Annotated in this window: 51 protein-coding genes (1 of these 51 running past the window's edge); 39 read left to right on the top strand and 12 right to left on the bottom strand. The window is 43.5% G+C overall.

Going from position 1 to position 57,671, the window contains the following annotated elements; all coding sequences use genetic code 11:
- From D1151_RS09700 to D1151_RS09690, 3 genes are all read left to right on the top strand, one after another.
- Positions 1–978, top strand: partial view of an efflux RND transporter permease subunit gene (locus tag D1151_RS09700; RefSeq protein WP_161908776.1) — the 3' end only. The gene continues 2,475 nt to the left of window position 1, outside the view; the window shows 978 of its 3,453 coding nt (coding positions 2,476–3,453); the start codon falls outside the window, past its left edge; the stop codon is at positions 976–978.
- A gap of 14 nt (positions 979–992) precedes the next feature.
- A complete protein-coding gene (locus D1151_RS09695; RefSeq protein ID WP_161908775.1) occupies positions 993–2,432 on the top strand; it encodes a monomeric [FeFe] hydrogenase in 1,440 nt (479 codons plus the stop codon).
- Between the two features lie 307 nt (positions 2,433–2,739).
- Entirely contained in the window at positions 2,740–3,879 is a 1,140-nt protein-coding gene (locus tag D1151_RS09690; RefSeq protein WP_161908774.1) for an XRE family transcriptional regulator, read from the top strand.
- Between the two features lie 269 nt (positions 3,880–4,148).
- On the opposite strand, the gene D1151_RS09685 is transcribed toward D1151_RS09690, so the two are convergent.
- The gene (locus tag D1151_RS09685; protein ID WP_161908773.1) at positions 4,149–4,322 is read right to left on the bottom strand and encodes a hypothetical protein; all 174 of its coding nucleotides are present in this window, start codon (positions 4,320–4,322) and stop codon (positions 4,149–4,151) included.
- Between the two features lie 38 nt (positions 4,323–4,360).
- Between D1151_RS09685 and D1151_RS09680 the strand changes: the two genes are divergently transcribed.
- Together D1151_RS09680 and D1151_RS09675 are read left to right on the top strand one after the other, a co-directional pair.
- A complete protein-coding gene (locus D1151_RS09680) occupies positions 4,361–4,789 on the top strand; it encodes a hypothetical protein (RefSeq protein WP_161908772.1) in 429 nt (142 codons plus the stop codon).
- Positions 4,790–5,161: 372 nt separating this feature from the next.
- Positions 5,162–5,500, top strand: a complete 339-nt coding sequence (locus D1151_RS09675; RefSeq protein ID WP_161908771.1) for a hypothetical protein — start codon at positions 5,162–5,164, stop codon at positions 5,498–5,500.
- Positions 5,501–5,560: 60 nt separating this feature from the next.
- On the opposite strand, the gene D1151_RS09670 is transcribed toward D1151_RS09675, so the two are convergent.
- Together D1151_RS09670 and D1151_RS09665 are read right to left on the bottom strand one after the other, a co-directional pair.
- The gene (locus tag D1151_RS09670) at positions 5,561–6,751 is read right to left on the bottom strand and encodes a coenzyme F420-0:L-glutamate ligase (RefSeq protein ID WP_161908770.1); all 1,191 of its coding nucleotides are present in this window, start codon (positions 6,749–6,751) and stop codon (positions 5,561–5,563) included.
- Position 6,752: 1 nt separating this feature from the next.
- Positions 6,753–7,301 (bottom strand): ribonuclease HI, encoded by a 549-nt coding sequence (locus D1151_RS09665; RefSeq protein ID WP_202620415.1) that lies wholly within the window; start codon positions 7,299–7,301, stop codon positions 6,753–6,755.
- 90 nt (positions 7,302–7,391) lie between these two features.
- Between D1151_RS09665 and D1151_RS09660 the strand changes: the two genes are divergently transcribed.
- From D1151_RS09660 to rlmH, 3 genes are all read left to right on the top strand, one after another.
- Entirely contained in the window at positions 7,392–7,826 is a 435-nt protein-coding gene (locus D1151_RS09660; RefSeq protein ID WP_161908769.1) for a hypothetical protein, read from the top strand.
- Positions 7,827–8,217: 391 nt separating this feature from the next.
- On the top strand, positions 8,218–9,027 hold the full coding sequence (locus tag D1151_RS09655; RefSeq protein WP_161908768.1) for an MBL fold metallo-hydrolase: 810 nt from the start codon (positions 8,218–8,220) through the stop codon (positions 9,025–9,027).
- Positions 9,028–9,030: 3 nt separating this feature from the next.
- Positions 9,031–9,510, top strand: coding sequence for a 23S rRNA (pseudouridine(1915)-N(3))-methyltransferase RlmH (rlmH, locus tag D1151_RS09650; protein ID WP_161908767.1), 480 nt, complete (start codon positions 9,031–9,033; stop codon positions 9,508–9,510).
- 265 nt (positions 9,511–9,775) lie between these two features.
- Here rlmH and D1151_RS09645 read toward each other — a convergent pair whose 3' ends face one another.
- Entirely contained in the window at positions 9,776–10,426 is a 651-nt protein-coding gene (locus D1151_RS09645; RefSeq protein ID WP_160200971.1) for a GntR family transcriptional regulator, read from the bottom strand.
- A gap of 247 nt (positions 10,427–10,673) precedes the next feature.
- Here D1151_RS09645 and D1151_RS09640 point away from each other — a divergent pair, with 247 nt between their 5' ends.
- From D1151_RS09640 to D1151_RS09600, 9 genes are all read left to right on the top strand, one after another.
- Positions 10,674–12,071 carry a YfcC family protein gene (locus D1151_RS09640; RefSeq protein ID WP_160200970.1) on the top strand — a complete coding sequence of 466 codons (1,398 nt, stop codon included), beginning with the start codon at positions 10,674–10,676 and terminating at the stop codon, positions 12,069–12,071.
- Between the two features lie 29 nt (positions 12,072–12,100).
- The gene (locus D1151_RS09635) at positions 12,101–13,276 is read left to right on the top strand and encodes an amidohydrolase (protein WP_161908766.1); all 1,176 of its coding nucleotides are present in this window, start codon (positions 12,101–12,103) and stop codon (positions 13,274–13,276) included.
- A gap of 99 nt (positions 13,277–13,375) precedes the next feature.
- Positions 13,376–14,251 (top strand): dimethylarginine dimethylaminohydrolase family protein, encoded by an 876-nt coding sequence (locus D1151_RS09630; protein ID WP_161908765.1) that lies wholly within the window; start codon positions 13,376–13,378, stop codon positions 14,249–14,251.
- 19 nt (positions 14,252–14,270) lie between these two features.
- Positions 14,271–15,938: a M20/M25/M40 family metallo-hydrolase gene (locus D1151_RS09625; protein ID WP_243151195.1), complete on the top strand. Its 1,668-nt coding sequence runs from the start codon at positions 14,271–14,273 to the stop codon at positions 15,936–15,938.
- 323 nt (positions 15,939–16,261) lie between these two features.
- Positions 16,262–17,056, top strand: coding sequence for a carbon-nitrogen hydrolase family protein (locus D1151_RS09620; protein WP_161908764.1), 795 nt, complete (start codon positions 16,262–16,264; stop codon positions 17,054–17,056).
- Between the two features lie 12 nt (positions 17,057–17,068).
- Positions 17,069–17,797 carry a creatininase family protein gene (locus tag D1151_RS09615; RefSeq protein WP_161908763.1) on the top strand — a complete coding sequence of 243 codons (729 nt, stop codon included), beginning with the start codon at positions 17,069–17,071 and terminating at the stop codon, positions 17,795–17,797.
- A gap of 15 nt (positions 17,798–17,812) precedes the next feature.
- Positions 17,813–18,496 carry an RraA family protein gene (locus D1151_RS09610; protein ID WP_161908762.1) on the top strand — a complete coding sequence of 228 codons (684 nt, stop codon included), beginning with the start codon at positions 17,813–17,815 and terminating at the stop codon, positions 18,494–18,496.
- A 13-nt stretch (positions 18,497–18,509) separates the two neighbouring features.
- Positions 18,510–19,922: a Na+/H+ antiporter NhaC gene (nhaC, locus tag D1151_RS09605; protein ID WP_161908761.1), complete on the top strand. Its 1,413-nt coding sequence runs from the start codon at positions 18,510–18,512 to the stop codon at positions 19,920–19,922.
- Positions 19,923–20,040: 118 nt separating this feature from the next.
- Positions 20,041–22,080, top strand: a complete 2,040-nt coding sequence (locus tag D1151_RS09600) for a sigma-54-dependent Fis family transcriptional regulator (RefSeq protein ID WP_161908760.1) — start codon at positions 20,041–20,043, stop codon at positions 22,078–22,080.
- Here the strand turns inward: D1151_RS09600 and D1151_RS09595 are convergent.
- The 3 genes from D1151_RS09595 to D1151_RS09585 form a co-directional block, all read right to left on the bottom strand.
- Positions 22,061–22,714, bottom strand: coding sequence for a TrkA family potassium uptake protein (locus tag D1151_RS09595; RefSeq protein ID WP_161908759.1), 654 nt, complete (start codon positions 22,712–22,714; stop codon positions 22,061–22,063). The genes D1151_RS09600 and D1151_RS09595 overlap by 20 nt on opposite strands.
- Positions 22,715–22,749: 35 nt before the next feature.
- Positions 22,750–24,081: a TrkH family potassium uptake protein gene (locus D1151_RS09590; RefSeq protein WP_161908758.1), complete on the bottom strand. Its 1,332-nt coding sequence runs from the start codon at positions 24,079–24,081 to the stop codon at positions 22,750–22,752.
- 80 nt (positions 24,082–24,161) lie between these two features.
- Positions 24,162–24,482: a helix-turn-helix transcriptional regulator gene (locus tag D1151_RS09585; protein WP_160200965.1), complete on the bottom strand. Its 321-nt coding sequence runs from the start codon at positions 24,480–24,482 to the stop codon at positions 24,162–24,164.
- Positions 24,483–24,669: 187 nt separating this feature from the next.
- On the opposite strand from D1151_RS09585, the gene D1151_RS09580 reads away from it, so the two are divergent.
- From D1151_RS09580 to orr, 14 genes are all read left to right on the top strand, one after another.
- Positions 24,670–26,358 (top strand): AAA family ATPase, encoded by a 1,689-nt coding sequence (locus D1151_RS09580; RefSeq protein WP_161908757.1) that lies wholly within the window; start codon positions 24,670–24,672, stop codon positions 26,356–26,358.
- Positions 26,359–26,623: 265 nt separating this feature from the next.
- Entirely contained in the window at positions 26,624–27,322 is a 699-nt protein-coding gene (locus D1151_RS09575) for a cysteine hydrolase family protein (RefSeq protein ID WP_161908756.1), read from the top strand.
- 23 nt (positions 27,323–27,345) lie between these two features.
- Positions 27,346–28,719, top strand: a complete 1,374-nt coding sequence (locus D1151_RS09570; protein ID WP_161908755.1) for an APC family permease — start codon at positions 27,346–27,348, stop codon at positions 28,717–28,719.
- A gap of 143 nt (positions 28,720–28,862) precedes the next feature.
- Positions 28,863–31,133 (top strand): ATP-binding protein, encoded by a 2,271-nt coding sequence (locus tag D1151_RS09565; protein ID WP_161908754.1) that lies wholly within the window; start codon positions 28,863–28,865, stop codon positions 31,131–31,133.
- Between the two features lie 4 nt (positions 31,134–31,137).
- Positions 31,138–32,487, top strand: coding sequence for a sigma-54 dependent transcriptional regulator (locus D1151_RS09560; protein WP_160200960.1), 1,350 nt, complete (start codon positions 31,138–31,140; stop codon positions 32,485–32,487).
- 88 nt (positions 32,488–32,575) lie between these two features.
- Entirely contained in the window at positions 32,576–33,967 is a 1,392-nt protein-coding gene (locus D1151_RS09555) for a sigma-54-dependent Fis family transcriptional regulator (RefSeq protein ID WP_161908753.1), read from the top strand.
- Positions 33,968–34,277: 310 nt separating this feature from the next.
- A complete protein-coding gene (ord, locus tag D1151_RS09550) occupies positions 34,278–35,339 on the top strand; it encodes a 2,4-diaminopentanoate dehydrogenase (protein ID WP_161908752.1) in 1,062 nt (353 codons plus the stop codon).
- 199 nt (positions 35,340–35,538) lie between these two features.
- Positions 35,539–35,838 (top strand): 2-amino-4-oxopentanoate thiolase subunit OrtA, encoded by a 300-nt coding sequence (gene ortA / locus D1151_RS09545; protein ID WP_160200957.1) that lies wholly within the window; start codon positions 35,539–35,541, stop codon positions 35,836–35,838.
- Positions 35,838–37,253, top strand: a complete 1,416-nt coding sequence (ortB, locus tag D1151_RS09540; RefSeq protein WP_160200956.1) for a 2-amino-4-oxopentanoate thiolase subunit OrtB — start codon at positions 35,838–35,840, stop codon at positions 37,251–37,253. Before ortA ends, ortB begins: the two co-directional genes overlap by 1 nt.
- Before the next feature lie 27 nt (positions 37,254–37,280).
- Complete coding sequence (locus tag D1151_RS09535) at positions 37,281–37,643, top strand: ornithine aminomutase subunit alpha (RefSeq protein WP_160200955.1); 363 nt, start codon at positions 37,281–37,283, stop codon at positions 37,641–37,643.
- 11 nt (positions 37,644–37,654) lie between these two features.
- The gene (oraE, locus tag D1151_RS09530; protein ID WP_334296739.1) at positions 37,655–39,862 is read left to right on the top strand and encodes a D-ornithine 4,5-aminomutase subunit OraE; all 2,208 of its coding nucleotides are present in this window, start codon (positions 37,655–37,657) and stop codon (positions 39,860–39,862) included.
- 370 nt (positions 39,863–40,232) lie between these two features.
- A complete protein-coding gene (locus D1151_RS09525; RefSeq protein WP_161908751.1) occupies positions 40,233–41,027 on the top strand; it encodes a hypothetical protein in 795 nt (264 codons plus the stop codon).
- A gap of 19 nt (positions 41,028–41,046) precedes the next feature.
- Positions 41,047–42,792: a GlmL-related ornithine degradation protein gene (locus tag D1151_RS09520; protein ID WP_330588323.1), complete on the top strand. Its 1,746-nt coding sequence runs from the start codon at positions 41,047–41,049 to the stop codon at positions 42,790–42,792.
- A 10-nt stretch (positions 42,793–42,802) separates the two neighbouring features.
- Entirely contained in the window at positions 42,803–43,891 is a 1,089-nt protein-coding gene (gene orr, locus D1151_RS09515) for an ornithine racemase Orr (protein ID WP_161908750.1), read from the top strand.
- Between the two features lie 59 nt (positions 43,892–43,950).
- Here the strand turns inward: orr and D1151_RS09510 are convergent, their stop codons facing one another.
- Together D1151_RS09510 and D1151_RS09505 are read right to left on the bottom strand one after the other, a co-directional pair.
- Positions 43,951–44,643 (bottom strand): RraA family protein, encoded by a 693-nt coding sequence (locus D1151_RS09510; RefSeq protein WP_161908749.1) that lies wholly within the window; start codon positions 44,641–44,643, stop codon positions 43,951–43,953.
- 2 nt (positions 44,644–44,645) lie between these two features.
- Positions 44,646–45,833, bottom strand: a complete 1,188-nt coding sequence (locus tag D1151_RS09505; protein ID WP_161908748.1) for a pyridoxal phosphate-dependent aminotransferase — start codon at positions 45,831–45,833, stop codon at positions 44,646–44,648.
- A 178-nt stretch (positions 45,834–46,011) separates the two neighbouring features.
- On the opposite strand from D1151_RS09505, the gene D1151_RS09500 reads away from it, so the two are divergent.
- Positions 46,012–47,412, top strand: a complete 1,401-nt coding sequence (locus D1151_RS09500) for a Na+/H+ antiporter NhaC family protein (protein WP_306770891.1) — start codon at positions 46,012–46,014, stop codon at positions 47,410–47,412.
- Positions 47,413–47,589: 177 nt separating this feature from the next.
- Here the strand turns inward: D1151_RS09500 and D1151_RS09495 are convergent, their stop codons facing one another.
- The 3 genes from D1151_RS09495 to D1151_RS09485 form a co-directional block, all read right to left on the bottom strand.
- The gene (locus D1151_RS09495; RefSeq protein WP_161908746.1) at positions 47,590–48,456 is read right to left on the bottom strand and encodes a LysR family transcriptional regulator; all 867 of its coding nucleotides are present in this window, start codon (positions 48,454–48,456) and stop codon (positions 47,590–47,592) included.
- A gap of 14 nt (positions 48,457–48,470) precedes the next feature.
- Positions 48,471–49,151, bottom strand: coding sequence for a vitamin B12 dependent-methionine synthase activation domain-containing protein (locus D1151_RS09490; protein ID WP_161908745.1), 681 nt, complete (start codon positions 49,149–49,151; stop codon positions 48,471–48,473).
- Between the two features lie 108 nt (positions 49,152–49,259).
- Positions 49,260–49,613: a cyclic-di-AMP receptor gene (locus D1151_RS09485; protein WP_161908744.1), complete on the bottom strand. Its 354-nt coding sequence runs from the start codon at positions 49,611–49,613 to the stop codon at positions 49,260–49,262.
- A gap of 309 nt (positions 49,614–49,922) precedes the next feature.
- Between D1151_RS09485 and D1151_RS09480 the strand changes: the two genes are divergently transcribed.
- From D1151_RS09480 to D1151_RS09450, 7 genes are all read left to right on the top strand, one after another.
- On the top strand, positions 49,923–51,440 hold the full coding sequence (locus D1151_RS09480) for an ABC transporter substrate-binding protein (protein WP_161908743.1): 1,518 nt from the start codon (positions 49,923–49,925) through the stop codon (positions 51,438–51,440).
- 88 nt (positions 51,441–51,528) lie between these two features.
- Positions 51,529–52,518 carry an ABC transporter permease gene (locus tag D1151_RS09475; RefSeq protein WP_161908742.1) on the top strand — a complete coding sequence of 330 codons (990 nt, stop codon included), beginning with the start codon at positions 51,529–51,531 and terminating at the stop codon, positions 52,516–52,518.
- Complete coding sequence (locus D1151_RS09470; protein WP_160200947.1) at positions 52,499–53,398, top strand: ABC transporter permease; 900 nt, start codon at positions 52,499–52,501, stop codon at positions 53,396–53,398. Before D1151_RS09475 ends, D1151_RS09470 begins: the two co-directional genes overlap by 20 nt.
- 12 nt (positions 53,399–53,410) lie before the next feature.
- Positions 53,411–54,421 carry an ABC transporter ATP-binding protein gene (locus D1151_RS09465; protein ID WP_330588322.1) on the top strand — a complete coding sequence of 337 codons (1,011 nt, stop codon included), beginning with the start codon at positions 53,411–53,413 and terminating at the stop codon, positions 54,419–54,421.
- 1 nt (position 54,422) lies between these two features.
- Positions 54,423–55,379, top strand: coding sequence for an ABC transporter ATP-binding protein (locus D1151_RS09460; RefSeq protein WP_161908741.1), 957 nt, complete (start codon positions 54,423–54,425; stop codon positions 55,377–55,379).
- The gene (locus tag D1151_RS09455) at positions 55,380–56,531 is read left to right on the top strand and encodes an amidohydrolase (protein ID WP_161908740.1); all 1,152 of its coding nucleotides are present in this window, start codon (positions 55,380–55,382) and stop codon (positions 56,529–56,531) included.
- Between the two features lie 238 nt (positions 56,532–56,769).
- A partial coding sequence (locus D1151_RS09450; protein WP_161908739.1) for an ATP-binding protein occupies positions 56,770–57,671 on the top strand: 902 nt, incomplete at its 3' end.

Below are 57,671 nucleotides of genomic sequence, written 5' to 3'. Positions count from 1 at the left end.
ACAGTAAAGAAAACTGCTGCAATGAAGGAAGGTCTTACAGTTGCGCAGGTTTACGCGGCTATCGTGGATGCTATGACCTATGAGGATACGGCAACTACTGTGACATGGCAGGACGACAATTATGACGTGATTGTTTCTTCTGAGCAGAAAAGCCAGCTGACAACAAAGGATATCAGAAATCTGACTCTAACGGTGACTGACAGCACAGGCGCTGAGAAGGAAGTGAAGCTTTCCGATATTGCGGATTTGACAGAAAAGGAAACCCTGAAAGCAATCAATCGAGACAATCAGAGCAGATTCTTAACGGTATCGGCAAGCTTGCAGGACGGCTACAATATCACGAAGGTGACGGACGCGGCGAAGCAGGCTGTAGCAGATTACAAGCTGCCGGAAGGAGCAACTATCGAGTTTGACGGTGAAAACGAAGAAATCATGGATGCTATGAGTGATTTAGTGCTTATGTTGCTTCTGGGAATTGTCTTCGTATACCTGATTATGGTGGCGCAGTTCCAGTCACTGAAATCACCGTTTATCATTATGTTCACCATTCCGCTGGCATTTACGGGAGGTCTATTGGCACTGCTGATTTTCGGCAAGGAAATCAGTGTCATCGCCATGATTGGTATGGTTATGCTGACGGGTATTATCGTAAATAACGGCATTGTGCTGGTGGACTACATCAATCAATTGCGTGCAGGTGGTGCTTCCAAGAGAGATGCCATCGTCAAAGCGGGTATGACTCGTATGCGCCCGATTCTCATGACATCGCTGACTACGATTTTGGGCTTGATTGTCATGGCATTTGGAAATTCAACAGGAACTGATATGATGCAGCCGGTAGCCCTTGTTTGTATCGGCGGACTTGTTTATGCAACTTTAACAACGCTGTATATTGTGCCAGCGATTTATGATATAATGAACAGAGAAAATTATAAATACATTTCAGATGAAGATCTGGATATCAGCAATATTAATTAAGTAGGAGGTCATACGTGAAGTTATTTGACAACAAAGTACAGGAAACAAAGTACAAGGTACTTCGTGAGGTAGCAGTACAGACATGGAAAGGAAATGACGTGTTTGCAGAGTTTAACGAAGTTGCCAGCAAAATTATTCCAAAGGATGAGCCGCCGCAGCGTTGCTGCATTTACAAGGATAGGGCAGTCGTTGCGGAGCGTATGCGTCTTGCCATCGGCGGCAGCAGAAAGAATTCTAATGTGGTGCAGGTAATTGATATTGCCTGCGATGAATGTCCGGAAGCAGGATACGTTGTAACTGACCTGTGCAGAGGCTGTCTTGCTCACGGGTGTATTGAAGCTTGTAAGTTAAAGGCAATCACTATCGATGAAAATCATCATGCCAAAATTGATAAGACCAAGTGCGTTGACTGCGGGCGCTGCGCTACAGCTTGTAAATACAGCGCGATTCATAATTTCCAGAGACCGTGTGAGATTGCCTGCAAAGTAGGTGCAATTTCTATGGGTCCGGGAGGAGAAGCTTCTATCGATTACGAAAAATGCATCAGCTGCGGTTCCTGCGTTTACCACTGCCCGTTTGGCGCAACGGTTGATGTGTCCAGCATTGTGGATGTTATCAACTGTCTGAAGGAAAGCACCAGAAAGGATTCCAATAATCCAACGGTTGCAATCGTAGCACCGTCCATCGGCAGCCAGTTTTTATATGCAAAATTGGGACAAGTGATTACCGGAATTCATAAGCTGGGTTTCGCGGAAGTGCTGGAAGTTGCGCTGGGTGCGGACATGGTATCCATTAAAGAGGGACAGGAACTTGTAGAAAAGGGATTTCTGACATCTTCCTGCTGCCCTGCTTTTGTAAAATACATAGAAACTAAGTTCCCGGATATGGTGGACAAGATTTCTCATAACTATTCGCCGATGGCAGAGCTTGCAAAGTTCTTAAAGGAAGGGCATCCGGAATATACCATCGTATTTATCGGTCCTTGTATCGCAAAGAAATCTGAGGTCAGAAAACCGGAAATCAGCAAATATGTAGATTATGCTATTACCTTTGAGGAACTGCAGGCGCTCTTCGACAGTAAGAATATTATCCTGAAGGAGCAGGAAGAGACCGAATGGAATCAGGCGACTTACTACGGCAGAATCTTTGCGAGAAGCGGCGGTCTTGCTGAGGCTGTAACTCAGGCACTGAAAGAACTGGATGTGCAGGACTTTGAATTTAATCCGATTTCCTGCTCTGGCATCGAGGAGTGCAGAAAGGCGTTAATGCGCGCAAGCAAGGGACTTCTGCCGAATAACTTTATCGAAGGTATGGCTTGTGTCGGCGGCTGCGTTGGCGGAAGCGGAAACATGATTCGCTACGAAGACGCACCAGAGGAATTTGAAGATCACACTGAAGAGGCAACCGCTGTAAAGATTAAGCCAAACTTGAGAAAGACCATTAATATTCTGTAGGCTTTGGGTGGCGCGCGAACTGGCGAAGTACAACGTACAACGTGACTTCTTGTGCCAGCTCGCGTGCTGTTTATGCATAAAATTGAAGTTTTTCTCTGAAATATGCACATTTTCTTCGTATGACGTGCATATTTTTGGAAAAAATAATGGATATATGCAAATTCTGATGATAGAAAGTCTTGAAATCAGAGAAAACAGGTCTGAAAATGCATATTTTAGAAATTTTTCTTGATTATATGCACGCTTCTGTGCATATTTTGAGAGGTTTCGCTGAATTTATGCATGTGAGAAGGTTGGAGTGAATTTTATGATTTATGAACTGCGCCATTTTAATACACCGCTGCTTCGCTTTACAGCAACGGAAGACAGCAGTACACCGGATATTAAAATATTATGGCATGATGAAAGCAAAGCGAAGCTTCTTCCTCTTGACTTGCGGCTTTCCGGTGAGGGAATTGCTAAATGGCTGAAACGCAGAACAATTCCCGCTAACAGAGCATATGTGCATAATTTTTTGAGCAAGTGCGGACTTAGTATTAACAGACCTATGCATATTATCAAGGTTTCAAAAGGTTTATCTCTAAATGATTGTTACTGGGTCTGTGAAGCGGACTTTTCGGGTACATTTGAGGACTTTAATCTTTATGACAATCGGTTTAGCCGAGTGTTGGCATTGATTGCATTTACCGGTTATGGGAGCAATGTGCGCAGTTCGCTTGCTTCCTGTCCTGAATTTACAACAAATGGTATGCTGCCAAAATGCTGGAGACGAGTGGATGGTACTATAAAGCTTTACAAAGGCGGAACTGCGGGTGCATATAACACGGGAAATGAACCTTACTCGGAGTTTTATGCGGCGCAGGTTGCAGAGGCTATGGGAATTGAGGCAATTTCCTATGGACTTTCCAAATGGAAAGGGGGGCTATGTTCTACCTGTAAATTATTTACAAGTAAAGAAAAAGCCTTCTTGCCGGTTGGAAGAATGGTTACAGCGGGAGGCATGGAGGCAGTAGAAGTATACTACGAGAAACTTGGCGCAGATTATATGAGAGCACTCCACGATATGATTGTCTTTGACGCAGTTATCTGTAATACAGACCGGCATTTTGGAAACTTTGGAGTTCTGGTGGATAATCGGACCAATGAGATTTTGAAGCCGGCGCCCCTATTCGATCATGGAAATTCGCTGTTTAATTATGCAGGACGAGATGATCTGAAATCAGAGGAAGCGCTGACAGCCTATGCGAAAACAATGCAGCCTTGCGTATACGATGATTTTATAGGCAGTGCAAAAAAAGTACTTACAGCAGAACACCGAGAGAGTCTACGTCATTTGTTAAACTTTAAATTTAAGAAACATTCCAGATATAACTTGCCGGAGGAAAGAATTGCATTGATTGAAAAACAAATACAGAGCAGGGCAAGGTTGCTGCTGGAAAAAGAATAAAAAAACGGCTGACCTGAAGGTTTTCGGGAAAGCCGAAAAATGATGAAGCGACAAATAATAAACATATCATTATAGGTCAAGATTTTTTGTCATTTTGCGCAATGGGGCTTTTAATTGTATATATCCTTTTGGACAAAGTGTGGATATATGTTGTGAGTGTTATTTTACTTGCTCTAGGGGTTCTCTTCGACGTGCATGCAAGAAAAAGTAAAAATCACGGTGTAGAAAAGTGATTTACAGCAGTGAACTATAGCCGGATAGTATTCAGGTTATAATGCAGATTCCGGAACCAAATTAAGAATTTTGCGGATATTGCCTTTTACATCGGCTTTGTCGTCCTTGAATTTATTATATTCTCTCTGGCTTCTGGCTTCATTGCTGCTGCTCAGCTGTTCCCAAGCAAAGGATTGCCATTGGTCAAAGATTGCTAGAAGCTGTGCCAAATCATCCTTTTAACAAAAGAAGAAAGAAGGCAATTTATATGGCAGAAGTTAGAATTGCAATCGCAAAAACACCGAGTCAGGCAGATAAGCTTGGCAGAACAATTACAAAGAGTATTACTTTATCTGAAGAAGAAGCCAGAGTTTTTCGAGATTACTATTACGCTGAGGGACAGAAAGTTGAAATCGCATTCGGAGCAGTTGTTTCAATTATGACAGCTGCATTGCCTGGTCCATCTGGTGCTTTGGGGATTGGAGTAAGAAGTGTAGCGCGAGCACTTGATATCACTACTAGTACTGCTGCTGGAGTTTTCAAATCAGTACTCTTTAAATCATATTACAGTCAGCTAGCTAGTAAATTTGACATGACTACTAGTGATAAACCAACAAAATGCACCATGACTTATCAATATAACCGTGTTTCATCTAATGATGGCTATTACTGGTTGAAAGATATTGATGTTAATTAAAGAAGAGCAAGGGCTGGCACATGATTAAATTGTGCCTCGCCAAGTGTAGAATTGAAAAAACAAAGTTGTTGACCAGCTGGAAGCTTTCTCCGGCTGGTATTTTTATACTACATGCAGTAGCATTTAATATAGAAGTTAATTGGTTTATAAAAAATATTATATTATTAAATCTAAAAAATCTATTTTTTATAATTTCTATGATACAATAATTAAAAATAGACTTCTCAATATTGTAATATTTATGAAAAACTAATTATGAAAAGTTAAGCTATTTCTTGAAAATCTTTTGAATGAATTACAAATATATATTTGAATCTAGAAAACGGCATAACAAACAGGGCGTCGTTTCTGGTACTCAAAAGGAGGCGAAATATGTTAGTACGAGTTTTTCAGATCGCTTGCGTAGTGGGAATTGTTATTTCAATCAAGCTGGATCATAAGATGGTCGCAACGGTTACAACGATTTTGCTTGCTGCTGTCTTGGTGGAAGCATTTTTTTCTGATTGGAAAAAAAGTCGGAAAACTGGCAAAACCGCAAGCAGGTGGATGATCATAGTAGAAAACTTTTGCGGAATTTGTGCAGGGCTTCTTCTAATTGCCTATATATGGGCTGGTCAGATATGGGTATTCATTCCAATTGCAATTATTTTGGGGCTGGGCGTGCTTTGTGACATAAGATTAAGGAAAAAGAAAAGTACTGAGGAAGAATAAAGTACACGATATAACAAAGGCGACTTTGCCGGGATTTTGCCCGTAAAATCGCCCAATTTTTTAGTTGGTATAATTATCAAAATATCCCTGAATGTAGATGAACGGTGTGCCTTTGTCGCCGCTACCGCTGGTCAGGTCACATAAAGAACCAATCAGGTCGGTCAGTCTTCTAGGCGTGGTGCCTTCTGCAACCATGGAATCACCCAGTTCTGCGTCCTTGTTCTTTATGTATTCGCTGATTGCATCTTTCAGTTCATCGCCTTTTAAATCAGCAAATTCATTGTCGGCAAGATATTTCAGTTTTACTTCGTTTGGTGTGCCGTCAAGACCTTTTGTGTATCCTGGAGATACGATAGGGTCAGCCAGCTCCCAGATTTTTCCTACAGGGTCTTTGAATGCGCCATCGCCGTAGACCATGACTTCTACAGTTTTACCGGTCAGGACATTGATTTTTTTCTGAATGCCGTCAACAAATTCCTGACAGTGAATCGGGAAGAGTTTAACGCTGTTTTCGGTTGCTTTGTTAGAACCGAGCAGACCGTATTTATCATTGTAACCGCTTCCGTCTACGCTTGCAGTCAATATATCGTCCATACCTAGCACCACTTCTGCGCCGGCTTCTTTGAGCAGTCTCTTGGATCTTGCTCTGGTGTGGATGTCACAGGTCAGTACTTTTTTGGTATAATCCAGAACGGATTTTGGGTTGTTGGAGAAGATGACCTCGGCTTCTGCACCTTCTTCCTCGATAAGATCTTTATAGTAATTCACATAGTCCATACCGGTGAAGGTATGTCTGGATTTTCCGAACAGCTCCTCAAACTGTACCTGTGTCAGCACATCGGAGTACGGGTTGATTCCTTTTTTATCCAGAAGGTCGATGTCAACCAGATGGTTGCCTACTTCGTCAGAAGGATAGCTGAGCATCAGTACAACTTTCTTTGCACCTTTTGCGATACCGCGTAGACAGATTGCAAATCTGTTTCTTGAGAGAATCGGGAAGATAACGCCGATGGTTTCTCCGCCGAGCTTTGCCTTTACGTCTGCAGCAATCTGATCAGTGGTAGCGTAGTTTGCCTGTGCTCTTGCCAGAATGGATTCTGTTACGGCAAGGATGTCTCTGTCCTGTATAGTAAATTCACCAGCTGCTGCCGCATCCATGACAGTGTCGATGACAATCTGGGCGAGGTCCTCGCCCTCTTTTATGATGGGAGCTCTAAGCCCTCTGGATACTGTTCCTACTTTTCTTTCCATTTTAAGATTCTCCTTTGATGCGACTGATTCCCATGTTTGCCAGCTCATCGGCACGGTTGTTCATCGCAGTGATATATTTGAAATCGTCGAAGGAAAAACGGCTTCCGTTCCAGCCGACGAATTTCGTGTAAAGTTTATCAAAGTCTGTAGCTTTGCTGTTCAGGTTAACATGCCCCTTCACGCGGAAAAATTTCACATCGTGCTTTCGCACCAGCGCCAGAAGCTCTTTCCACAAATCCTGATTTTCTACAGATTTCTTGGCGGCGTTGCGCCATTTATTCTTCTCCCAGCTTTCGTACCATTTTTCGCGAAAACAGTTGGAAACATAAGCGCTGTCGGAGAAAACTTCTACAGTCTGCCCATCTTTGTTGAGCGCTTTAAATGCCTCTATGACTGCGGTCAGTTCCATGCGGTTGTTGGTGGTATTTGCTTCACCGCCGAACATCTCTTTCTTGTGTTCGCCAAATTCTAAAATGGAACCCCAGCCGCCGGCGTTCTCACTGCTCTGATTTCCTGAACAGCCGCCGTCTGTGTAAATTCTCAAAATCATTATTGGTATCCCCTTTGTAATTTTTTACACATACTATTATGCCTTATTTTGTTAAAAAGTACAACGGAAAATTTTTGTGGCGGTGAAAAAGTGTGCTATAATGAGGGAGAAGAAGCAGATTTCGCAGTTTTTGAAAGGGAAATAATCATGAAATCAATAAAAGACTTTAACGAGCAGGAAAAGATTTATTATTATAAATGTAAAAGCCGGGTGCTGGACATTCTTTTATTTGAACTTATTGTCGCGGTAATAGTCTGGAATTTTATATCCATTTCCGACGTGCTGCGGGAGATAGGACTTTTATTGATGATTGCAATACCAGTTGTATTCTATCATGTGAAAATAATAAAGATTTGTCCTGCGGATGGAGGGGAAACTGCTGGTGCCGTTTTTTTAGCTGTATGCTGGAGCATCTATTTCTTCCAGGGGTGGGGGATTTTAACTGCGGGCATGTTGATTGTAATATGGGGAGTGGTCTTGTTTGATGTCTTCGCAATCTATAAGAGGAGACGAAAGGGGAATTGAAAAGCCCGTGCGAAGAAGCGCATTTAACCTAAATTGCGGTTTTCAAAAAAATATGTATAAACGTGCTATGGCAGGGGACTGCAGGACTTGCGTAATATGCAAGATTTGAAATTTGTTTAGGGAAATCTTGCGAAAAATGCAGGATTTGAGGACAAAAATCAAGGAATCATGCGTGCTCAAGCTTACTGCTCCTATCTTTTTATACATATTTTCTATTATTTCGATTTCTGGGTTAAGATTTGCGAATTCGCTTATACATTTTTTTCAAAAAGACCTATTTTAGGTTAAGCCACTGTACTGGCAATGGTGCTAGTGCAGGAATTAGATATGGCGCTATCCGCAAAAACATGATAAAATAAGTTTTGTGATTTTTATATGGACGAGGTAAGAGATGGCGTTTCAGTTTTATTCCTTTGCCAGCGGCAGTTCCGGCAACTGCTATCTGGCAAGAAGTGAAAATACGACAATTTTAATAGATGTGGGGATTACCGGCAAGCGAATTTTCGAGGGGCTTTCTTTGCTCAATTTAAAGGCGGAGGAAGTAGACGCAATTTTGGTAACCCATGAGCATACGGACCATGTCAGGAGTCTGAAAATGCTAAGTAAGAAAGCGGTCAATGCCAGAGTCTGCGGCTCCGCGGGCACGTTGGCAGAGGTTATGGATAAGATTGATGGTGACAGAGCAAGGGCAGTTGGAGCTGCAGAGCGTTTCCAGATTGGAGATATTACCGTAGTTCCTTTTCGGCTTTCCCATGATGCGGCAGAGCCTTTTGGTTATTCGTTGATTCACCAGGGAAGACAGCTGACCATTGTGACTGATACTGGATACATTTCCGAGGAAATTTTCTTACATATTGAGAAAGCAGACCTGCTGGTTTTGGAAGCCAATCATGAGGTGAATATTCTGAAGATGGGGGCATATCCATATTATTTGAAACGAAGAATTTTGGGTGATGAAGGACATCTTTCCAACGAGGCGGCAGGGCAATGCCTTTGCGAAATGCTGCGGGCACGGAAAGAAAAGGGCTGCGCAAAAATACCGCAGGTGGTGCTGGCGCATTTAAGCAAGGAAAATAATACGCCGGGACAGGCATATCTAACCATTCGCAACATTTTATTTGAAGAGGATTTTTACATAGACAAAGATTTGATGTTAGATATTGCCAAAAGAGACGAGATTGGAAAAGAGATGGAAATATAGTATATGAACATTACGGTTATCTGTATTGGTAAATTAAAAGAAAAATACTGGAGTCAGGCTGTAGAGGAGTACAGCAAAAGGCTTCGCAGCTATTGCAGTCTGGAAATCCTGGAGTTAAAGGAGTCCAGACTTCCTGATAAAGCTGGTGCTGCCGAGGAGCTGGCTGTAAAGGACGCCGAAGGGAAGGAAATCCTGAGGCGGATTAAGGAAAACATGTATGTGATTACATTGGAAGTCAAAGGGAAAATGCTTTCCTCTGAAAAATTAGCGGAAAAGATAGAAAAACTGGGCCTTTCCGGCGACAGTAATATCGCCTTTGTTATTGGCGGCAGTTTGGGACTTTCCGATGAAGTAAGCAGGAGAGCTGATTTTAAACTTTCCTTTTCTGAGATGACTTTTCCGCACCAGATGATGCGGGTGATTCTGCTGGAACAGGTGTATAGAAGTTTTAAAATTATGAGGAATGAAACTTATCATAAATAATTTCACTCATAGGTATTTACTTTTGCGGAAAAAGGATTATAATAAAAATAGTTCAAAATGAACAGGGAAAAATTTAATACGGAGAAGTTTTTTCTGTATGGTGGTTTATAGTTTACATTGCGAGGTTTTTTCCCTGTTTATTCTTGGATAAGAGAAGAAATGTCAAGGATTGAATTGACATTTTTTTTTTTGCGGTTTTCTACAAACTAAAAGATGTCAGGCAGGCAATTTTACGCCAACGTGACATCTTTTTTAGTTATAATGCTTATACAATCATATCATAGGTTGCGTAGTCCGGCATCCAGTGAGTGTCGGCAATATAGTGGAACAAAGTTTCCGTGTCTTTTGCTTTGAACAATTCCAGAATTTTACGATGTTCATTATTAGTCTTTGCAAACACTTCTTTCAGGGTCTGATCGTTGTCATCGATATAGGTTTTTTTCAATAGTTTGTTCTTTGTTTTAGCAATTGTATCGATTAGGGTATTGTTGCCGCATTTATTGATATATAGCTGGTGGAAGGTGGTTTGCTGTTTGTAATACATCTCGTAATTGCCAGAGTTGATAGCAAGCTCCATTGCGTCTATATAAAAAGCCATATCGGCATAATCCTGTTCTGTTAAATTGTCACAGGATAATTTTGCTGCGTAGCCATCGAGGACTCCGATGACTGCATAAATTTCCTTGATGTCGGTGTGACTCATCGCTTTGATGACAAAACCTTTGCGGGCGCGGTTTTCCAGCACGCCTTCAGCGGCTAGCTGAATTAAGGCTTCGCGGACAGGTGTACGGCTGATATTCAGTTCTTCACAGATCACATTCTCGTTGACACGTTTATCGGGGAGAAGGGCGCCATCACGTATTTGCTCGGCGATATAGTCATAGACGTGGTCTTTTAATGTTTTAAATCTTTCCATGTATGGTTTCCTCTCAAAATTCTAACGCTTATATATAATATATAACGGCTGGAATCTTTCGTCAATAGAATTCGACAAGAAACGCGAATTTATCTGAAAAATCAGATATGACCTATTGACAGAAGAAAAAGTTTTATATATAATATACTCATCTCGGTAGAAAATATAATATATTTTATAATTTATATCGAATATAATCTGCCGAGCGCAATTATTTTATTTATAGAAAGAAAGAGAGGTTTATGAAATGCCGACATTAAATGACAAGAAGAAGAAATTTCAATTTCCGAGCAGTACATTAATGCTGTTTTCCATCATTGTAGTGGTAACTATCTTAACCTACATTGTACCAGCAGGTCAGTATGAGTATGTGCTGGATGAGGCAACGGGCTATAACGTTGTAGATGGGGGAAGTTTTGCTTATGTTGATCAGAGCCCAGTCAATCCGTTCAAACTGTTCGTAGCAATTCAGGAAGGCTTTATCAACGGTGCACAGATTATCTTCCTGATTTTATTCGGATATTTCTGGGTATATTCTGTCATGCAGACTGGTGCTTTTACAGCGATGATTAACACGCTTCTTAACGGCAGGGCAAAGGACAGCAAATTATTTGTTCCTATCGTTATGTTGGTTTTTGCATTAGCGGGATCTACTTATGGCGAATTTGAGACTGTATATGGGCTGATTCCGATTTTCGTGGCGCTTGCCATTGCGCTGGGTTATGATGCAATCGTGGGAATGTGCATGTCAGGTATGGCAGTGGCAGTCGGCTTTGCCTCTGCAACGACAAATCCGTTTACCATCGGTATTGCACAGACGTTTGGGCAGCTGAAGATGTTCTCCGGCTTAGGATACAGATGGCTCATCTTTGTGGTATTCTATCTGGTTGCTGTGGCGCTGGTGATGAGATATGCTCTAAAAATTAAGAAGGACCCAACGAAGAGTCTGCTTTACGGCATGGATTACTCTGCTTTCCAGGTTGAACGTGATGAAACCATGAAGTTTACAGGCAAACACAAAATTATTATGCTTGGTATGGTTGTTACAGTCGCAACCATTGTATATGGCTCTTTAGAACTGGGCTGGTATATCAATGAAATGAGCGCTGTATTTATCATTTCCGGTATCATTTCTTCTATCATCGGAGGCAAAAGAGCAGAGGGTATCTGCGCAGATTTGATTACATCGTTGTCAGAAATGACAGTTGCAATGGTCGTAGTAGGTATGTCAAGAGCAATTCTGGTTATCATGCAGAACGGAGTGATTATTGATACTGTAATTCACGGTATGAACAGCATGATGGATGGACTTCCAGCGTGGGGAACAGGTATTGCAATGCTGATTGTGCAGAATGTCCTGAATTTCTTTATCCCATCGGGCAGCGGTCAGGCGGCAGCAATTATGCCGATTATGATTCCGCTGGCAGACCTGTCTGATCTAAACAGACAGATTGCAGTGCTTGCTTATCAGTTTGGTGATGGATTCTCCAATCTGTTATGGCCGACAGCGTCCTGTACAATTATGTGTGGTATTGCAAAAATTCCTATGGGCAAATGGTATAGATTCTTCCTGCCGATTTTTGCAGTGTTCTTCGTATTACAGATTATCTTTATTGTAATCGCAGTTCTGATGAACTATAGTTAAAATAACGGGAAAAGAAAGGATTTTCTAAAATGCAGGAAAAAGAGTTTAGAGATTTGCTGCTTGCGCAGGTGCGCATCTTTGAGAAAGAAGTTATTGCAGTCAATGACTATATGGCAGAAAATCCGGAAACTGGGTCGGAAGAGTATAATAGTTCTCGCAAAATGGTAGAATTGCTGAGAAAATACGGAATTCAGGTGGAGTATCCTTTTGCTGGATTAGATACAGCCTTTAAAGGGATTATCAATCCTGAAAAGGAAAGCAGAATGGTGCTTTTAGCAGAATATGACGCTCTGCGGGGTTTAGGTCATGCCTGCGGTCACTGCGCCAGCGGCAGTGCGAGCCTTCTTGCGGCTTTGGCGCTGAATCAGGTAAAGGATCAGCTGGATTTCGGCGTAGATATTATCGGAACACCTGATGAAGAAGTCAACGGTGATAAATGCTATATGGCGGATGAGGGTGTTTTCGATGGATATGATTTTGCAGCCATGGTTCACATGGGCGGCTTTAATACGGCAGAGGTTAAATTTATTGCCTTAGATGGTCTGGGCTTCAAGTGGCACGGCGCGCCAGCTCATGCGGCAGCAGCACCGGAAAAGGGAAGAAATGCCCTCAATGCGGCACGACTGTTTATGGACGCAGTCGATATGATGAGACAACATGTCATAGAGGAAGCTAGATTGCATGGCTTCATTAAGCAAGGCGGTGTTGCTTCTAATATCGTTCCCGATGAGGTGGAAATTGAATTTATAACCAGAGCGCCAAGAAGGGAAGACCTTAATGATATTACAGCGTGGGTCAGAGACTGCGCAAAAGCGGCGGCTCTTGCGACTCGGACGGAAGCTGAGATGTTTCTGGTCGGTGCGCCGTTCCATGAACTGCATATCAGTGAAATTGGTAAGAAGATTATGGAAGACTGCTTTACCGATCTGGATATAGACTTTGTAAAAGGATCCTCTGCCATGACAGGTTCCTCAGATATCGGCAATGTCGATTATCGCTGTCCGGCATTTCATCCGGTTATGGGAATTGGTAAGAATTACGATCCCCATACCAAGGAATTTGCAGATGAAATGACTTGCCCGGGAACCCATCAGGCGATCAAAAATTCAGCGAATTATCTGCTGACTTTAGCGGCAAAGCTTTATACCGATAAGGAGTTGCTCGCGAAGCTCAAAGCAGATCACAAGGCGTACAGAGGATATTAACTCTTAAAAATTTGAAAAGATCATAGTTTTATGTGATAATTAGGGAATGTGTGAAAATACATTCCCTTTTTAAAATAATTTATGTTAATGGAGGAAATTATGAATTACGGATGTCAGAGTATGGTCAAAAAAATTGACACAATTTTAATTAAACGGCCGGAAGCGGCTTTTGTGAGTCAGGAAAACCTCAACGAGAATTGGGAAAAATTCAAGTATTTCGGGTGTCCAGACTATGAGAAGGTGCTTAAGGAGTACGAGGTCTTTGAAAAGATCATCAAAGACAATGTCGAAAATGTTTATTATCTTCCTTATGACGAGAGAACCGGACTTGACTCTATCTACACCCATGACTCCCTCAAAGTCACGAAAAAAGGCGCAATTTACTTTCCGATGGGAAAAGAACTTAGAAATAAGGAGCGCCTTGCGACAGAAGCTTTTTTAACAGAGCATGGGGTGCCGACTTTAGGATACATTAAGGCGCCGGGAAAAATGGAAGGCGGCGATGTCCTTTGGATTGATGAAAAGACTGTAGCGATCGGCAGGGGGTATAGAACTAATGATGAAGGCATTCGCCAGTTCAAAGAACTCACAAAGGATTTTATCGATGAATATATTGTGATTCCAATGCCCCACGGTGACGGCGAAGAGGCGTGTCTCCACCTGATGAGCATTATCAGTTTTGTGGACACAGATAAAGCCGTTGTTTATTCCAAGTACATGCCGGTATTCTTTAGAGAATATCTCATCGAAAAGGGCATACAGCTGATCGAATGCAATGATGAAGAATACGATTATCTGGGAACCAACCTGCTGGCGCTGGAACCTGGAAAATGCGTTTTAATCGCAGGCTGTCCGGAGATTCAGAAAAAAATCGAAGACGCGGGTGTAACGGTTTACACTTACGAAGGAAAAGAAATGTCCTACCGTGGTACCGGCGGACCGACCTGTCTGACCTGCCCGGTGTGCAGAAAATAGGGACTTCGAGGTAATATTCATGAAAAATCACAATTTGGATTTTGCGCTGCTGGGCGAAAAGATCAAAGAAATTCTATATGAATATGTAAAAATTGAAAGTTTTACTAATACCTCTGGCGAGCGGCTGGTAGAGGAATTTTTCACTGCGCATTTTGGAGAAATCCCATATTTCAAAGAACATCCTGACAATTGGGGACTTTATCCTGTAGAAAATGACCCGCTGGGCAGGCATGTATGCTGGGCTATGGTACGGGGAAAAGGGAATAAAACTGTTGCCATGGTACATCATTACGACATTGTGGATATCGAAGATTATAAATTGCTCAAGCCGCTGGCTTTTTCACCTGATGAACTTGCGGCAGCCCTTGCAGATCATAAAGATATGCTGCCGGAAGATGCGTTGGCAGATTTGGAAGCGGGCAGCTTTGTATTCTGCAGAGGCGGCTGTGATATGAAAGCGGGAGGCGCTATCCAGTACGCACTTTTAGAGGAATACAGCAAACTTGCAGATTTTGAGGGAAATGTCATCGTTCTTGGCGTCCCCGATGAGGAAAACCTTTCTGCCGGCATGCGGGCTGCGGTGCGGCTTTTGGCAGAACTAAAGGAAAAGCAGGGACTTGAATATCTGATGATGATCAACAGCGAGCCCCATCAGAGAAAAGATTTTTCCAAAGGTGTTTTTTCTGAGGGAACAGTGGGAAAAATGATGCCATTTGTCTATGTGAGAGGATTTTTATCTCATGCAGGAAAAGTCTTTGAGGGTCTCAATCCGGTATCCGTTTTGTCGGAAATTGTGGCGAAAACGGAAGTTAACATGGACTTTGCTGATGTAGTAGACGGAGAAGCGGCGCCGCCGCCAACCTGGCTATATCAAAAGGATAGTAAAGATCGTTATGATGTCTCTATGCCGCTGTCTGCACAAGGTTGTTTTAGCGTTCTGACTTTAAAGCAAACGCCTGCGGAGCTTTTAGGCAAGGTAAAGAAGGTCTGTGAAGACGGATTTCTGACAGTAATTGAGCGGCTTAACGAGAATTATGAGAAGTTTTTAGATGCTACGGGGCAGCCAGTAAAGAAGCTGCCTTGGAAGGTGAAGACTGTAGGTTTTGGAGAACTTTATGAAGAGGCAAAAGCCCAGCACGGAACAGTCTTTGAAGAGGCTTACAAAATGGAAAGAGAGCGGATCTTACGGGATCTTGCGGAAGGACGCATCAATATGATTGAAGGCAACTTTCAGCTCATTGAGAAAATCTACGACTATATTGAGGATATTTCTCCCAGAGTTGTGTACGGTTTACTTCCGCCGTATTATCCAAACGTGTCCAATGTGTATTTTGATGGGATTGCAGAGGAAGCATCGGGGCTGAGCGAAAAGTTATCCACATATACACAAGAAGAGTATGGACAAATTTACGATAAAGAGTATTTCTACACTGGAATCTGCGATCTGAGCTACATCAATATTGACGATCCGACAGCCCAGAGGGAATCGGTGGCAGGTGCTATGCCGCTCTTTGGTGCGTACTATGATATTCCTTTTGAGCAGATTAAAGCTATTTCCATGGCAGGAATCAACATCGGTCCGTGGGGAAAGGATTTTCATAAACTGACGGAGAGAGTATACAAAGAGGATTTGTATGAGCGCACGCCGCGCATTTTGGATTATGCAGTGAAGATACTGCTGGGATAATATAAAAATACGAGAAGGAACTGCCTGCATTATAGGAAATGGTTGATAATGCGGCAGTTTTTTTGTGGGATGAAGTTAATTGGGAATTTTCATAGAAATCCATAAAAGGATACATATAAAATATTGGAATTTCAACATTTTATATAAAATGGATACAGTTTAAATAAAAATATAAAACGGTATACAGATGCTATAACTTGTAATCGCTGTAATTTCAACGTCTTTTCTAAAGTTAAATCTTGGCATATTTTTTGCTCTTATTTATAGACGTCTGTAAAGTACTTTGCAAAACAGTCTGGAACAAACTAAATATGGAGGATTTTATGAAACATGAAATTGGTGTAATGGGTGTGCAGGTAGGCATGACCGATGACAAACATGATAATTTGATGCGTGCACTGAACTTGATTGAAGAGGGCGTGAGACGGTATAACAAACTTGATGTGATTTGTCTTCCTGAGCTTTATTATTCAAATCCGACAAAGGAGAACAGAGCCTGGATTGGAGAAGTCCTGGATTCAGAATTCTTTCAGGAATTTTCAAAATGTGCAAAGAAGCATCATGTAAATATCATTACAGGGAGCTATCCGCTGATTAAGGGGGATAAACTTCTGAACGCATGTCTTTGCATCAACAGAGAAGGGCAGCTGATTGGAGATTACAGTAAAACTCATTTGTTTGATGCGTTTTCTTCAAAAGAATCCGATACCGTGGATGCAGGGGATGAGATCGGAATCTTTGAATTTGATTTTGGCAAGGTGGGCATAGCAATCTGTTACGAACTCCGTTTTGCAGATTATCTGAGGACACTGGCGTTGAAAGATATTGATGTGCTCTTTGTTCCATCTGCGTTTTACACGCCGCGCCATGATCAGTGGGACATTTTGGTGCAGTCGGCGGCGCTGAATAATTTGATGTATGTTGTTGCATTGAACCAGTACAACAGTCATTTTTTTGGAAGAAGCTGCATTGCAGACCCATGTGGACTGATTGTATCTAAAGCATCGGACCAGGAAGGAATTATGTATGGCATGCTGGATATGGACTATCAGAAGAAAGTAAGGCAGCAAGTGCCGACTTATCACAACCGAAGACCAGAATTATATGATGTGAAATAGGAGGAAGCTGCAATGAGATTGAGAAATCTGAGCTGGAAGCAATTTGAGCAACTGGACAGGGAGAAGCCAGTTATTATTCCGACAGGCGCCATTGAGGTTTATGGACCGCATCTGCCGATGGGAGGAGATGCAATCGTGGCGGATCGGATTGCTGATATGGTAGCTGATAGATTGAATCTTCTGGTAACGCCGACTATAGAGATGGGAGATTCTTTATCCTTACTGACGCCGGCTTTTCCAGGGACAATGGTGATTAAGCCGGAGCATTTTAAAGGATATCTGGAAGATGTGTGCTTGAGTCTGATTCGCTGGGGATTTAAGAAGATTTTCTTCCTCAATACCCACGTGAGCAATGTGTTCATGATAACTCAGCTGGGCTGGGAACTGGAAGATAAATATCAGATTCGCTGTGCATCTATGGACTGGTGGCGTTTTATACAGCCTCATTGTGAAGGTGTTTGTGATTATACAGGCGTGATGGCGCACGGTCACGCCAGCGAAGCGGGGACTTCAGTTTTGAAATACCTGACCCCGGAACTGGTTCACGAAGAGGAATCGGTGTGTACGCTGGAACTGTTTGAGGATAAATTCCCAGAGTTCAAACAGTATATCAAATTTGACCAATACACAGACACCGGAACTTTGGGTGACGCGACAAAGGGAACTGCAGAAAAGGGCAAGGAGATTGTATTGCGAAGTGTAGATAGAATTATAGAGTTTCTGGAAGATTATTATAAATAATAGGAGGCGATAAAAATGAACATTATCAATACAAAAGTAAGACGACTTCCTAATGCACTGATAGAACGTTTCAGGCAGATTAGCCCCAGTGAGTTGGGGCATGCACTGGAATTTGGCTTCATGAATAATGATATCACGCTCTTGGATAAGAGTAAGGATACATACGTTGTGGGAAGCGCTATAACAGCGCGCATTCCGGCAACGGATTCGACCATGGTATATAAGGCGATGACTTATTCGGAACCCGGAGATGTTCTGGTAATTGATATGCAGGGCGAAAAGCGCCATGCATGCTGGGGCGAGATGACTACGCTGACTGCAAAGCGCTTTGGGTTACAAGCAGTCGTAGTAGATGGACCGAATACAGATTCAAAGGAAATCAAGGAAAAAGATTTTCCGGTATTTTCCAAAGGACAATCCAACCTGACAACGAAAATTTTCGGCTTTAAAGGGGATGTAAATGTTCCTGTGTGCTGCGGAGGCTGCGTTGTCTGCCCGGGAGATTTGATTTTAGGTAACAGTGACGGAATTGTAGTAGTTCCTTATGATTTTGCAGAAAAACTGATAGAAATTGCAGAAATGTATGAGGAATACAACAAAATTGACCAGGCAGGATTTGCAAATAATTTACCATTGACAGAAATCATGTCTTTTGAAAGAAAAATTGAAAAGATGCCAGACGTGATTTATCTTGAGTAAAGGAGGTAATTCGATGGAACATGTTAAAGAGAAAAAAGTTTCGATGGGAATAGCTACGGCAGCGATGCTGGCGCTTGCTGCAGTTCTAATAGGCGGATTTGTTGTATTGAAAATTTCGACCCACGTAGTATTTATTTTGGCGATTATTGCTATTGGCATTATCGCGTTGATTAGCGGTTTTAATAAAACAGATCTGCAGGAATTTTTTGTTGAAGGCTGTAAAAGTGCAGTGTTGGTAGCCCTCATCTTGATGACGGTGGGGACTGTAATAGGTTCGTGGATTATTTCGGGAATTGTGCCGACTATCATTTATTATGGATTAGAAATTCTTTCACCAAAAGTATTTCTGGTTGTTGGCTTCTTTATTTGCTGTATAATCTCTTTCTTTGTGGGGAGTTCTTACTCGGCAATTGCGACTTTAGGTGTTGCATTTATGGGAATTGGCTTAGGACTTAATATTAATCCAGGGCTGACAGCGGGTATGGTAGTCTCCGGCGCCATTTTCGGTGATAAAATGTCACCGTTTTCAGACACGACGAACTTATCACCGGCAGTGGCAGGAACGGATATTTTCCGTCATATTAATTCTATGCTTTATACGACTGTTCCGGCGATGATTCTTACTGCTGTGGGTTATACTATAATCGGTTTTAGCATTGATGGAAATGCGATGGATACATCGGTAATTGATGCAATTAACGGAACATTAGAGGCGCATTTTACAATCAGTCCAATTCTTTTGATTGTGCCACTTCTGACGATTGTATTAGCTCTTTTAAAAATGCCGCCGCTGATCGCCTTACTTCTGAGCGCTATTGCTGGAACCATTGCCGCATTTATTTTCCAGGGAGGACATTACGATTATCAGGAGATTCTCAACGCCCTTGGCAATGGTTTTTCTATTGACAGCGGAAATTCAGATGTAGACAGACTGCTGAACAGAGGCGGTGTAATGGGAATGATGAGTACGGTTTCTCTGGCGCTTCTTGCCCTGGGACTTGGAGAGATGCTGCAGAAAATGGGCGTTCTGTCAGTAATGCTGCAGAAAATGGAAATGTTTATACGCAGTCCAAGATCTCTGGTGCTGACAACGTTAGCAACCTGTCTTGTAACAACGGTTCTGACTGCCAGCCAGTATATTGCAATTTTACTGCCGGGTCAAGTGATGAAAAATGCTTATACAAAACAAGGTGTACAAAAGAGAGTGCTGTCGCGTACACTGGAGGATGGAGGTACGATCTTTACCTTCCTGATTCCATGGTCTACCACAGGGATTTTTGTATCAGGAGTACTGGGTGTAGAAGTACTCGAATATGTCCCTTACGCGTTTCTTGCAATTCTCTGTCCTCTAATCGCAGTATTTTATGCCTGCACAGGGATTGCCATCTTTAAGGAGACAGAAGAACTGCAGGAGAAGGACGCATAATATTTACAATAGTTTTTCGATACCGCAAAAGAAATCATCTTCTTTTGCGGTGTTTTATGTTTTATTGTATAATGAATTAAAATGAGGATGGGGCAAAATGCCAGGAGGTGAAATGGAAATGAAACGACTTATGGTAGTGGCGTTATATAAAGGAATCAGTGAATATTATTGCGAGTATCTGAAAGATATCTTTGGTAATAGTATAATAGTTGAAAATTATTATATTGAGAATAACCCTGGGAATTTTGACTTTGATGGTGATTTGATAGTGACGTCTTCAAATATTCTCTATGATCATATTAAACAGCTGAATAAGAATCAGGTGGAAACCATTGTCATGCGGCGGACGTTTACCAGAGAGGGACTTGACAAATTGAGAGGAATCAATAACGAGAAGGAAATCCTCTTTGTCAGTAATTTTCATGAAATTGCAGTGGAATGTGTGTCAAAACTTTACGAGCTGGGGATTAAAAATCTAAAGTTGATTCCCTATAATACATATTCTCGCTACGAGGAAGAATTCAGCAATATAAAAACCGCAGTCATTGCAGGTAAGACAGAGAGGATTCCGTCTTTCATCCAGGAGATTATCGATATCGGGGATCGCGTTATGGATCTGTCTACAATTGCAGATATAGGCGCGATGCTGAAGTTGCCCGGTGTACATTTATACAAAATTCTTGAGCATTACAAGAGAAAATTGGCTTATACTGATTATGGAATCAATCAGATGCTTACAGATTCCGGTGATATTCAGCAGCAGCTGCAGACGATTTTGAAGTTTACCAATGACAGCATTGTCGCTGTAGATCTGGCGGGCTATATTTCTGAATATAATGAGGCCAGCGAGAGAAGTTTTTCCTTGAAAAAAGAGGAAGTTTTAGGCCGAAATATCAGAGAAGTTTTTCCTGAGATACATATTCGGGACATTTTATCAGGGAAAAAGTCTGTGACAAATGAGATGGTTACTATCAATCACGTTAGCTATGTGATCAATAAATATGGTATCTACAGCAGTGAAGGTATCTTGGCTGGCGTTGTAATTTTGGGACAAAAATATATGGAGATGGAGAACGAGAGAAATAAACTCCGCTCCAAGCTGATTCCTAAAGGCCATATTACAAAGTATAATATGAGTGATATTCTGGGGAACAGTTCTGCTATCAAAACGGCTAAGAAAACAGCAGTAAAAATGGCAAGAAGCTCAAGTACGGTTTTGATTACAGGAGAAAGCGGTACAGGAAAAGAAGTTTTTGCACAAGTGATCCATAATGAGTCTGACAGAAAAGACGCGCCTTTTATTGCGGTAAACTGTTCAGCATTAGCGCCGTCTTTGCTCGAGTCGGAGCTATTTGGATATGAGGAGGGCGCTTTTACAGGTGCAAAAAAGGGGGGAAAGCTGGGGCTTTTTGAATTGGCGGATAAGGGAACTATTTTTCTTGATGAAATCGGCGAACTTCCTTATGTACTGCAGGCTAAATTACTTCGTGTACTGATGGAAAGAGAAATCATGCGTATTGGCGGAGTGGAGGTTATTAAAATTGATGTGAGAGTCATAGCCGCGACCAATAAAAATCTTTTGCAACTGGTTGAAGAGGGACAATTTCGGGAGGATTTGTATTACAGAATCAACGTACTACCTTTGATGCTCCCGCCGTTAAGAGAGCGAAAAGAGGATGTTGCGATTCTGGCAACAGCTTTTCTCGCAGAATTTGGCGAAGAAAAGAAGCTGGCGCCAAAGATTTTGAAATATTTGACCGCTTACCACTGGCCGGGGAACGTTAGAGAGCTGCATAATTGTATTGAATATATGTATCAGTTGTCAGATGAGAGAATTTCAGTCCTTGACATACCGCAGGGAATCAGAAATTTTAAAATGAAAGAAGTGCCAGCCTTCCATTTAAGTGAAACCGAAAGACGGGTTTTGGTTGCGGTTGAAAAGATAAACGAAAAAGGACAGCCAGCAGGACGAAAGAATGTAAGAGAATTCCTTCTCACGAATGGGACGCGTATGGCAGAGCAGGAAGTACGTTTTATCATAAAAACACTTGCGGAACAGGGACTGGTACAGGTACATCAGGGCAGACTGGGGACGAAGATTACCGGAGAAGGACTGCGTGTTTTGCGAAAAAACTCTGTCACACATTTTTCCCGATAAACCGCTGAAAACTTTTCTTTTCTCCGGCAATGAGCAGGTGCATGGTTTCCCTAAAAATAAAATCTTGGGAATCTACCGCCTTGATGACATCGTTTTCTTTATAAGCGATGACATTGAGTCGGTATTTTTTTCGTATCTCCAGTTCTTTAAGACTGTGTCCAATCCAGGACTTTGGCGGCGCAATTTCAAAAATACCGTAATCAGAAGAAAGTTCCAGGTAGTCAAAGGCACTGGCGGCGCTGTATTTCATCGCAGTGCGCAGCGCCATGTCACGTTCGGGATAGATGACGGCATCGGCGCCGTTGGAAAGAAGAAATTTAGCATGAAGATCCTGATTGACTTTGGCAATCACCTTTTTTGCGCCCTGTTCTTTCAGCATCATGGTGATAATCAAAGAAGTTTCCAGATTGTTGCTGATGCAGACGAAGGAAAGATCAAATTCGCTTGCACCGAGGCTTTTGATCACTGATTCATCTGTGCAGTCACCGATTTGGGCAGCAGTGACAAAGGGTGCAATTTCGTTGACACACCGCTCGTCTTGATCGATTACCAGAAGTTCATTTCCCAGTTCAGAAAGACGCATGGACAGATGACGACCGAATCTGCCCAGTCCAATAATTAAAATAGAACGCATGAGTTGTCTCCTTTTGTTTGAATTTTTTGTACCGCTTATCCGATGAGAATTGGCTCTTTAGGATACCGCAGCCTGTGGGCAGGTCTATGACTGCTGATTACCATGATGACAGCAATACTCCCCAGCCTGCCAAGATACATCAGCGCAATGAGTATCGCCTTCGAAAATACACCCAGTTCTGCCGTAATTCCCATGGAAAGACCTACTGTACCAAGGGCAGATAGTACCTCAAAAAGTACGTATTCAGATTCCAGAAGGGGATTCGCAAGAAGCAGCAGAAATGTACAGAAAATACTTGCAATCAGGTAAAATGAAATACTGGAGAAGGCGCGCTGCTGCACTTCTTCGGGCAGTCGCCTCTGGAACAAAGATAGATCTCTGCTGCGAAAAATTTGGGAAACGATAGAGAGCAGAACAACAGTGAATGTGGTAACTTTGATACCGCCGCCAGTGGAGCCAGGACCGGCGCCGATAACCATAAGACACATGGTCAGGACTCTGCCCGCCGGCGAAAAATCACTGTAGTCAGAAATCGCAAAGCCTGCTGTTCTCGGGGTAACCGACAAAAATAGAGCGTTCATCCATTTTTCTGCGAGGGAAAGGGAGCGCAGTGTGGTATTGCTTTCTAAGAACAAAAATAAAAGACAGCCGGATATAACCAAAGCTGCGGTACAGGTCAGCATAATTTTGCTGTGCAGGGTGTAGGTGCGGAACCGGAAACGATGGTCGATGAAGTCACGCCAGACGATAAAACCGATGCCGCCTGTGATGATCAGTATAGTAGTGGTTAGAAGCACCAGTGGGTCTTTTGAAAAATGCTGTAAAGATGTACCGGGGGTAAAGATACCCATTAAATCGAAGCCTGCGTTGCAGAACGCGGAGACTGCGTGGAAGATGCTGAACCACAGACCTTGCGCAGCTCCAAAGAGCGGGATAAAACGAAATGCCAGAGCAATGGCGCCGGCACCTTCGAAGATGAGGGTGCCCAGTGTCATCGTGCGCAGCACCTTGGTAACAGTGCCGATGGTTAGACTGCCCATAGACTCCATCAATGTGGTACGCTGAAAAATGCTGATTTTATGTCCTGAAAAATAAAGAAGCGCCATGGAGAGTCCCATAAATCCAAGACCGCCAATCTGAATCAGAAGCAGAATGATAAGTTGACCCAGAAAATTCCAATGAGTATAAATGTCCATCGGAGAAAGACCGGTGACGCAGGTCGCCGAGGCTGAAGTAAAAAGGCAGTCGATAAAGGGCGTGGATTCACCGCTTGTTGTGCAGACCGGCAGACAAAGAACCAGTGCACCTGTCAGAATAATCACGGCAAACCCTGCCGACAAAAGCTGTATAGATGAAAGTTTTCGCATAGGTGCATCATCCTCCTGCCTTATGTTTCATCAATGGATGTAAGGCGGATATCTGCACTGGGCGGGAGGGAATACCCCCCCTATATGACAGAATACCGTTTCGTCACATTGATATATTGCATCAGTATGCCCAGATTTGCGTAATAATATGAGAATTTATCTTGTTTTTTCACTTCAATTAGACCGGATTGTACCAGTTTCTTCATATGCTGAGAAATGGTGGCTTGTGCATAGTCGAAATTTGCGACAAGATCTTTGTTGCATACGTTTTCCATGGTTTTGTTGCACTGCATGATGTAGCGGAACAGACGCAGGCGAACGGGATGTGCCAGTGCATCGGACACGTCTGCAATCATTTCGATGTCTTTTTCGTCAAAGTCCTGTTCTTTTCTAATTCTCATAATGAATGTCCTCCAAAGTTTTAGATTGTCAAATACCAATATACAATAAAACGGTCAAAATAGCAAGGAATGTGTCGAAAAAAGGTGGTAGAAACAGATGAAAGGCAGATAAAAGAATTTGTTTTATTGTCTGCTTGTGAATTTACAATTTTTCACGTATACTATAGATACGAGGAGGAGATGGCGAATGGATAAGAAGAGAATCCCTATTGGATTTGAGGATTTTAAAGAGATTAGAGAAGAGAACCTGTATTTTGTGGATAAAACAATGATGATACAGGAACTATTGGATGGCAGCAAAGTGACCTTGCTTACAAGACCGCGCCGGTTTGGAAAAACTTTGAATCTTTCCATGGTACGCCGTTTCTTTGAAGATGAGAGAACGACGGAAGGTGAGAAGATAGATAATCGCGGTCTCTTTGAAGGGCTTGCCATAATGGGAGCAGGAGAAACCTACCTTGCACACATGGGTCAGTATCCGGTGATTACTTTATCACTCAAGTCAGGGAAGCAGGATAATTATGATTTGTCATATACAATGCTGAAACGGCAAATCGTTGCGGAGTTTTCGAGGCACCGGTATGTCCTTGATGGGACAATGGATGCTACCCAACGAGATAAATATCAGGCAATTCTTGGAGAAAGCAAGGAACCTGCCCTATATATTGACGCACTGCGTTTTTTGTCAGAGTGTCTGTATCACTATCACGGCAGGGAAGCTGTCATACTCATCGATGAATATGACGTGCCGTTAGAAAATGCGTATTTTCAAGGTTTCTACGATGAGATGATTGGATTTATCCGTTCGCTGTTTGAGTCAGCCCTGAAAACCAATCCGTATCTGAAACTGGGTGTGGTAACTGGCTGCCTTAGAATCAGTAAAGAAAGTATCTTTACGGGGCTTAATAATCTGGAAATTCATTCCATTGTCAGTCCGAAATACAGCAGCTGTTTTGGCTTTACCGGTGCGGAAGTGCAGAATATGCTGGCATATTATAATCTGGAAGACAGGTTTGAAGAAGCAAAAGCATGGTACGATGGCTATCTGTTCGGAAATACGGAAATCTATAATCCGTGGAGTATTCTCAGCTATGCTAGCAATGCAAAGGCGGGTGCGCAAATCGCAACAAGGCCGTACTGGTCAAACACATCGGGCAATGGCATTGTGAAAGAACTGGTTGAAGACGCTGATGATATTACCCGAGAAGAACTGGAAATCCTCATGGACGGCGGAACCATTGAAAAGCCAGTTCATGAAGAAATCACTTATGGAGATATTCACAGTTCCAGAGACAATCTATGGAACTTCCTGTTCTTTACAGGATATTTGAAGATGAAAAGTCAGAGAATTGAAGGCGAAACCATTTATTTGGAAATGACCATTCCAAATAAGGAAATTCGATCTATCTACAGGCAATCTATTGTCGGGTGGTTCGACCGAAAGATTGAGCGCATAGACAGAAGCCCTCTGATTAAAGCCTTAGAAGATGGCGACTGCGAGGCTGCTGCGGACTTTATCTCTTGCCAGCTGATGGACACTATCAGTTACTTTGACTATGCGGAGAGCTATTATCATGGATTTTTGAGCGGACTTCTGAAGAACACCGGACGCTATTCGATTCTATCCAACCGGGAAAGTGGAAATGGCAGACCTGACCTGATTCTTAAAGAAAAAAAGTTTATGGGCAGAGCAATTATTATAGAATTGAAGGCTGCAAAGACCTTTGCGGAGATGGAAACAAGGTGCGATGAAGCGCTTGCACAGATAGAAGCGCAGGGCTATGCAGCACCGCTGATTGCCGATGGCTATAGACCTATATTGAAGTACGGGATTGCTTTGTACAAGAAGGGCTGTATTGTGAAAACAGAGAAATAGAGAGAAGCTTACTGAGCGTGTATATACGTTGTATATATGCGCTTTTTCTTTTGCGTGAATTTCGCCGAAACTGGATTACCAAAAGGTAAAACCTGAGGCGAATTTTTTACGTAAAGGTGACAAGTCGGTCGGGACAGTAGAGTGAAAAAAGAAGGAATAAGCGAAGATAACGTTGAAATTTCAATAATATTTTTCTCCTAGGAGTCATTGGCACGAAAATCGCAATGATGAAGTGAAAAAAGATTCTGACAAGGAGGAATAGTCAATGAAAGTCAAAGAAAAATATCTAAACTTCTACTACGAAACAATTGGGGAAGTATGTGAACCTGAAATCAATCCAAAGAAAACGGCGCTGCTTCTGGTGGACCTGCAAAACGAATTTGTTCGGCGGGATTGCGGCGAAGCGCTGCAGTTTCAGGCGGCAGGGGAATGGGATCGATGGATTCCTTTCCATGACAGACTGGATGAAATTGTAATTCCTAACAATCAAAAGCTGCTGGAATTTTTCAGAAAGAATAACTTGACGGTGACCTATGGAAGAATCGCCTGCCTGCGGGAAGACGGCGAAGACAGATCACCGGTACAGAAGTCTGAAGGCTGGAACGGTATGCTGCTTCCTGTGAATAGCTATGAAGCGCAGATGATTGATGAGCTGGCGCCGCTGGAGAACGAAATTGTCGTAAATAAGACGACAGACAGCGTGACCACGGGCACCAACTATCTGCAGCTGCTGCAGTTTATGGGCGTGGAAACCGTGATTGTAACCGGAATTGTAACGGATCAGTGTGTTGCGTCTACAGTAAGAGGACTTGCAGATGCAGGTTACAAAGTAATCTGTGTAGAAGACGCATGTGCAGCGGGCAGCATGGAGCTGCATGATGCAGAACTGAAAATTATGAGCGTTATTTACTGCGATGTACTTTCCACGGACGAAACAATTGCACTCATTGAGAAGAACTTATAGCTCGTAGGAAACAGGAGAGAAAAATGGAAACACAAGGACTGAGAAAAGAAATAAAACTGTCCGGCATGATTGCTATGGCTGCCGGCGGCATGATTGCAGCCTGGATGGTTGAAATCAAGTACTGGTTTGAAATCGGTGGCGCAGGAGCAGCGCTTTCTTTACTGACATGCGCAATTCTGATTTTACCGCTGGCATTTATGTATACTGAAATGACTTCTATGATGCCCTATGCAGGCGGACAGAATATCTGGATTACAAACGCTTTCGGGTTTAACACCGGCTTTGCATCCTGCTGGATGATTATGCTTCTTTATATCATGGCAATGCCTACGGTATCGATGGGAATTGCCTCTATGCTGGCATACTTATTCCCGATTACAACTACACAAATAAAAATCATTGCAGCGGTGCTGCTGGTACTCTGGTATTTCCTAACCAACTTTGAATTGAAGCTGCTTACCAAACTGCAGAATGTGTTCTTTTGGAGTACGCTGGTAATTGCTGTTGCTGCGGATGTTATTTTTATTGCAAGTGGAAAGTGGAGCTTTGCAAATCTTGACTGGTTTCCAAATGGAGCAGCCGGGTATACTGCAGGAATCGGTCTTTTAATCATGAAGTTTGTAGGATTTGACCTGATTCCGCAGCTTTCAGAGGAGGCAAACTTTCCGAAAAAGGATATTTGGAAAGCTTTTGTGGGATCTTTAGGTTGTACAGTGCTGGTTTATGGTCTGGCGGTTGTTGCAATCGGAGGTATCGTATCCCTTGACTGGATTAACGAAGTAAGTATTGTAGACCCTATGGTGGCAGATTATCTGGGACTTCACTGGCTGGGGATTCTTCTCGTCGTTATGGGCGTTTTGACCTGTATTACTACATTGTCGTCCTTTTGGCTGTCTGCTTCCAGAATCCTCTATGGTGCAGCAAAGCAGCATCAGTTCACTGCAAGATTTGCTAAGTTAAACAAGCATGGACAGCCTCAGTTTGCAAATTTGGTTGTAGGAATTTTGTCCATCTACTTTACGATTTTTGCGCCGGAGGCGTGGGTAAATTACATATACGTAATTTATGGCGTTGCAGCAGGTGCAGTATATCTGATGGTGACACTTTCCTTCATGAGAATCAGAAAAACGCATCCTGAGTGGGAAAGACCATATAAAGCGCCTGCCGGCATGCTGCTTGGCGTCATGGGAATCGTATTTTGCATATGGATTCTTTGGACTAATGGTACTGCAATGGGCGCGGCAGAGTGGATCGTACTGGCAGTATATGCGGCGGTCGGTGTTATGCTTTGGGCTTATGCAAAGGCAATGCAAAAGAAAAATCCGCTGGATTGGGCGCCGGTTGTATTGAATCCGGATACAGTCACCAAAGAAGAAGCGAATGAAATCACGCGCTGAGCTGCGGCATGAAAGCTGAGCCTGTACTGTTTTCCAAATATAGGAAAAGAGAAAATGATAACATAGCCCGGGGAATATCTCGGGCTTATGTTATAATAAATCAAATCATTAAATTGCTGCCAGTTTGAGGTAAGGAGAACCCCATGGGAAAGAGGAAGCGATCACTTACTGTGAACATCATCTTGATTTTTTTAATCTTTAATATCCTTTCTGTTATGATTTTTACTGTATATATGCAGAAAAGCAGTCAGAACGGCGCTATGAAATACGCACAGAACAGCTTGCTGGAAATGACAAAGGAGAAAGGGAACCTTCTTGCCATTACTTTTGATCGGATTCAAAATAGAGCAGAAGTTATGGGCGTATATATGGAAGAGGCGCTTTCGCAGGATACTTCGGCAGCGCTGAGCAGCCAGTATGTGATGACAGAAACCGGCACGATGGCTAGAAAAAAGGACAGCACAAAGAGCAGCAGTCAGCAGAGCAATATTATTGTGCCTAACATTGCGCCCTTGTCAGATGAACTGATTTATGAAATCAACGTGACGGAAAGGTTGGACCGCTATTTTGCGCAGATTATAGAGAATGAAGAGGTTTCGTGGTGCTACATTGTAACAAAGGGAAATCTTTTGCGGTGCAGTCCGTATGGTGACCTCAACGCTTTTTTTACCAGCGACCACAGTCAGGTCAGCGATATCTTTTATACACAGGCGACAAATCAGTATAATCCAGATCATCAGGCAATCTGGGCAGGACCTTATTATGATTATCTGGGAACAGGATGGACGATAACCTGTTCCCAGCCGGTATATGATCGAAATGGCGAACTGTTTGGCGTGATTTGTCTGGATCTTTCCATTGAAAAAATGAAAGAGAAGTATTTTACAGAGTTTTCTTTAGGACAGAGCGGAAAATTGTGCTGGATGTCAAATAACGGAGAGGTGTATTACCATACTGATTATGACAGTTTGACTGCAGAGCAGGGTGAAACGCTGGAGAAAAACATTTTTGAAGATGTATTGTCAGAAGAACGGCGAGCGGCGCTGAAAGAAGGCGTTCTCGGCGGTGGTTCGGGAATTAAATACTTTGAGGAAAACGGCGAGCAGCGCATGTTCATCTATTCGCAGGTGGAAGGTGCAGACAGCGTTATTTTTACAGAAATCGGCATAGATGATTTTAGTTCATTTTATACTGTGAATCTGAAAGGCATTATGGTTGTAGTGCTGATCAATCTGATTCTTGCAGTAATTTTTGCGTTGATTTTATATTTTAGTTTTTCAAGACCTATGAAAAGACTTGTAAATCAGGCGCAAAAAATTTCCGAAGGAAATTATTCAACTGTTCAGTTTCAAAAAGAAGAGGCCTGCGGTAATTATGAGATTTGCAAACTCAATGAGGCGCTGCGGATGATGAACGAGAATATTGTCTCTTATACAGAAAGTCTCATCGACAAGAACCGTGAAATTACAGTAATTCTGGACGCCATTGAAGAGACGCTCATGATTGCAGACATAGATGGAACTGTCAACATGCAGTCTAAGGATTTTGTCACGATACCGCGGGATAATTTAAAAAATGGAATTGCAGAAGTGGTAGCGACCGGAAAGCCTTTTTCTGAACAGCAGGTAGTGGACGGAGAAGCATATAGGAATCAGTATTATCCGATTTTAAAGGATAGAGAGGTCATCAAAATCGTAGTGTCCAGAGAGTGTGTTACGAAAACAGTTCTTCAGGAAAAGGAACTTCAGCAGATTGAAAAAATGGCAGGAGTAGGACAGTTGGCTGCTGCAATTGTACATGAACTAAAGAATATTCTTGCGAGGATCAAAGGCGCTGCGTATATTTTAAAACTGACTGAGGCGAAGGAATCGGAGGAAATATTTGCAATTCAAAAAGGGGTCGATGAGGCGGAAGATGTGATCTCAACTCTGCTGGATTTTTCAAAGAGGGACAAAGACGGCAGCGAGATGATACATCTTGGAACTCTGGTAAATCAAATTTTGCTGTTGTCTAAAAAAGAGATTATCGGCAAAGGAATTGTTATAAAAAAAGAAATTGATAAGGAGTTTTATGTAAACTCAAATGGCAGGGAGGCAATAAAAGTTATTCTACAGAATATCATCATAAATGCGATTCAGGCGGTACACTGTGAAGGCGAGATTGTGATTGAGTGCTGTAGGAAGGCTGATAACGCATTTATCAGAATTAAAGATAATGGAGATGGTATTAAAGTTATACCAAAGGAAAAGGTTTTTGAACCATTTTTGACAACGAAAGAAAAAGGAACAGGCATCGGACTTTGGATTACCAAACGTCTTGTCGATACATTGGAAGGGGAGATTATACTACGTGAGCCTAAAGACGGCGGCACTGAGTTTATTGTATTAATTCCGGTAGAAAGAAAGGAGGCGTAATATCATGGCACGGGTTATGCTGGTTGATGATGACAGGAAATTGTTGGAACTTTATGAGAAAATCTTTGAACTCAATGGATTTGAAGTTATGCCTTGTGAGAATGGGCATTCTGCGCTAGAGGTTATCGGTAAAGAGGATATCGCTGTGGTGGTTTCTGATATCATCATGCCGAAGATGAATGGTATGGAGCTTTTGAAGCAAATAAAACTAAAATCGCCGGACACAGAGGTCATTATGCTTACTGCTGAAGGATCAATTTCTGGAGCAGTGGAGGCTGTTAAGGAAGGAGCTTTTTCTTATCTGGTAAAACCGGCAGATATTGAGGAATTGATTTCCAATATAAAAAAGGCAGCAGAGCTTTCCAATATTAAGGCTGAGAATAAGACCTTAAAAAACCGGTTAGCTTCCTTTTCGATGGGAAGTGAATTTATCGGTATATCCCCGGCAGCAGAAGCACTCAGAGAGAAAGCTAAAATTGTAGGTAAAACGGATTCTGCGGTATTGATTACCGGAGAGACCGGCACGGGAAAAGAAATTCTGGCAAATATGATACATAGATACAGTAGTCGTGCGGACAAACCTTTCGTATGCGTAAATTGCGGGGCGCTGAATGAGAATCTGATAGAAAGCGAATTGTTTGGCAGTGAAAAAGGCGCTTACACAGGAGCAGAGCGACAGAAAAAGGGTCGTTTTGAAATTGCTAACGGCGGAACAATTTTCTTTGATGAAATCGGAGAGATGAGTCCGAATATGCAAACGCGGCTGCTCAGAGTGCTGCAGGAAAAGACCTTTGAAAGAGTAGGCGGCTATGAGACAATCAGGAGTGATTTCAGGCTAATTGCCGCGACGAACAGAGATTTGAAGAAGGAGATTGAAGAGAATAGCTTTCGCAAGGATTTATACTACAGAATTAATATTATTCCTATTGAGATTCCACCTCTGCGGCAAAGATTGGAGGATATTCCGGTCTTATGTAGCAGCTTCCTGTCCCTTTATGCAAGAGAAATGAATAAGCCGCTGCCTGTCATAGATGAAGAGGTGTTGGAAGTCCTTCAGAAATATGACTGGCCCGGCAATGTGAGAGAACTTCGCAATCTGATAGAAAGAATGGTTGTACTCTCTGGCGAAGGAAGTTTAGATGTGAATGTACTTCCGGAAGAGATAAAGGATATTTTTCAGCAAAGCGAGCCGGATGATTCACTGCGGGGGCAGACGAAATCCTTTGAAAAAGAATACATTATAAAAATCATAAACAAGCATCAGGGCAATGTTGCAAAGGCAGCAGGTGAAATGCAGATTGCCAAGAAGAATCTGTATAAAAAGCTGAACGAATACGGGATAAAGTATAAATAAATTATAGTTGAACTTTTCTGCAAAAAAATTTGCACTTGTGCAGGAAATCGTGTAAAATAGAAGAGAAAAAAGCAGGAGGTACGGAGACTTGACCGCAGAGGAATATAAAAAAATACTGGAAGCGCTGATCAATCTCGTAGACATGGGGATTTACGTGGTAGACACAGACGGCGTGGGCATGTTCTATAATCAAATTATGGCGGACATGGAGCAGATTCGCATTGACGATGTCATCGGAAAGCCTTTTGCAAAAGCGTTTCCCGGTGTAAAGCTGGAAGAAAGCACCATGTATCAGGCTTTAAAGAAAAACGTTGAAATCCGCAATAAACAACAGTCCTATACCAGCTTATATGGCAAGGAAATCGCAACAATCAACAGCACTGTACCTGTAATCCATGAAGGAAAAACCATTGCAGCTATTGAAGTTGCAAGAGATGTAACCAATATTCGTTCCATGAGTGATACCATTTTGCAGCTGCGGGAAAAAGAGATAAAGCCTAAAGAGGCAAGACCGAAGCTGAAGAAGTATACTTTTGATGACCTCATCGGAAACAGTTCGCTGTTTACTGCGGTTTTGGAACGGGCAAAGCGGGCGGCAGGCAACGATGCATCGGTATTTATCTATGGGGAAACAGGAACGGGAAAAGAACTGATTGCCCAGAGTATCCATTATGCCAGTGCTCGCAGGCAAAATCCGTTTTTGGCGCAGAACTGCGCAGCGCTGCCGGAATCCTTGCTTGAGGGCATCTTATTCGGAACCACAAAAGGCGGGTTTACCGGGGCGATGGATAGAGCCGGGCTCTTTGAACAAGCTAATGGCGGCACTCTGCTGCTGGATGAAATCAACTCCATGCCGTATGATTTACAGAGCAAGCTGCTGCGCGTGCTGCAGGAGGATTATATCAGAAGAGTTGGTGGAAGCAGGGATATTCCCATTGATGTGAGAATTATTGCCACGGTCAACGAACCACCAGAAAAACTCATAGAAGAAGGCAAACTTCGAAAGGACCTTTATTACCGGCTTAATGTAGTAAATATCTCCATTCCGCCGCTGCGCAGCCGCCTTGAAGATATTCCAGTATTGACAGAAAAACTGCTGGAAAAGCACAATGAGCGCTTTGGAAAAGAAGTCTGGATGGTATCAGAACATGCATTGCAGCGTCTTTGTGATTATAATTATCCGGGCAATGTGCGTGAACTGGAAAATATTATTATGCAGTCGGTCGCTATGGCAGACAGGGAACACGTGCTGACAGAAAAACTATTGCAGATGCCGATGCAGGTAGATGCAATCGGCGCTGATGTTGAAAAATGGGATCGGAAGGGGCCGCTCGATCAGTATCTTGATAATCTGGAGAAAGAAATTATCAGAGAGGTAATGATTTCCGAAGGTGGAAATATTTCGAAGACCGCAGAAGCCCTGCATATTAAGCGGCAGACCTTGCAGCATAAATTGAAAAAATATGGGATTAAAGGTTGAGAAAAGGCGCCGGAATGCAAAAATATTTGCATATATAATGCCAAAAAATTTGCATTGTGCCCGCTGAATTAGAAATGCGGTCACTTCAAAATTTAAAAATTTCCGCAATCTGCGAGAGTTATTTAGTGGTTTTTGCACAGAATAAGTGCTGAAAACCACTATTTTTATGAAATTATTGCGGCGAAATTGTATCATGTATACACGGGAATATTTGGCATGGTTGTTGCTTTATATATAGGCATCACGCGAAAACGCGTTTCAAAGTCAATTCATATTATAGTAATGATTTATTAAAAGGAGAGAAAAGCAAATGAAAAATGTAAAAGTAATCCTTTGGGGACTCGGCGCTATGGGCGGCGGAATCGGCAAAATGTTAGTAAAGAAACAGGGTGTTGACATTGTCGGCGCAATCGACATCGGCGCAAAGCTGGGCAAGAGCCTGTATGAAGTAGTGCCTGGTATCGAAAGAGGCGACAGAGAAGATGTTATCGTTGGCACTGCAGATGAAGTAATCAAACCAGGTGCAGCAGACATCGTAGTAGTTTGCACAGACTCTTTCACTGCAAAAGTATATGACAAACTGGTTAAGGTTATGGAAAACGGCATGAACGTCATCACTTCCGCTGAAGAAATGGCTTATCCGCAGGCACAGGAACCTGAACTGGCTAAGAAGCTGGATGAAATCGCAAAGAAGAACGGCGTAACTGTACTGGGTACTGGTATCAACCCTGGTCTGATTATGGACCTTCTCGTAATCCTGTGGACTGGCGCTTGTGAATCCGTTGATCACATCGTTTCCAGAAGAGTAAACAGCTTATCTCCGTTTGGTCCTGCTGTAATGGAAGAACAGGGAATTGGCGTAGAAGTAGAAGATTTCAACAAGAGAAAAGCAGACGGCACTATGGCAGGTCACGTAGGATTCGCAGAATCCGTTGGCATGATCTGCGATGCGCTGGGCTGGAACCTTGAGAAGTTTGAACAGGATATGGAACCGATCGTGACTGATGTAGACAGAAAATCTCCTTACGGCTTCGCAGCAGCTGGTCAGGTTGCAGGCGTTGCAATGAAGGGCTGGGGAACTGTTGACGGCGAAGTTAAGATCGAAATGGATCATCCGCAGCAGATCGAACCTGAGCAGGTTGGCGTATTCACAGGTGACTACGTAGAAATTAAGGGTAATCCTCCTGTAAACATGGCTAATACTCCGGAAATCGAAGGCGGTATCGGAACTATGGCTATGATCATGAACTGCATTCCGCACGTAATCAACGCAAGACCTGGTCTTAAGACTATGATCGACATTCCAGTTCCTCACGCAATCATGGGCGACATGAGAAATATGATCGAGGAAGACTGCAAACTGGTTAAATAATTAAGACTTGTCTTATTTGTCCACAGCGTTGTCAGTCTCATCGTTCAGTACTTAAATTCACACAAGTACCTCCGTGTTTCGATGACTTGCTGCCTCGCTGTGAACAAAAAATCCAGCGTCTTCTAGGTTACTATGAGAGACGTAAGATAGCTGGCGCAAGCGGCGTCATACTATATAAATAATGTAGGAGATGATTAAAATGGTAAAAAAAGGAGAATGGGTACGCATCCACTCTGTAGTACTCAAGGCAGAAGAAAGAACTGCTAAAATTCCTGAAGATACACAGAAATGTGACCTGCAGATGTGGACCAAGGGCACTTTGCAGGAAGATGCAGAAATCGGTGATGTTGTTACCGTAAAAACTGCATGCGGTCGTATGGAAAAGGGCACTTTAATTGAAGTAAACCCGTACTATACACACAGCTACGGCAAATTTGTCCCTGAAATCATCGAGATTGACAAACAGCTGAGAGAAATCATGTTTGGAGGTGACAAATAATGACACTGGCAAAAGATTATGATTCCGTTATGGGCAGATCCAATGAGATTCAGAGAAAAGCACTGGGTCTTGACTACGCAGAATTTGAATCCGGTTCAGTAGCTTTTGACTATGAGGCACTGATGAAATCCACCGGTTACACCCTGGAAGAAGTTGCAAAGATTCAGGCAAAAACTGCAGTAGGAAACACACCGCTGATTGAATTGCGCAACCTGACCGCGCTGGCAAGAAAATATGCAAAGCCGGGCTATGGCGCAAGAATTTTTGCAAAGGACGAGGCAGCCAACGCGTCCGGTTCCTTTAAAGCAAGAAGAGCGGCATGTGCAGTAGCACACGCTAAGAAATTAGGTTATAAAGGCGTTATCGCAGCAACTTCCGGAAACTACGGTGCAGCAGTTGCTTCCCAGGCAGCAATGCAGGGAATGGAATGTATCATCGTACAGGAATGTTACGATTCCAAAGGTGTTGGACAGCCTGAAATTGTAGAAAAAGCAAGAAAATGCGAAGCTTACGGCGCTGAAGTTATTCAGCTGACTGTAGGACCTGAACTGTTCTACACATTCCTTTCTGTTCTGGAAGACACCGGATATTTCAACGCTTCACTGTATTCTCCGTTCGGCATTGCCGGCGTAGAAACACTGGGTTACGAAATTGCAATGCAGTGTCGTGAACTGGTTGGCAAAGACCCGGATATGGTAGTCTGCACCAATGCAGGCGGCGGTATGATGACAGGTACAGCAAGAGGTCTATTAAAGGCTGGCGCTGTTGATACAGAAATGGTTTCCGCTTCCATCGACCTGACCGGACTGCACATGGCTTCCGACGAGCAGTTTAATAAGAAATCCTGCACCACAGGTCATACTGGATTTGGTGTACCTTATGCAACTGATCCGGACCACTCTGATGTTCCGCGTTCTGCTGCAAGACCTCTGCGTTACATGGATCGTTATGTAACTGTAACACAGGGTGAGGTTATGTACATGACAGAAGCACTGGCTAATCTTGAGGGTATCGAAAGAGGACCGGCAGGAAATACAGCCCTTGCGGCAGCATTTTCTCTGGCGCAGGAATTGCCTGAAGATGCAGTGCTTGTCATCAGTGAAACTGAATACACCGGCGCTGGTAAACATATTCAGCCGCAGCTTGACTTTGCAAGAGAAAACGGCATCGAAATCAAGTTCGGAAACCCGCAGGAAGAAGACAAGCCGGGCGTGAACATCATTCTGCCGAAGGATCCAAGCTTTGTAAAACACAAAGAAGCTGACATCACTCACTTCAGAAAGTCTTTAATCAAGAAGGCAGTAAAGAAGGCAGGCGTAGAGAAACTGACTGACGAGGATATTCAGTTCTTAGTAGCAGAAACCAACACTGATACCGATTTTGTTATGGCAACACTTGCCGAACTGGGATATTAATATCTTTAGCATAAAGGAGAAAATAGAATGAAAAGAGCAGACGATTTCGAACAGAGAAGAAAGCATATCGCAAATCTTTCTGACGAAGAACTTTACAACAGATTCTGGGAACTGACCGCCCAGGTTGTTGACCCGCTTCTTGAACTGGGAAGAAAAAACACAACCCCTTCCGTTGAAAGAGCCGTTTTACTGAGAATGGGCGTTTCCTCCCTGGATACGCAGAAAATCGTAGAAGGCTGCATGGACAGAGGTCTGATGGGACACGGAACAGGTCATGTAGTTTACAAAATTTCTAAAGACAAAGGCATCTCCATCAGAGAGGCTAGTGAAAAACTGGCTGCTGGCGAATACTGGGACGATGCAGTAGCACTGTTCAAGGAGGGTAAATAAAGATGGCAGATATGGTTTTAAAACACAATGAAAAATTAGATGTTAGAAACATCTTAAAAGACCTCGATAAGTATGAACCGAGAAGAAAAGGCTGGACTTGGAGAAAACCTGCTCCTGGTCTTAAAATGGGACCTTTTGAGTATCATGATTGCTCCGAACCTTTGAAGAACGGCGTAGGTCTTCCTCCTGCAAAGTACTTTGAAGATATCGATCCGCAGCCGATGCCGGTTATTACAACTGAAATCGCTTCCGGAAGATTTGAAGACGATATCAGAAGAATGAGAATGGCTGCATGGCATGGCGCTGACCATATCATGGTTATTCGTCATATGGGTCAGTCCCATATCGACGGTCTGATGGAAGGTACTCCGCAGGGTATTGGTGGTATTCCTGTAACTCGTAAACAGGTGAGAGCACAGAGAAAAGCACTGGATATCATCGAAGATGAAGTTGGTCGTCCAATCAACTACCATTCCTACGTTTCCGGCGTAGCTGGACCTGATGTAGCTGTTATGTTCGCAGAAGAAGGTATCAACGGTGCGCACCAGGATCCGCAGTACAACGTACTTTACAGAGATATCAACTGCGTTCGTTCTTTTGTAGACGCTTGTGAATCCAAGAAAGTTTTAGCTTGGGCTGGCATTCTGCAGATTGACGGCGCACACAATGCAAACGCAACCGCAAGAGAAGCGTGGAAAGTAATGCCTGAGCTGATCGTGCAGCACGCAATCAATTCTCTGTTCTCAGAAAAAGTAGGCATCAAACCGGAAAATATTGCGCTGTCAACTGTACCTCCGACAGCAACACCAGCACCTTGTATGTACTACGACCTGCCGTATGCAGTAGCTCTTCGTGACTTCTGCGGCAGATACAAAATGAGAGCACAGCAGAACACTAAATATATCTGCTCCTCCGCAAGAGAAGCAACTGTAACCCATGTTATGAACATGGTTATTTCCAAGCTGACCAGTGCAGACATTCAGTCCACTATCACACCGGACGAAGGAAGAAACGTGCCTTGGCACATTTACAACATGGAGGCTGTAGACAACGCAAAACAGGCACTTCTGGCAATGGACGGTCTGATGGAAATGGTTGAACTGAAGAAAGATGGTCCGCTCCGTGAAATGGCTCGTGACCTGAAAGAAAGAGCTTGCCTGTTCATGGAAGAAATCATCGAAGTCGGCGGATATTTCCAGGCAGTTAAGGAAGGCTTCTTCGTTGACTCTGCAAAATATCCTGAAAGAAACGGCGATGGTATCGCAAGAAATCCAGAAGGCGGCGTAGGTTACGGCTATATCTTCGAAAGAGAAGAAGATTACATGGCTCCTGTAACTGCACACTTCGGTTACAATAATGTAGAACAGTACGGCGGAGATCCTGCAGATCCAGCAGCACTCATCGGCGGATGTACTTTTGAAGATAGAAGCAAAATCGTCTTCATCGATGAGCTGGATGAAGAAGACTGCGTAGATCGCAGACTTGAAAAAGTTGCTAAGTATCTGGACGGCGAAGCTATCAAGCCTGAAATGGAATGGTGCGGAGACGGCGTAGTCATGATGACCATGATGATCCCTGCAAATACCAGAACTGCAGAAGCTGCAGCGCTGGAAATCGGCAAGAAGCTTGGCCTTGAAAATCCTGAAGTAATCAGTAAGGAAGTAATGCAGGAGGCAGAAGGCACTAGAATCGAAATGAAGGGTAAGGTTAACTTCGATGTTGATCCTAGCGCTCTGGAAATTCCGCCTGAACCACATCATCTGGATGATGCAACTCTGTACAACGAATTTGAAAATCATCCGATGGTTGTCGTATGCGGTACTGTTGGTGAAGACGAACACTCTGTAGGTCTTCGTGAAATCATCAACATCAAGCACGGCGGTATCGAAAAATGGGGAATCAAAGTAAACTACCTGGGCACTTCCGTTCCGGTAGAAAAGCTGGTTGACGCTGCTGTAGAATTGAATGCAAATGCAATTCTGGCATCCACCATCATTTCCCACGATAATATTCACTACAAGAATATGAAGAGAATCAACGACCTGGCTGTTGAAAAGGGAATCAGAGATAAGGTAATTATCGCTGCCGGCGGTACACAGGTAATTCCTGATGACGCTGTAAAGACTGGCATTGACGCTGGATTCGGCAGAGACTCTCACGGTATCGACGTTGCAACTTTCTTATGTGAAGAAGCAAAGAGACGCAGAGGCGAAATGTAATGAAAGACCTAAGGGGCGGGCAAATGCCCGCCCCTGTTTTGCAAATGCCGCTGCTTAGGCAGTCATAGCGCAGGACATGGCGCTACTTGAACTGACTGATACAGGGAAAAAATTTAAAAAAAGGAAAATAATGGTTGAAAGCGATCTGCAAACATTGTACAATGAAAGTAGAACCGCTTTGTCATTATTATATTTTTGCAGTTACGCTTAACGATCCACAAAAAATTTTAGGAGTTGCGTTGAAATACTGACAAAGCAGACAAAATAGATGATTTTTGTCAGTTTTGTCAGCTTTTCCACCCAAAATCCTGACTAAAATGACAAAATAAAAGAAATACGTCAGTTTTGTCAGGAAGGGGGCTAAAAAACTGTGATTTTGGGGATCAAATTAGAAGAAATACTGACAGAAATACAAAAAAAGCAGGATTCTGTCAGCAAAGAATTGAGAACTTGTCCACCGGGTACATTGCTGCAGGTTAAAGAACGGGGTAGAACTGTGTATTATCATAATGTCTGGATAGATGGAAAAAGGCAAAGATTCAGCTTAAACAAACATCCGGAGATGGTGGCGCTTTTGGCAAGAAAAAAGTATTTGGAAATGGAAGCAAAAATACTGGAAAATAACTTGAGTGCATTGCGAAAAGCCATAGATGGATTTTCTGATACGACTCCCGAACATATTCTGAAACAGCTTCCGAAAAAATACAAAGAATTGCCTAACTCATTATTTTTTCAAACTACAGAGCAAACGGAAGCAGAACGTTGGCAAAATGAACTCTTTGAGCAGAGTGATTATATGCCGGAAAAGAAAATTCATTTGACATCGAAAGGTCTTGCGGTCCGTTCAAAATCAGAACTGATTCTTGCAGAAAAGTACTATGAATTCAAGGTACCGTTTCGTTATGAGCAGATTCTGAGAATCGGAAGGTATACGTTAGCGCCAGATTTCACCCTCCTTGCCGCCAGCGGCAAAATTTATTACTGGGAACATTGTGGTCTGACCGGAAATCCGGCGTATATGAAGAAACACAAATGGAAAATGGATGTATATGAATCAGCAGGTATTGTCCCTTGGAAAAACCTCATTGTTACCTATGATAATGAGCAGGGCACCATTGATATTCCGATTATAGAAAGTGAAATTAAAAATAAATTGATAATATAACAGATGGGGAGGTATACGAGTGAAAGTAGACGTTTTAGTAGCCGAAATTGGTTCGACCACCACAGTAGTAAATGCGTTTAAAGATTTGGATACAGAAAATCCATTATTTTGGGCGCAGGGGCAGGCACCGACTTCGGTCATGGATGGCGATGTACGTATCGGACTGCAGGGAGCTATTGATGATCTTTGCAGAAAAATGAAGATAGACAGTTTGGAGTATGATGAAATGCTGGCGACCTCTTCGGCAGCAGGCGGTCTGAAAATGACAGTGCATGGACTTGTCTATGATATGACTGCAAAAGCGGCAAAGGAAGCAGCGCTCGGCGCAGGCGGCATTATCCATTATGTAACTGCCGGAAAGCTGAGGAGAACTGACCTTGCAAAAATTAAAGAAGTCAACCCGAACCTGATTTTGATTGCAGGCGGTGTAGATTACGGTGAACGGGAAACTGCTATCGACAATGCGGAGAAAATTCGTGCATTAGGACTGAATACTCCGATTATTTATGCCGGAAATATCGAAAATCAAGAAGAAATGAAGCTGATTTTTGACGAGGAAAGCGGGCAAAAGTTATATAACGTAGAGAACGTTTATCCTAAAATTGACGACCTCAATGTAGAACCTTGCAGAAAGGTAATTCAGGATGCTTTTGAAGAGCATATTACCAATGCGCCTGGTATGGAACACGTGCGGGATATGGTAAGCGGTCCGATTATTCCGACCCCGGGTGCAGTGATGGAATGTACTAAGCTGCTCTACGACTGTTTGGGAGACCTGATTGTGCTGGATGTTGGCGGCGCGACCACAGACCTGCATTCCGTAGCAACAGAATCCGATAAAATCGCTCGCATTATGGTTTCTCCGGAACCAAAGGCGAAACGTACAGTAGAGGGAGATTTAGGTGTTTATGTAAACCGAATGAAAGTCATCGAGTCCATCGGCGAAGAAAAGCTGCGTAAGGAATGTGAAAAAATGGGAATCGACCTCGACAAAACCCTGGAAACCTATGTTGCCATTCCTAAGACAGAAGATGAATTTAAGCTAGTAGAACGCTTAACAAAGGAAGCGGTTTTGAAAGCAGTAGAACGCCATGCAGGTATTATCCGCTATATCTACGGACCGTCCGGCAGAAGTACCGTAGCTGAAGGCAAGGACTTAACTCCGGTAAAATATATCATAGGAACCGGTGGCGCTCTGACCCGTCTGCCGCACCGCGTTGAAATTATGCAGGAAATTGCAAAACATAATGAGACCGGCATGATGCTGTTCCCGACTGAGCATGCACAGATTCTGGTAGACAATGACTATATCATGGCGTCTCTGGGCGTCTTATCTAAACACCATAGAGAAGGTGCAATTCGTCTGCTGGAAAAGAGCCTTGGCTTCAAGTTCCCTGAGAAAAAGGAGCAGGATTTTACTGCAGTAAGCAAAGCTATGGCAGATGTGAACCGAGAAGCAGAAGAAGCAAAGCAGAGGGACGAAGAATATCGCAAACACATTGAAGAAATGGAAAGCCTGGGTTATGATATGACAGCCTTCAAAGAGGAAGAAAAAATCGGCGGAGCCAGCGAAGAGGAACTGAAAGCTGCCCGTGATGCTGCTTTGGCGAAGAGCGAAGAAAAGGAAAAAGCAGAAATGCGAAGCGGTCAGGGTGTCAAAGGCAAATGGGCTGCAACAACTGAAGGAGGTGGGCAGTACATGGGAGACTGTACCCACGATTGTAAGCATTGTACAAGAAAAAATTGCCCGAACCGGGTAGAGTAGGAGAGTAACGATGTATCCAAAATTACAGATAAATTTAAAGAAACTGGAAGACAATCTGAACGCCTGCGCAGCTATAACCAAAGAACGGGGTGGCTGCTCACTGATGATTGTTACCAAAGGACTTTGCGCAGACAAAGAGATGGTAAAGATGGTGGCAGAAAATCCTCATGTGGATTTTATCGCTGATTCCAGAGTGAAAAACATTGCCAGTTTTTCGCAGATGGCACGTACAAACGGAAAAAAGACTGTGCTACTGCGTATTCCGATGCACTGCGAGGTTTCCGAGGTCGTCAAATATGTGGACTTGTCCTTTAATTCAGAGCTTTCAACCATTAGGCTGCTGAGTGAAGAGGCGAAAAAAGCAGGCAAGGTTCATGACATTCTGCTGATGATAGACTTGGGCGATCTGAGAGAGGGGATTTTCTTCCAGGATGAGGACCTGATTGACGAAGCAGTCGAAGAGATTTTGAAGATGGAAAACATCAATCTGTATGGCATTGGTGTAAATTTGACCTGCTACGGCGCAATTATTCCGAAGAACGAAAACCTTTCCCAACTGGTTGCAATCGGTCAGCGACTGGAAGAAAAGTATGGTATCAAGTTAGAAATGATTTCCGGCGGCAATTCCAGCTCCATCTATCTGGTGGACAAAGGGCAGCTGCCAGAGGGAATTAACAACTTGAGACTTGGCGAATCTTTCCTATTGGGCAATGATACTGCATATGAGACCAAACTGCCGGGTACTGTCAGCGACGGGCTGATTCTGCAGGCACAGATTATTGAACTGAAAGAAAAACCTTCCCTTCCTATCGGGGAAGTAGGCGTCGATGCTTTTGGAGAAAAACCTTACTATGAGGATAGAGGTATTATGAAGCGTGCCATCATTGGTATCGGTAAGCAGGATACCGACCTTGGCAGCATGACGCCCCTTGATAACCAGATCGAAATTATGGGCGGCAGTTCCGACCACATCATTTTGGACGTGACCCACTGCGATAAAGATTATCAGGTCGGAGACATTGTGGAATTTGAACTGGGGTACGGCGGCATGCTGAAAACAGCGACAAGTCCGTATGTAGAAAAGGACTATATTAAATAAATAGAAAAACAATCCATCGGTGAGGTGGATTGTTTTTTCATGAAGGATATTTAAAAAGTTTATTCTTCTACGGTATCAAAGAATTCGCAGCCAAGGGCTTGCAGCTTTTCTATAACCCATGGTCTAGGCAGTGAGCCGGTTTCTTCGATTGCTTTTAATGATTTTGCTTCACCGGCCATGAGGGCGTCTACCTTTTCCAATACGGATTCTGCATCGGAAGGTTTAATAAATACAATTCCGTCAGCATCAGCAACAACAATATCGCCGGGGGAAACGGTTCTGCCGCCGCAAGAAACGGTAGTATTGACTTCGCCGGGACCGTTTTTCCAAGGGCCGTTAGGCGTGACTGCACGGGTATAGACAGGAAGGCCTGTAGCAGCGATATCTTCTTTATCTCTCATAGCACCATCAACGATAATACCGGCAATCTTTTTTGTCAGCAGATACTGCACCATGATTTCACCAAAAATAGCACGTTCGGTATAGCCGCCGGCATCAATAACGATGACGTCGCCTTCTTTTACAAGATCCATAGCATAGTGGAACATCAGGTTGTCACCGGGTGGTACTTTAACGGTGAAAGCAGACCCGACAAGACCGGCTTTACCGATGGGCTTGATTGCTGAATTTACAGCGGCCTGGCGACCCATACAGTCATCTAAATTTGCAGCAGGAATACCGCGGAATTTATCAAGGAGTTCTTTAGAGGGTCTTTTAAAATCGTTATATACTCTACAGTTTACTTGATTCATGATTATTTACCTCCGTTAATTTTTCTGATAGCAGTGTCCATGCGGGAAAGTGCTTCTCTCAAATCTTTTTCTGCAGTTGCAAAGGACATACGTATGCAGCATGCGCCGCCAAGACCATAAGAATCGCCGGGCACCACTGCGACGCGGGCTTCGTCCAGCAGGTAGTCTGCAATTTCAAAACTATTTTTTCCGTCTAACTCAACCTTAGCCCAAGCGTAAAAAGCGCCTTGCGGGACATGACAGGAAACACCGGGAATTGCGTTGAGTCCGTCTACGAAAAAGTTTCTGCGATGCAGATAGCTTTCTACCATCGTGTCGATATCATGCTTGCAGTCCAAAGCAACGAGAGCCGCTTCCATAGAAAACTCACTGAGACAGCTAACTGCATGCTGGCTCAAAAGCGCAATCATACGCAGTATTGGCAGCGGAGCGCATACATAGCCCAGACGCCATCCGGTCATAGCAGTAGATTTGGAAAAACCGTTAATCGTGATAACCCTGTCGGCAATTCGTGCAATAGAAGCTAAGCTGACACTTTTGGTACCGTCATAGACAATTCGCTCGTAAATTTCATCTGCAATCAGAAGAATATCGTGCTCAATGGCAAAATCAGCCAGGATTTCCGCTTCTTCCTGCGAGAGAATACAGCCTGTTGGGTTGTTAGGGTAGTTGACGATAATGGCACGGGTTTTTTCTGATACATGCTGTTTTAGTACATCGGCAGTGATTTTGTAATTGTTCTCAAAATCCAATTCTACATTGATAGGAACTGCACCGGAGGCAGTTACAATGGGCTCATAAGAAACCCAGGCAGGGTTGAGAATCATTACTTCATCGCCTTTTCCCGGCGTAACGAGAACACGAATGGTTTCATAGATTGCGAATTTGCCGCCGGGGGACATGATAATATTATTTGCAGTACAGTCAATGCCATTTTCTTCTCGCAGCTTACGTGCAATTCTTTCTCTTAAAGTAGGTAGCCCCAGTGCACCGTTATAATGGGTGTGACCGCTGGCAATTCCTTTTATTCCGGCTATTGATGCCATTGCAGGTGTATCGAAATCAGGCTCTCCTGTAGCCAGCGTAATGATATCGACGCCTTCAGATTTTAGTTTTTTTGCCTTTTCGCTGACAGCAAGAGATGCTGAAGGGGGGATATCAAGCAGCAGCTGATTAAAATAGTAATCCATAAGATTCCTCCTTGTAATCGGTATTCCGTTAGGTTGTTGTCATCAGTGTATCTCCGACAGACAGAATTGTCCAATGAAAGGTTTTACTATTAAATAGAAAAAGATTTTGTATTTAATAGAAAGAATTCGAATTTTACTTGTCCATGCAAACCAATTATAATGGGCGTATGAAAGAGCTCTGGATACAATTAAAAATAAGGAGGTCCAAAAAATGGACACTGTAAAAAAGAATAATGGAACCGCTGAATTTTACGGCGGGGCATTTGGACCATGGATTCCTGTCATTATTATGATTGCAGGCATGATTGTCGGTACTATTATTGGTGGCGGAGGAATGACGAGATTTGCAATTATTACATTTATTGCACTAATAGTGGGATTTTTACTGGCAAAAGATAAGAAGGCATTTGGGGAAATCTCTTTTGCAGGACTAAAAAATCCGATGCTGTCAATTTTGATTGTAGCATTTTTAATGGCAGGTGTTATGGGGCAGCTGCTGCGCCAGAGCGGACTCATTAATGCACTGATATATGTGATGGGAGAGCTGAATATGAGTATTGCTTTCCTGCCTTTTGTTGCATTTATTATCTGTGCAATTATTTCAACCTCATGCGGTACCTCATCTGGTTCTGTAACTGCAGTAGCCCCGCTGATGATTCCTCTTGCGGCAGAGCTGGGCTGTAATGTTGGTCTGGTATGCGGCGCAATTATTGCAGGTGCAATCTTTGGTGATAATCTGGCTCCGATTTCTGATACAACCATCGGCTCTGCACTTACACAGGAAGCAGAGGTGACAGCTGTAGTAAGAACAAGGCTGCCTTATTCACTGATTGCAGGCGGATTATCTGCAGTTCTGTTCATTATCTTTGGACTGCGCATGGATAGTGGTGCAACAATTCAGATTGGTGCAGAGGTGGCTAATATGAAATCACTGGCTATGCTGATTTTGCCGATTTTAATGATTGTTCTAATGAAGCTGGGACTGGATTTAGTGGGGACTCTGATTATCTGTAATCTGGTGGGAAGCATTCTCGTTTTGATTCTTGGCTGCATTCCGCTAGGTACGCTCCTTGATAATGAAGGACCGATTGGAGCAGGTCTTACAGGAATGATGGGAATGCTGTTATATATTCTTTTACTATTTCAGATTTTGGAAATACTTAATGCCAGCGGCGCCTTTGACAGACTGATGAATGCCCTGTTGAAGCTCTGTAAAACGGCACGCTCCGGCGAATTTGCGGGAATGCTGATGACTGCTGTAACTACAGCGGCTGCAGGAGGAAGTTCTCCGGCTATTATCTTCTGTGGGCCTCTTGTTCGCAAGGTTGCAAAGTCTTTCAATATTGAAAAAACCAGAGGTGCAAATATTTTGGACGGAACTGCTTGTGGTATCTCGGGTATCCTGCCATATGGAAGCTGCATGCTGCTGTGTCTGAATTTTTCACAGGGTGTAGTACCGGAGGATTTCTCCTTTATAGATGTCGTTCCATACAGCTTCCACAGTATGTTTCTGCTGGTGTTGTTCTTCTTTAGTATTTTAACCGGTATTGGAAGACGGTTTGATGAGAAGACAAAGTAATGAGGGAAAGATACATTTATTTAGACAATGCAGGCGCTTACTTCTGTGTGAAGAGGTGAAGAAGAATCAGAAGTTGATATTTTTCTGGAAACAGTAGAACACTGGTTTTGAAAAAATCGCAAGAGATAATAAATAACGGACGCTTTTAGTGTTTTCGCTGAGCGTCCGTTGTTTTTGCTAATAAAAATATTTTTTAATTAAATCTAAAACCTGCTTTGGCAGTGCCTGATGCACGGTAATATAGCAGGGCATTTGGGGCGCAGGCTCTTTAATGGAATAAATATGATAATCCGGTAGGTTATCGAAGATTTCCATGCTGGCTCTGGGAATCATACACCACCCACCAATAGGCATAGCATTTGTAATCATCGTTGGCGAATCCACCAGCATGTAATACGGCATATCATCGCCGAAATATTTACGGTAAAAATCGCCAGCAACGGGATTGTCAAAGGAAACCCCTTTAATTAGAATAGCCTTTTGAGCAGACAGCACCGCAGGATCGATGACATCTGTTTCTCTAGGGGCGCTTGTTCGCTCGATGATGACCATAGGGAATGTATCGACCTCGTCAGTAAGTAGCTGCTTGTATTCGCTGGCGGCGCAAAAATATCCCAGACCAACATCGGCGTCTCTGTGTGAAATGAGCTCCGGAATTTCATTAGAATTACAGGTACTTACTGAAAGGAGTATTTGCGGTTCGTTTTCAGCGATAAGATTGTATATCGGTGAAAAAACGGTATTTACGCTGGACGGGGCGGCAATGCGTAGCTGTAGTTTTTCTGCACTGCTACGAAACGCTTTTATTTTGTCGCTCACCTGCATCCATTCTCTCGCAATGGGAAGGAATTCTTCGCCGCGTAAAGTTAGAGAAATGTTGGAAATACCTTTTCTTCGTACTATGAGGATTGTGTCAAGCTCAGCTTCCAGAGATTTTAGGCGATAACTGAGTGCGGACTGAGAGACAAAGAGACTCTCGGCCGCTTTGGTGATATTTTTTTGCTCAACTATGGCTAAAAAAGCCTCGATTTGTTTGTATTCCATTAGTGTTACCTATTTTACGCATATGCCGTTGGACAAGTTTCTCGTAGTCTACAGAAATCGCAGGCACGGAGTGATTCCTCTACATCGCGTCCAATACCGATAAAGCTGCTGACCGATTTTTGCGGGTGCATCATAAGGCTTGGAGTCAGTGTAATGCCGATGTCTTCAGGCTTTAGGAGCGCAAAAAGCTCTCGCTGCAGCTTGATATCGACCTCGTGCTGACCGGGGCACCATGGAAAGGTAACGCCGATAGCATCATCGGAAAGTGTGGATTTTATTCGATTGCGCAGCCAAGTGTGACCGCAGTCTGCTATGGCAGAACCCCAGCCGTCATAGAAAAGCTGTTTCAGATTATCACTTTCGCTTTCAGCCAGTTCATCGTAGCTAAGAACGGTGATGGCTGCAAATACGATTTCCTCTGCACCGGAAAAAAGATGAGACAGCATTTCGCTGCGGATAGTCGTACCATCAACGAGGCGAATCTCATCGCCGGAAATTGCATCAACGGCAAAGGATTCACAGACGCCGCGGACAGTGACGGCATCGAAAAGCCGCTGCTGCGTTTGCTCGTATTGAGCTGAAAAACGCTTAAGGGTGCGGTCTTTGCTCATCTCAATCAGCTTAAAAAACATGTCGTCAAGACCTTCGATCTCGGTAATGGGAATATCAAAGGTCTGCCTTTGCAAAAGTGCCATGGAAATCACCTCTCTTAATTTACTGGTATTTTCGATTGAAAAGGACACGTTGGGGAAGTCGGACTTCTTAAAAGTGTGTGCTTATCAATCGAAGATACATGTTGAAATTTAGAATTTCTCAATACTGCATAAATCCATGATGAATACGGTTATGCCGCCTGCAGGCTTTTTAATAGGAATTGGCGGAACCAGACTCATCTGTTCGCATCCTGGCGCAGTCACGTTTTGATAGGTGGTCTTTTCACGCACACCGGCGTTAACCTTGAGTATTTCTAAAACTTCTGCACACTTAGACTCGTCAGTACCAATCATAATTGTTACATTCTTTTTGCGAAAAAAACCACCGGAAGAGTTAAGTACAGTGACGAAAAATCCGTTCTGTGTTAAATCATGAATGGTGTCCTCATAGTCATCTCCGTTTAATACAGCCATAATTAACTTTTGCTGTTCTTTTTCTTTCATTAGTCTACCTCCCAATTGATTCTTGATTTATTATACCATGGCGAAACCTCTAAATATAGAGTCGCAAGCCATGATTCAATGTTCTCTCAGGCGTCAAAATCTTTGATTTTATTTGCGCCGTGAGGTTATTATACCACAAAATATGACCAAAACTGAATAAAATATTTTGGTAAAATGGGAAAATACATAGGGAAAATAGTACTTTTGTGAGGTCAGGAGAAGTAGTGAATTGATTTTAATACAAAAAAATGTTAAAATAGTCTCACATTACTTTAAATGGCTAAAGAAAAATGAAAGGAAGACAGTATTATGAAAATGAAGAAATTAATTGCTGTACTGATGGTTGCAGCCCTTCTCTTCACGACAGCAAGCTGCGGTGGCGGCGATAATGGTGGCGGCGGAGAAGCAAAAGATTCTCTGACCATCGGTATTGATGCGGACGCTGTAGCACTTGACCCGCTCCGTATCAATGATACATTGACAATGTCCATTCTGTCTAACGTATATGAACCACTGGTTCGTATGACTAACGATGGTGAAATCGTTCCTGCGCTGGCAGAAGAATGGAAAATTTCCGATGATGGACTGGTGTATACGTTCACAATCAGAACGGACGCAACTTTCCACAATGGAGATCCAATTACAGCAGAAGATGTAAAATATTCACTGGAAGCTGCTGCAGAATCCTCCTACACCGGACCGTACATGAACTTTATCGATTCCGTTAAAGTCGTGGATGAAAAGACAGTAGAAGTTACACTGCAGTACGCATATGCACCGTTCCTCGCACTTTGTACAACTTATTCTCAGGTTGTAAAAGAAGACTTCTACAAAGAAGGCGGCGAAGTAGATATGTCCAAGAGCCCGATTGGTTCTGGTCCTTTTAAGTTCAAGAACTGGGCACAGGGTGACAAGATTGAATTTGAAGCATATGACGGATACTATCAGGGTGAACCTAGCATTAAGAACTTGACTTATAAGATTATCCCGAACTCCAGCACTGCAACAATGGCACTGGAAAGCGGCGAAATCGACCTGTCTCTCAATGTTTCAGAAGCTGACATTAAGGCACTGGAAGAAAAAGACGGTATCACATTACTGCAGAAACCGTCCACTGCGTTCTACTTTATCGGTATGAACACTAACGTAAAAGAACTGAGCGACGTAAGAGTTCGTCAGGCTATCGCAAAATGCATCAACAAGCAGAATATGATTGATGGCGCACTGAACGGTTACGGAACTCCGACCAACACTTTCATCGCTGAAGGCGTTTTAGGCTATGATCCGGATTTCAATCCGCTGCCTTACGATGTTGAAGAAGCGAAGAAGCTGATGAAGGAAGCAGGATACGAAAATGGATTCAAGATTTCCATGAGTATTCCTGAAAACCGCAGCACCCACGCACAGATTATCAAATCCGACCTGGCTCAGATTGGTATCGACTTAACAATCAATATCATCGAAACCGGTAAGTTCTGGGACGATCTTGAAAATCTGGATTACGAAATGATGATTATGGGCTGGTCCTACGTTGTTATGGACCCAGATGTTGGTTACTATTCTCTGTATAAGAAAGACGATATGTCTGGTAACTATACTGGATTCGGTGATGCAGAGACTGATAAGCTTCTGGCAGACGGTCGTGTAGAAAGCGATCCTGATAAGAGAGCCGCTATCTACGCAGAACTGGAAGAAATTTATCAGACCGCAGCACCTTACGTTCCGCTTTACTGGAGAGTAGACGCTGCAGCACACAACTCCAACCTGACAGGCGTTGATATTCCTCCATGCGGATTCTACTACGTATACGACTACGCATGGAAATAAAAAAGACAAGTAAATCAAACTAGAAGAAGAAACGCCGGACCCTTCGGCAGGATGCGGTCCGGCATCTTGTATTTTACGGAGTGAACTTATGTATAAATATATCTTAAAGAGACTGGTAATGATGATACCGGTACTGATAGGTATCTCGATCATCATCTTTACCATCATCTCGCTGACACCGGGAAACCCGGCGAGACTGATACTGGGAGAGCGAGCCACGCAGGAAGCCATAGACAAGCTCAATGACGAACTGGGATATAACGACCCACTTCCAGTAAAATACGTCAACTATATGATTGACCTGGTACAGGGCGATATGGGAACCTCCTACAGAACAGGAGGCAGCGTAGTCAGCGAAATTGCAGAGCGATTCCCAACCACACTGCTGCTTGCAGTGCTGGATATTTTTCTGACATCAGTCATATCCATACCCCTGGGGGTATACATAGCAATCAAGAAAAATTCCATAGCAGATAACGTGTTTACCATAGTCGCGCTGATCTTTACAGCCATGCCGTCCTTCTGGCTGGGCATGCTTTTGATGCTTGCCTTTGCGGTAGGGCTAAACTTGCTTCCGGCAACAGGTTCAGATTCCTTCGCCTGCTTTATCCTGCCGGCATTTACCGTAGCGCTTTTATCGGTAGCACAGATCATGAGAATGACACGATCCAGCATGCTGGAAACCCTGCGTTCAGACTACATGAGAACCGCAAGAGCAAAAGGCGTAAAAGAAAACAAAATCATCTGGAAACACGCAATCAGAAACGCACTGCTTCCAGTTGTAACGACAATGGGCGTAAACTTTGGATGGGCACTGGGCGGCTCAGTCATCACAGAAACCGTATTCGGCATGAGCGGCGTCGGAACACTGACCCTGCTTTCCGTTCGTTCCAAAGACGTACCGCTGGTCATGGGATGCGTACTGTTCATGTCCCTTCTGTTCAGCGTCATCACCCTGATCGTAGACATATCCTATGCGTTCATCGACCCTAGAATCAAAGCGCAGTACGGATTTAAGAATAAGACGAGAAGAAAGACCAGAAGAAAGGAGACTAGTAATGTTCAACCGCAAAGCTAAAAACCTGGAACTGGCGCTGGAAGTGCAGGAAAGCCGCAGCTTCTGGCAGGACGTAGGCAGAAGATTTATCAGAAACAACAAGACCATCATAGGCCTTGTGATGCTTGCCATCATCGTACTGATGTGTCTTTATGGAATGATTTTCCTGGATTACGAGACACAGGTCATCAACCAGGATATCCCAAACAAACTGCAGACACCTTCCCTGGCGCATCTGTTTGGAACAGATGACCTGGGACGAGATATCTTTAACCGTATCGTATACGGAGCCAGATATTCCCTGTTTATCGGATTTTCAGCCACCATTATCAGCCTTTCAGTAGGTAGTATTCTGGGCTGTATCGCAGGATACTTCGGCGGAAAAACCGACAACATCATCATGCGTTTAACCGACGTATTCATTGCCATTCCGTCCACACTGATGGCAATCGCAGTAGTGTCCGCACTGGGACCGAACTTCGCAAACCTGATCATCGCCATCGCCCTTGGAGATATACCGGGCTATGCGAGAATCATCCGCTCTTCCGTACTTTCCATCAGAGACAACGAATTCGTAGAAGCCTCTGTGGCAGTCGGTGGAAGCAGCATACACATTATGGCACAGCACATCTTCCCAAATACCCTGGCAGCACTGATTGTACAGGCGACCCTGGGCGTAGGATATGTAATCATCGCGGCCTCCGGACTGAGCTATCTGGGACTTGGTGTTATGCCACCTGCACCGGAATGGGGCGCAATGCTCAGTGAAGCGCAGGCACAGATTCGTTATTTCCCTCATCAGGTAATATTCCCGGGTATCGCAATTGTAGTAACCGTACTGGCATTGAACCTTTTGGGCGATGCACTGCGCGATGCGATTGACCCGACCCTGAAAGACTAAGGAGGAGACAGTATGGAAAACATGGAAAACAAGAACAACGACATCCTCCTGAACGTTGAGGATTTACACGTACAGTATGATACCAGCGATGGAACCGCCTATGCCGTCAATGGAATTTCATTCCAGATTAAGAGAGGGGAAACCTTTGGACTGGTAGGGGAAACCGGCGCGGGAAAAACAACGACAGCCCTTTCCATCCTGAAGCTGCTGCCGCAGAAAGTAGGCAACATCAGCAGAGGAAAAATCGAGTTTGAAGGAAAAGACCTGGTACAGTATTCAGAAGATGAAATGCGTGATATCAGAGGAAGCCATATCAGTATGATTTTCCAGGACCCGATGACCTCGCTGAATCCGGTACTGACCGTAGGTGACCAGATCGCCGAAGCCATCGAAACCCATCACCCGGAGCTTTCCGATGAACAGGTAGAAGCCCGTGTAGACGAAGTATTGAAGCTAGTTGGCATCACAGAAGACAGAAAATATGAATATCCGCACCAGTTTTCCGGCGGTATGAAACAGCGCGTTGTCATCGCCATGGCGCTGGTGTGCGATCCGATGCTGCTCCTTGCAGATGAACCGACCACAGCCCTTGACGTAACCGTACAGAATCAGGTACTGGATATGATGAGTAACCTGAAGGAAGAGTTGAACACTTCCATGATTATGATTACCCACGATTTGGGCATCGTATGTCAGATGTGCGACAATGTAGCCATCATGTATGCAGGAGAAATCATCGAAATCGGCAGCGTATATGATATCTTTGACTTTGAAAAACCGCACCACCCTTATACCAAAGGACTCTTCGGATCTCTGCCGAGTCTGCAGGGAAGCTCAAACCGCTTAAAACCGGTAGACGGTCTGATGCCTGATCCGATGGATTTGCCGGGCGGCTGCAAGTTCCATCCAAGATGCAAACATTGCGAGGAAATCTGCAAGAGCAAGGCGCCGGAGGTGTTCACTGAAGGAAGTCATTCTATCAGATGCCACCTTTACGAAAAATTAAAGGCAGGTGAGATTTAACATGGGAACACCACTGATTGAAACGAAACATTTAAAGAAATATTTTAAGACAGGTTCCGGCATGCTTCATGCGGTAGATGATGTCAACATCAGCATTGAGCGAGGACATACTTTGGGCGTAGTAGGCGAATCCGGCTGCGGAAAAAGTACCCTTGGAAGAACCATACTGAGACTGCTGCCTGCAACATCGGGTAGCGTGCTTTACGAAGGCAAGGACATTCAGAAGCTGGGCGCTTCCGATATGAAGAAAATGCGTTCCGAAATGCAGATTATCTTCCAGGATCCTTATGCCAGCTTGAATCCGAGAATGTCAGTCAGCCAGATTATCGAGGAACCGCTGAAGGTAAATCATATTTACAAGGATAAGGCGGCAAAGGATCAGAGAATTCTGGAGCTGATGGATACAGTAGGACTTGCAAGAAGGCTTGCTAACAGCTACCCACACGAACTGGACGGCGGCCGCCGTCAGCGTATTGGTGTAGCAAGAGCTCTGGCGCTGAACCCGAGCTTTATCGTCTGCGATGAGCCAGTATCTGCACTGGATGTATCCATTCAGGCACAGGTTCTCAATCTGATGATGGATTTGCAGGATTCCATGGGGCTGACTTACATGTTCATCACCCATGACCTTTCGGTCGTACGTCACATTTCCACCCATATTGCAGTGATGTATCTGGGGCAGGTTGTTGAATACGCACCGTCGCAGGAACTCTTTGATGATCCGAAGCACCCGTACACCAAGGCGCTTCTGTCTGCCATTCCGATTCCGGATCTAGCGTACAGAGGAAAGCCGAGAGAGTTGATTAAGGGTGAAATCACAAGTCCAATTGATCCGAAGCCGGGCTGCCGGTTTGCGACTCGCTGTCCTTATGCGACGGAAAAGTGTACGGGCAGAAATCTGGAACTGACAAATGTAGGGACTGAGCATCAGGTTGCCTGCGTACTATATGAGGAGTAAATGATGATTATTAAAAATGCTAAATTGTTTTTAGATGAACCTGGCATTTTTGAGCAGCTGGATATTCGATTAGAAGGTGAGAAAATCGCTGAAATCGGTGCAAATATCATGGGTGGCGTCGATGAGGAAATCATCGACGCCGCCGGCTGTTTTGTGACGCCGGGACTCATCGAAGCCCACTCCCATATCGGTATGTATGAAGAAGGTATCCAGTGGGAAGGCGATGATATCTGCGAAAACGAACCGGTAACGCCGGAAATGCGTTCTATTGATGCACTTTTTCCGGGCGATGTGGCTTTTGCAGAAGCCTTGACCGGCGGCGTTACAACCATGTGCACAGGCTTTGGCAGCGGCGGTGTTGTAGCAGGGACTGCGGTTATCGTAGAAAATAACGGTTCTTTGATTGTTGATGACATGGTTTTGGTTTCCGATGCGGGTATGAAGTGTGCCTTTGGGGAAAATCCGAGAGATTTTGGACGCAGAGGAAAGCAGCCTAACACCAGGGCTTCAGTGGCATTTATGCTGCGGGAATGTCTGCAGGACGCTGTTGACTATAAGGCGGAAAAAGAAGAGGCATTGAAAAAGGGTGATCACTTTAAGATTGACCTGGGCATGGAAGCAATGGTTCGGGTCATCGATGGTGAAATTCCAATCAAAGCTCACTGCCACCGCTCTGATGATATCTGTACGGCAATTCGAATCTGCAAGGAGTTTGGAGTTCGTGCGACTTTAGATCACTGCACTGACGGGCACCTGATTGCAGAGCATATTGCAAAATCAGGCTATCCTGCCATCGTAGGGCCGACCTTTGGTTCCAAATCTAAATATGAGCTTAGAAACAAGTCCTTTGATACTGCAGCGGTTTTAGTCAATGCAGGGGTTAAGGTTGCAGTGACTACGGATCACAATGTGACGCCGCAGGAATCTCTCAACTGGCTTGCCGCCATGTATATGAGAAATGGACTGTCTGAGGCAGATGCCCTTCGCTGTATCACCTGCAATCCTGCCGATATATTGGGAATTGCAGAGCGAAAAGGCAGACTGGCTGCCGGTCTTGATGGCGATGTTGTCATTTGGGATAAACACCCGCTTGATCTGCAGGCGAAGCCAAAACGAGTTTACGTCAGGGGAAAGGAAATGTACCGGGCGTAAATTTTGATTGAAAAGTGCATAGAAGGTAAGAATATAAAACGGAGTTGTCTGTGCGGACAGCTCCGTTTGGGCTATATGATGTGAATTATGAAGGAGTAGTTAAGCTTTCGAAAGAGGTATGAGAGGGAGAAATCAGGGTGGAATTTAAAAAGATTTTTGATTTTCGTACATTTTATGATAAAAAGATTTGCGATTTTCGTACAAAAGTGATATTATGTAGGAAAAGAGGAGGAATGAGATGGTCTTTAAACGGAAAATTTACGAGAAAATGATGGAATGGAAAGAACTGTCCGGTAGCGAGAGTGCACTTCTAATAGAGGGAGCGCGTCGAATTGGAAAGAGTACCATTACTGAAACTTTTGCACGCAGTGAATACGAAGACTATATTCTACTCGATTTCGCAAAAGAGAAGAAAGAGATTTTAAGGAACTTTGAAGAAAATATAGGCGATTTGGATACTTTTTTTAGAAATCTATTTCTCTTAAAAGGAAAATCTTTGAAACCGAAGCAATCCGTAATCATTTTCGATGAAGTGCAGCTTTTTCCATTAGCAAGACAGGCAATCAAGTACCTGGTTGCAGATGGAAGGTATGATTACATTGAAACGGGGTCATTGATTTCGATTAAGGAGAATGTAAAAGATATTTTGATTCCATCGGAGGAGTATAAACTGAAAATGTATCCGATGGATTTTGAAGAATTTTTATGGTCGACGGGCGATGAAATTACATTCTCTGTTGTGAAAGAAGCTTTTGAAAGAAAAAAAGCTTTGGGTGGGGATATTCACAGGCAAGTTATGCAGAAATTCAGGACTTATATGGCGGTAGGAGGCATGCCACAGGCAGTAAGCGCGTTTGTAAATGGCAGAACTTATGAAGAAATTGATTTTGTAAAAAGAAATATCTTGGATTTATATGAAGATGATTTAAAAAAGCATGATACCAATCACAAGGAAAGGGCCTCCGTTGTTTTTAAAACGATACCGGAGCAGCTTTCGAATCATAATTCTCATTTCAAGTTATCTATTTTAGATAAGAAAGCAAGATATGAGCGTTATGTGGACGCGATTGATTTTGTTGCGGAGTCTATGATGGGTAATGCATGTATTAATGTAACGGCACCGGAAGTGGCACTGGAACT

Origin of the sequence: Emergencia sp. 1XD21-10 (assembly GCF_009936045.1) — a bacterium.
GTDB classification, from domain to species: Bacteria; Bacillota; Clostridia; order Peptostreptococcales; family Anaerovoracaceae; genus Senimuribacter; species Senimuribacter intestinalis.
This window is presented reverse-complemented; position numbering and strand designations above follow the sequence as displayed.

Bases quoted from the DNA above. Each gene is read 5' to 3' on its own strand.
- D1151_RS09690 (WP_161908774.1), top strand. From the start codon at position 2,740: ATGATTTATGAACTGCGCCATTTTAATACACCGCTGCTTCGCTTTACA.
- D1151_RS09680 (WP_161908772.1), top strand. From the start codon at position 4,361: ATGGCAGAAGTTAGAATTGCAATCGCAAAAACACCGAGTCAGGCAGAT.
- D1151_RS09675 (WP_161908771.1), top strand. From the start codon at position 5,162: ATGTTAGTACGAGTTTTTCAGATCGCTTGCGTAGTGGGAATTGTTATT.
- D1151_RS09670 (WP_161908770.1), bottom strand. From the start codon at position 6,751: ATGGAAAGAAAAGTAGGAACAGTATCCAGAGGGCTTAGAGCTCCCATC.
- D1151_RS09665 (WP_202620415.1), bottom strand. From the start codon at position 7,301: ATGATTTTGAGAATTTACACAGACGGCGGCTGTTCAGGAAATCAGAGC.
- D1151_RS09655 (WP_161908768.1), top strand. From the start codon at position 8,218: ATGGCGTTTCAGTTTTATTCCTTTGCCAGCGGCAGTTCCGGCAACTGC.
- rlmH (WP_161908767.1), top strand. From the start codon at position 9,031: ATGAACATTACGGTTATCTGTATTGGTAAATTAAAAGAAAAATACTGG.
- D1151_RS09645 (WP_160200971.1), bottom strand. From the start codon at position 10,426: ATGGAAAGATTTAAAACATTAAAAGACCACGTCTATGACTATATCGCC.
- D1151_RS09640 (WP_160200970.1), top strand. From the start codon at position 10,674: ATGCCGACATTAAATGACAAGAAGAAGAAATTTCAATTTCCGAGCAGT.
- D1151_RS09635 (WP_161908766.1), top strand. From the start codon at position 12,101: ATGCAGGAAAAAGAGTTTAGAGATTTGCTGCTTGCGCAGGTGCGCATC.
- D1151_RS09630 (WP_161908765.1), top strand. From the start codon at position 13,376: ATGAATTACGGATGTCAGAGTATGGTCAAAAAAATTGACACAATTTTA.
- D1151_RS09625 (WP_243151195.1), top strand. From the start codon at position 14,271: ATGAAAAATCACAATTTGGATTTTGCGCTGCTGGGCGAAAAGATCAAA.
- D1151_RS09620 (WP_161908764.1), top strand. From the start codon at position 16,262: ATGAAACATGAAATTGGTGTAATGGGTGTGCAGGTAGGCATGACCGAT.
- D1151_RS09615 (WP_161908763.1), top strand. From the start codon at position 17,069: ATGAGATTGAGAAATCTGAGCTGGAAGCAATTTGAGCAACTGGACAGG.
- D1151_RS09610 (WP_161908762.1), top strand. From the start codon at position 17,813: ATGAACATTATCAATACAAAAGTAAGACGACTTCCTAATGCACTGATA.
- nhaC (WP_161908761.1), top strand. From the start codon at position 18,510: ATGGAACATGTTAAAGAGAAAAAAGTTTCGATGGGAATAGCTACGGCA.
- D1151_RS09600 (WP_161908760.1), top strand. From the start codon at position 20,041: ATGAAACGACTTATGGTAGTGGCGTTATATAAAGGAATCAGTGAATAT.
- D1151_RS09595 (WP_161908759.1), bottom strand. From the start codon at position 22,714: ATGCGTTCTATTTTAATTATTGGACTGGGCAGATTCGGTCGTCATCTG.
- D1151_RS09590 (WP_161908758.1), bottom strand. From the start codon at position 24,081: ATGCGAAAACTTTCATCTATACAGCTTTTGTCGGCAGGGTTTGCCGTG.
- D1151_RS09585 (WP_160200965.1), bottom strand. From the start codon at position 24,482: ATGAGAATTAGAAAAGAACAGGACTTTGACGAAAAAGACATCGAAATG.
- D1151_RS09580 (WP_161908757.1), top strand. From the start codon at position 24,670: ATGGATAAGAAGAGAATCCCTATTGGATTTGAGGATTTTAAAGAGATT.
- D1151_RS09575 (WP_161908756.1), top strand. From the start codon at position 26,624: ATGAAAGTCAAAGAAAAATATCTAAACTTCTACTACGAAACAATTGGG.
- D1151_RS09570 (WP_161908755.1), top strand. From the start codon at position 27,346: ATGGAAACACAAGGACTGAGAAAAGAAATAAAACTGTCCGGCATGATT.
- D1151_RS09565 (WP_161908754.1), top strand. From the start codon at position 28,863: ATGGGAAAGAGGAAGCGATCACTTACTGTGAACATCATCTTGATTTTT.
- D1151_RS09560 (WP_160200960.1), top strand. From the start codon at position 31,138: ATGGCACGGGTTATGCTGGTTGATGATGACAGGAAATTGTTGGAACTT.
- ord (WP_161908752.1), top strand. From the start codon at position 34,278: ATGAAAAATGTAAAAGTAATCCTTTGGGGACTCGGCGCTATGGGCGGC.
- ortA (WP_160200957.1), top strand. From the start codon at position 35,539: ATGGTAAAAAAAGGAGAATGGGTACGCATCCACTCTGTAGTACTCAAG.
- ortB (WP_160200956.1), top strand. From the start codon at position 35,838: ATGACACTGGCAAAAGATTATGATTCCGTTATGGGCAGATCCAATGAG.
- D1151_RS09535 (WP_160200955.1), top strand. From the start codon at position 37,281: ATGAAAAGAGCAGACGATTTCGAACAGAGAAGAAAGCATATCGCAAAT.
- oraE (WP_334296739.1), top strand. From the start codon at position 37,655: ATGGTTTTAAAACACAATGAAAAATTAGATGTTAGAAACATCTTAAAA.
- orr (WP_161908750.1), top strand. From the start codon at position 42,803: ATGTATCCAAAATTACAGATAAATTTAAAGAAACTGGAAGACAATCTG.
- D1151_RS09510 (WP_161908749.1), bottom strand. From the start codon at position 44,643: ATGAATCAAGTAAACTGTAGAGTATATAACGATTTTAAAAGACCCTCT.
- D1151_RS09505 (WP_161908748.1), bottom strand. From the start codon at position 45,833: ATGGATTACTATTTTAATCAGCTGCTGCTTGATATCCCCCCTTCAGCA.
- D1151_RS09495 (WP_161908746.1), bottom strand. From the start codon at position 48,456: ATGGAATACAAACAAATCGAGGCTTTTTTAGCCATAGTTGAGCAAAAA.
- D1151_RS09490 (WP_161908745.1), bottom strand. From the start codon at position 49,151: ATGGCACTTTTGCAAAGGCAGACCTTTGATATTCCCATTACCGAGATC.
- D1151_RS09485 (WP_161908744.1), bottom strand. From the start codon at position 49,613: ATGAAAGAAAAAGAACAGCAAAAGTTAATTATGGCTGTATTAAACGGA.
- D1151_RS09480 (WP_161908743.1), top strand. From the start codon at position 49,923: ATGAAAATGAAGAAATTAATTGCTGTACTGATGGTTGCAGCCCTTCTC.
- D1151_RS09475 (WP_161908742.1), top strand. From the start codon at position 51,529: ATGTATAAATATATCTTAAAGAGACTGGTAATGATGATACCGGTACTG.
- D1151_RS09470 (WP_160200947.1), top strand. From the start codon at position 52,499: ATGTTCAACCGCAAAGCTAAAAACCTGGAACTGGCGCTGGAAGTGCAG.
- D1151_RS09465 (WP_330588322.1), top strand. From the start codon at position 53,411: ATGGAAAACATGGAAAACAAGAACAACGACATCCTCCTGAACGTTGAG.
- D1151_RS09460 (WP_161908741.1), top strand. From the start codon at position 54,423: ATGGGAACACCACTGATTGAAACGAAACATTTAAAGAAATATTTTAAG.
- D1151_RS09455 (WP_161908740.1), top strand. From the start codon at position 55,380: ATGATGATTATTAAAAATGCTAAATTGTTTTTAGATGAACCTGGCATT.